Annotated in this window: 54 protein-coding genes and 3 pseudogenes; 31 read left to right on the plus strand and 26 right to left on the minus strand. The window is 59.5% G+C overall.

The genetic code is table 11. The features are described from left to right. Nucleotides 1-28 precede the first annotated feature (28 nt). Entirely contained in the window at nt 29-415 is a 387-nt protein-coding gene (locus ACZZ0K_RS12415) for a MerR family transcriptional regulator (protein WP_056784936.1), read from the minus strand. Between the two features lie 281 nt (nt 416-696). Between ACZZ0K_RS12415 and ACZZ0K_RS12420 the strand changes: the two genes are divergently transcribed. The 8 genes from ACZZ0K_RS12420 to ACZZ0K_RS12455 all read left to right on the plus strand — a co-directional run bounded on the left by ACZZ0K_RS12420 (nt 697) and on the right by ACZZ0K_RS12455 (nt 7,429). After that, nucleotides 697-1,053 carry a metalloregulator ArsR/SmtB family transcription factor gene (locus ACZZ0K_RS12420; protein ID WP_258708001.1) on the plus strand — a complete coding sequence of 119 codons (357 nt, stop codon included), beginning with the start codon at nt 697-699 and terminating at the stop codon, nt 1,051-1,053. Nucleotides 1,054-1,117: 64 nt separating this feature from the next. Then, nucleotides 1,118-1,588: an arsenate reductase ArsC gene (locus ACZZ0K_RS12425; protein ID WP_041480525.1), complete on the plus strand. Its 471-nt coding sequence runs from the start codon at nt 1,118-1,120 to the stop codon at nt 1,586-1,588. Nucleotides 1,589-1,633: 45 nt separating this feature from the next. After that, nucleotides 1,634-2,347, plus strand: a complete 714-nt coding sequence (gene arsH, locus ACZZ0K_RS12430; protein WP_258708000.1) for an arsenical resistance protein ArsH — start codon at nt 1,634-1,636, stop codon at nt 2,345-2,347. 68 nt (nt 2,348-2,415) lie between these two features. After that, complete coding sequence (locus ACZZ0K_RS12435; protein ID WP_258707999.1) at nt 2,416-3,489, plus strand: ArsO family NAD(P)H-dependent flavin-containing monooxygenase; 1,074 nt, start codon at nt 2,416-2,418, stop codon at nt 3,487-3,489. A gap of 211 nt (nt 3,490-3,700) precedes the next feature. Then, on the plus strand, nt 3,701-4,033 hold the full coding sequence (locus tag ACZZ0K_RS12440; protein ID WP_122610114.1) for a hypothetical protein: 333 nt from the start codon (nt 3,701-3,703) through the stop codon (nt 4,031-4,033). A 198-nt stretch (nt 4,034-4,231) separates the two neighbouring features. Continuing rightward, complete coding sequence (locus ACZZ0K_RS12445; protein ID WP_258707998.1) at nt 4,232-5,056, plus strand: oxidoreductase; 825 nt, start codon at nt 4,232-4,234, stop codon at nt 5,054-5,056. Between the two features lie 753 nt (nt 5,057-5,809). Continuing rightward, complete coding sequence (locus ACZZ0K_RS12450) at nt 5,810-6,751, plus strand: AraC family transcriptional regulator (protein ID WP_258707997.1); 942 nt, start codon at nt 5,810-5,812, stop codon at nt 6,749-6,751. 48 nt (nt 6,752-6,799) lie between these two features. Then, on the plus strand, nt 6,800-7,429 hold the full coding sequence (locus ACZZ0K_RS12455; RefSeq protein WP_258707996.1) for a DUF3885 domain-containing protein: 630 nt from the start codon (nt 6,800-6,802) through the stop codon (nt 7,427-7,429). Between the two features lie 7 nt (nt 7,430-7,436). Here the strand turns inward: ACZZ0K_RS12455 and ACZZ0K_RS12460 are convergent. Next, nucleotides 7,437-7,556 (minus strand): annotated as a pseudogene (locus tag ACZZ0K_RS12460) (GNAT family N-acetyltransferase); the annotation flags it as partial. A gap of 100 nt (nt 7,557-7,656) precedes the next feature. Here ACZZ0K_RS12460 and ACZZ0K_RS12465 point away from each other — a divergent pair. Then, complete coding sequence (locus tag ACZZ0K_RS12465; protein ID WP_463559119.1) at nt 7,657-8,070, plus strand: PaaI family thioesterase; 414 nt, start codon at nt 7,657-7,659, stop codon at nt 8,068-8,070. A 75-nt stretch (nt 8,071-8,145) separates the two neighbouring features. On the opposite strand, the gene ACZZ0K_RS12470 is transcribed toward ACZZ0K_RS12465, so the two are convergent. Then, nucleotides 8,146-9,717 carry a GMC family oxidoreductase gene (locus ACZZ0K_RS12470; protein WP_258707994.1) on the minus strand — a complete coding sequence of 524 codons (1,572 nt, stop codon included), beginning with the start codon at nt 9,715-9,717 and terminating at the stop codon, nt 8,146-8,148. Between the two features lie 26 nt (nt 9,718-9,743). Further along, on the minus strand, nt 9,744-10,517 hold the full coding sequence (locus tag ACZZ0K_RS12475; RefSeq protein ID WP_258707993.1) for an alpha/beta fold hydrolase: 774 nt from the start codon (nt 10,515-10,517) through the stop codon (nt 9,744-9,746). 88 nt (nt 10,518-10,605) lie between these two features. Between ACZZ0K_RS12475 and ACZZ0K_RS12480 the strand changes: the two genes are divergently transcribed. After that, complete coding sequence (locus tag ACZZ0K_RS12480) at nt 10,606-12,045, plus strand: HD domain-containing phosphohydrolase (protein WP_252885810.1); 1,440 nt, start codon at nt 10,606-10,608, stop codon at nt 12,043-12,045. 13 nt (nt 12,046-12,058) lie between these two features. Here ACZZ0K_RS12480 and ACZZ0K_RS12485 read toward each other — a convergent pair whose 3' ends face one another. After that, nucleotides 12,059-12,967, minus strand: coding sequence for a LysR family transcriptional regulator (locus ACZZ0K_RS12485; RefSeq protein ID WP_252879921.1), 909 nt, complete (start codon nt 12,965-12,967; stop codon nt 12,059-12,061). 206 nt (nt 12,968-13,173) lie between these two features. Between ACZZ0K_RS12485 and ACZZ0K_RS12490 the strand changes: the two genes are divergently transcribed. Next, complete coding sequence (locus ACZZ0K_RS12490; protein ID WP_252879920.1) at nt 13,174-13,950, plus strand: SDR family oxidoreductase; 777 nt, start codon at nt 13,174-13,176, stop codon at nt 13,948-13,950. Nucleotides 13,951-13,998: 48 nt separating this feature from the next. Here the strand turns inward: ACZZ0K_RS12490 and ACZZ0K_RS12495 are convergent, their stop codons facing one another. After that, a complete protein-coding gene (locus ACZZ0K_RS12495) occupies nt 13,999-14,892 on the minus strand; it encodes a LysR family transcriptional regulator (protein ID WP_258707992.1) in 894 nt (297 codons plus the stop codon). A gap of 95 nt (nt 14,893-14,987) precedes the next feature. On the opposite strand from ACZZ0K_RS12495, the gene ACZZ0K_RS12500 reads away from it, so the two are divergent. After that, nucleotides 14,988-16,154, plus strand: a complete 1,167-nt coding sequence (locus tag ACZZ0K_RS12500; protein ID WP_041480537.1) for an MFS transporter — start codon at nt 14,988-14,990, stop codon at nt 16,152-16,154. Nucleotides 16,155-16,166: 12 nt separating this feature from the next. On the opposite strand, the gene ACZZ0K_RS12505 is transcribed toward ACZZ0K_RS12500, so the two are convergent. After that, nucleotides 16,167-17,342: a XylR family transcriptional regulator gene (locus ACZZ0K_RS12505; protein ID WP_252879919.1), complete on the minus strand. Its 1,176-nt coding sequence runs from the start codon at nt 17,340-17,342 to the stop codon at nt 16,167-16,169. 283 nt (nt 17,343-17,625) lie between these two features. Between ACZZ0K_RS12505 and xylA the strand changes: the two genes are divergently transcribed. From xylA to ACZZ0K_RS12560, 11 genes are all read left to right on the plus strand, one after another. After that, nucleotides 17,626-18,942, plus strand: a complete 1,317-nt coding sequence (xylA, locus tag ACZZ0K_RS12510; protein WP_071171939.1) for a xylose isomerase — start codon at nt 17,626-17,628, stop codon at nt 18,940-18,942. 147 nt (nt 18,943-19,089) lie between these two features. Further along, entirely contained in the window at nt 19,090-20,091 is a 1,002-nt protein-coding gene (gene xylF, locus ACZZ0K_RS12515; RefSeq protein WP_016774327.1) for a D-xylose ABC transporter substrate-binding protein, read from the plus strand. Between the two features lie 157 nt (nt 20,092-20,248). Next, complete coding sequence (gene xylG / locus ACZZ0K_RS12520; protein ID WP_463559120.1) at nt 20,249-21,805, plus strand: D-xylose ABC transporter ATP-binding protein; 1,557 nt, start codon at nt 20,249-20,251, stop codon at nt 21,803-21,805. After that, entirely contained in the window at nt 21,806-22,942 is a 1,137-nt protein-coding gene (locus tag ACZZ0K_RS12525) for a sugar ABC transporter permease (RefSeq protein ID WP_016774325.1), read from the plus strand. It begins immediately after the preceding gene. A 207-nt stretch (nt 22,943-23,149) separates the two neighbouring features. Continuing rightward, entirely contained in the window at nt 23,150-24,076 is a 927-nt protein-coding gene (locus ACZZ0K_RS12530) for a DMT family transporter (protein WP_258707991.1), read from the plus strand. Between the two features lie 167 nt (nt 24,077-24,243). Further along, nucleotides 24,244-25,239, plus strand: coding sequence for a C4-dicarboxylate TRAP substrate-binding protein DctP (dctP, locus tag ACZZ0K_RS12535; RefSeq protein WP_374046338.1), 996 nt, complete (start codon nt 24,244-24,246; stop codon nt 25,237-25,239). A gap of 62 nt (nt 25,240-25,301) precedes the next feature. Continuing rightward, the gene (locus ACZZ0K_RS12540) at nt 25,302-25,934 is read left to right on the plus strand and encodes a TRAP transporter small permease (protein WP_463559121.1); all 633 of its coding nucleotides are present in this window, start codon (nt 25,302-25,304) and stop codon (nt 25,932-25,934) included. After that, nucleotides 25,931-27,214 carry a C4-dicarboxylate TRAP transporter large permease protein DctM gene (dctM, locus tag ACZZ0K_RS12545; protein WP_041480541.1) on the plus strand — a complete coding sequence of 428 codons (1,284 nt, stop codon included), beginning with the start codon at nt 25,931-25,933 and terminating at the stop codon, nt 27,212-27,214. The genes ACZZ0K_RS12540 and dctM overlap by 4 nt, the downstream gene beginning before the upstream one ends. Nucleotides 27,215-27,297: 83 nt before the next feature. Beyond that, nucleotides 27,298-28,248: a TAXI family TRAP transporter solute-binding subunit gene (locus ACZZ0K_RS12550; RefSeq protein WP_258707989.1), complete on the plus strand. Its 951-nt coding sequence runs from the start codon at nt 27,298-27,300 to the stop codon at nt 28,246-28,248. 71 nt (nt 28,249-28,319) lie between these two features. Next, complete coding sequence (locus tag ACZZ0K_RS12555) at nt 28,320-30,347, plus strand: TRAP transporter permease (RefSeq protein WP_258707988.1); 2,028 nt, start codon at nt 28,320-28,322, stop codon at nt 30,345-30,347. Continuing rightward, the gene (locus ACZZ0K_RS12560) at nt 30,344-30,754 is read left to right on the plus strand and encodes a DUF1850 domain-containing protein (protein WP_258707987.1); all 411 of its coding nucleotides are present in this window, start codon (nt 30,344-30,346) and stop codon (nt 30,752-30,754) included. The genes ACZZ0K_RS12555 and ACZZ0K_RS12560 overlap by 4 nt, the downstream gene beginning before the upstream one ends. Nucleotides 30,755-30,801: 47 nt before the next feature. On the opposite strand, the gene dctA is transcribed toward ACZZ0K_RS12560, so the two are convergent. Both dctA and ACZZ0K_RS12570 read right to left on the minus strand, forming a co-directional pair. Further along, a complete protein-coding gene (dctA, locus tag ACZZ0K_RS12565) occupies nt 30,802-32,109 on the minus strand; it encodes a C4-dicarboxylate transporter DctA (RefSeq protein ID WP_071171927.1) in 1,308 nt (435 codons plus the stop codon). 102 nt (nt 32,110-32,211) lie between these two features. Further along, nucleotides 32,212-33,381 carry a mandelate racemase/muconate lactonizing enzyme family protein gene (locus ACZZ0K_RS12570; RefSeq protein WP_252883610.1) on the minus strand — a complete coding sequence of 390 codons (1,170 nt, stop codon included), beginning with the start codon at nt 33,379-33,381 and terminating at the stop codon, nt 32,212-32,214. A 98-nt stretch (nt 33,382-33,479) separates the two neighbouring features. Here ACZZ0K_RS12570 and ACZZ0K_RS12575 point away from each other — a divergent pair, with 98 nt between their 5' ends. Continuing rightward, nucleotides 33,480-34,355, plus strand: coding sequence for a LysR family transcriptional regulator (locus ACZZ0K_RS12575; protein ID WP_056784881.1), 876 nt, complete (start codon nt 33,480-33,482; stop codon nt 34,353-34,355). Nucleotides 34,356-34,537: 182 nt separating this feature from the next. Here the strand turns inward: ACZZ0K_RS12575 and ACZZ0K_RS12580 are convergent, their stop codons facing one another. Continuing rightward, nucleotides 34,538-35,506 (minus strand): oxidoreductase, encoded by a 969-nt coding sequence (locus ACZZ0K_RS12580; RefSeq protein WP_258707986.1) that lies wholly within the window; start codon nt 35,504-35,506, stop codon nt 34,538-34,540. Between the two features lie 88 nt (nt 35,507-35,594). On the opposite strand from ACZZ0K_RS12580, the gene ACZZ0K_RS12585 reads away from it, so the two are divergent. Beyond that, on the plus strand, nt 35,595-36,515 hold the full coding sequence (locus ACZZ0K_RS12585) for an AraC family transcriptional regulator (protein WP_463559122.1): 921 nt from the start codon (nt 35,595-35,597) through the stop codon (nt 36,513-36,515). Nucleotides 36,516-36,566: 51 nt separating this feature from the next. Further along, nucleotides 36,567-37,019, plus strand: coding sequence for a thiol-disulfide oxidoreductase DCC family protein (locus ACZZ0K_RS12590; protein ID WP_056784876.1), 453 nt, complete (start codon nt 36,567-36,569; stop codon nt 37,017-37,019). Here the strand turns inward: ACZZ0K_RS12590 and ACZZ0K_RS12595 are convergent. Together ACZZ0K_RS12595 and ACZZ0K_RS12600 are read right to left on the minus strand one after the other, a co-directional pair. Continuing rightward, a complete protein-coding gene (locus ACZZ0K_RS12595) occupies nt 37,002-37,499 on the minus strand; it encodes a DUF2269 family protein (protein ID WP_056784873.1) in 498 nt (165 codons plus the stop codon). The two genes, ACZZ0K_RS12590 and ACZZ0K_RS12595, sit on opposite strands and share 18 nt — an antisense overlap. 1 nt (nt 37,500) lies before the next feature. Beyond that, entirely contained in the window at nt 37,501-38,628 is a 1,128-nt protein-coding gene (locus ACZZ0K_RS12600) for a saccharopine dehydrogenase family protein (RefSeq protein ID WP_258707984.1), read from the minus strand. A 171-nt stretch (nt 38,629-38,799) separates the two neighbouring features. Between ACZZ0K_RS12600 and ACZZ0K_RS12605 the strand changes: the two genes are divergently transcribed. Both ACZZ0K_RS12605 and ACZZ0K_RS12610 read left to right on the plus strand, forming a co-directional pair. Beyond that, entirely contained in the window at nt 38,800-39,015 is a 216-nt protein-coding gene (locus ACZZ0K_RS12605; RefSeq protein ID WP_041480553.1) for a PLD nuclease N-terminal domain-containing protein, read from the plus strand. Nucleotides 39,016-39,269: 254 nt separating this feature from the next. Further along, nucleotides 39,270-39,745 (plus strand): annotated as a pseudogene (locus ACZZ0K_RS12610) (hemerythrin domain-containing protein). Nucleotides 39,746-39,984: 239 nt separating this feature from the next. On the opposite strand, the gene ACZZ0K_RS12615 reads toward ACZZ0K_RS12610, so the two are convergent. The 3 genes from ACZZ0K_RS12615 to ACZZ0K_RS12625 all read right to left on the minus strand — a co-directional run bounded on the left by ACZZ0K_RS12615 (nt 39,985) and on the right by ACZZ0K_RS12625 (nt 42,527). Next, nucleotides 39,985-40,911, minus strand: a complete 927-nt coding sequence (locus ACZZ0K_RS12615) for a LysR family transcriptional regulator (protein ID WP_258707982.1) — start codon at nt 40,909-40,911, stop codon at nt 39,985-39,987. After that, nucleotides 40,908-41,882 carry a quinone oxidoreductase family protein gene (locus tag ACZZ0K_RS12620; protein WP_258707981.1) on the minus strand — a complete coding sequence of 325 codons (975 nt, stop codon included), beginning with the start codon at nt 41,880-41,882 and terminating at the stop codon, nt 40,908-40,910. The genes ACZZ0K_RS12615 and ACZZ0K_RS12620 overlap by 4 nt, the downstream gene beginning before the upstream one ends. Nucleotides 41,883-42,035: 153 nt before the next feature. Then, nucleotides 42,036-42,527 (minus strand): anti-virulence regulator CigR family protein, encoded by a 492-nt coding sequence (locus ACZZ0K_RS12625; RefSeq protein ID WP_056784860.1) that lies wholly within the window; start codon nt 42,525-42,527, stop codon nt 42,036-42,038. 125 nt (nt 42,528-42,652) lie between these two features. Between ACZZ0K_RS12625 and ACZZ0K_RS12630 the strand changes: the two genes are divergently transcribed. Further along, a complete protein-coding gene (locus tag ACZZ0K_RS12630; RefSeq protein WP_081932631.1) occupies nt 42,653-42,811 on the plus strand; it encodes a DUF2986 domain-containing protein in 159 nt (52 codons plus the stop codon). A gap of 1 nt (nt 42,812) precedes the next feature. Here the strand turns inward: ACZZ0K_RS12630 and ACZZ0K_RS12635 are convergent, their stop codons facing one another. After that, nucleotides 42,813-44,024 carry an MFS transporter gene (locus tag ACZZ0K_RS12635; RefSeq protein WP_374046336.1) on the minus strand — a complete coding sequence of 404 codons (1,212 nt, stop codon included), beginning with the start codon at nt 44,022-44,024 and terminating at the stop codon, nt 42,813-42,815. A 131-nt stretch (nt 44,025-44,155) separates the two neighbouring features. Here ACZZ0K_RS12635 and ACZZ0K_RS12640 point away from each other — a divergent pair, with 131 nt between their 5' ends. Further along, a complete protein-coding gene (locus ACZZ0K_RS12640) occupies nt 44,156-45,049 on the plus strand; it encodes a LysR family transcriptional regulator (RefSeq protein WP_258707980.1) in 894 nt (297 codons plus the stop codon). A 502-nt stretch (nt 45,050-45,551) separates the two neighbouring features. Here the strand turns inward: ACZZ0K_RS12640 and ACZZ0K_RS12645 are convergent. The 3 genes from ACZZ0K_RS12645 to ACZZ0K_RS12655 are packed head-to-tail and all read right to left on the minus strand — an operon-like array spanning nt 45,552 to nt 47,439. Beyond that, nucleotides 45,552-46,364 (minus strand): DUF3618 domain-containing protein, encoded by an 813-nt coding sequence (locus ACZZ0K_RS12645; RefSeq protein WP_258707979.1) that lies wholly within the window; start codon nt 46,362-46,364, stop codon nt 45,552-45,554. Further along, nucleotides 46,361-46,789 (minus strand): phage holin family protein, encoded by a 429-nt coding sequence (locus ACZZ0K_RS12650; RefSeq protein ID WP_052392217.1) that lies wholly within the window; start codon nt 46,787-46,789, stop codon nt 46,361-46,363. Before ACZZ0K_RS12650 ends, ACZZ0K_RS12645 begins: the two co-directional genes overlap by 4 nt. After that, entirely contained in the window at nt 46,789-47,439 is a 651-nt protein-coding gene (locus ACZZ0K_RS12655) for a hypothetical protein (protein ID WP_258707978.1), read from the minus strand. The genes ACZZ0K_RS12650 and ACZZ0K_RS12655 overlap by 1 nt, the downstream gene beginning before the upstream one ends. Nucleotides 47,440-47,737: 298 nt before the next feature. Here ACZZ0K_RS12655 and ACZZ0K_RS12660 point away from each other — a divergent pair, with 298 nt between their 5' ends. After that, complete coding sequence (locus ACZZ0K_RS12660; protein ID WP_236169182.1) at nt 47,738-49,594, plus strand: ABC transporter ATP-binding protein; 1,857 nt, start codon at nt 47,738-47,740, stop codon at nt 49,592-49,594. A 195-nt stretch (nt 49,595-49,789) separates the two neighbouring features. On the opposite strand, the gene ACZZ0K_RS12665 is transcribed toward ACZZ0K_RS12660, so the two are convergent. From ACZZ0K_RS12665 to ACZZ0K_RS12695, 7 genes and pseudogenes are all read right to left on the minus strand, one after another. Beyond that, on the minus strand, nt 49,790-50,491 hold the full coding sequence (locus ACZZ0K_RS12665; protein ID WP_258707977.1) for a DUF695 domain-containing protein: 702 nt from the start codon (nt 50,489-50,491) through the stop codon (nt 49,790-49,792). Nucleotides 50,492-50,655: 164 nt separating this feature from the next. Next, nucleotides 50,656-50,997 carry an antibiotic biosynthesis monooxygenase family protein gene (locus tag ACZZ0K_RS12670; protein ID WP_071171908.1) on the minus strand — a complete coding sequence of 114 codons (342 nt, stop codon included), beginning with the start codon at nt 50,995-50,997 and terminating at the stop codon, nt 50,656-50,658. A 28-nt stretch (nt 50,998-51,025) separates the two neighbouring features. After that, the gene (locus ACZZ0K_RS12675; RefSeq protein WP_258707976.1) at nt 51,026-52,000 is read right to left on the minus strand and encodes a zinc-dependent alcohol dehydrogenase family protein; all 975 of its coding nucleotides are present in this window, start codon (nt 51,998-52,000) and stop codon (nt 51,026-51,028) included. Nucleotides 52,001-52,063: 63 nt separating this feature from the next. Further along, nucleotides 52,064-52,365, minus strand: a pseudogene (locus ACZZ0K_RS12680) (ArsR/SmtB family transcription factor). Nucleotides 52,366-52,561: 196 nt separating this feature from the next. Next, on the minus strand, nt 52,562-53,392 hold the full coding sequence (locus ACZZ0K_RS12685; RefSeq protein ID WP_258707975.1) for a hypothetical protein: 831 nt from the start codon (nt 53,390-53,392) through the stop codon (nt 52,562-52,564). A 389-nt stretch (nt 53,393-53,781) separates the two neighbouring features. After that, nucleotides 53,782-54,222, minus strand: coding sequence for a hypothetical protein (locus ACZZ0K_RS12690; protein ID WP_236169177.1), 441 nt, complete (start codon nt 54,220-54,222; stop codon nt 53,782-53,784). Between the two features lie 189 nt (nt 54,223-54,411). Further along, nucleotides 54,412-55,173 (minus strand): hypothetical protein, encoded by a 762-nt coding sequence (locus ACZZ0K_RS12695; RefSeq protein ID WP_258707974.1) that lies wholly within the window; start codon nt 55,171-55,173, stop codon nt 54,412-54,414. Nucleotides 55,174-55,233: the final 60 nt, after the last annotated feature.

Consider the following 55,233-nt stretch of genomic DNA (forward strand, 5'->3'; position numbering starts at 1 on the left):
GGACAGCAAGCGGTTGAAACCGGGAAGTTTACGGATCATGGTGATGCTCCTTTTGCTCGAGTTGGTGATAGATCTGAATCTTGTTATCCAGAACCTCCAGGGACTGGCTCAACTGGCTGATCTGCGCTTGCACGTCCCGGCGATGCTGCTCGAGAAGCTCGCGGCGTTCTGCCAGGGTCGAGTCGCCTGATCGGCGCAGTTCGGCATACCGCAGCATTTGCTGGATCGGCATTCCGGTCGCCTTCAACCGGAGCAGAAACTCGGCCCACAGCACATCCTTCTCGGCGTACACCCGGTGGCCATTGCCACCGCGCCCAACCGGGTCGAACAGCCCGATGCGCTCGTAATAGCGGATCGTGTGAGCGCTCAAATCAAGGCGCTTGGCCAACTGTGAAATTGTCAGTTCTGGATTCATGTCATCACCGTAAAGGTTTGAGCGTGCTCTAAGTCAATGGCTATTTTCAATCAGTTGGAATCAGACAAATCGCGGGCACTATCCGCGCGGTCCGTCGCTATCAGTCTCGACGGTTCAACCCCTGTTATATTCGCTTTACCAGATATATGACTATGCGTATATTCGGTTATCCGTATCCATTGCTCGGCAATCATCCCGCCGCCTTTCACCCTACGCCTCACGACATCCGCAAGCGCATCAGGCTCTTCGTTTTGGTCAAGACACAAGCTTCTGGAGGATGTATGACAGAACCCATGACCCCCACCACTTTGTTCAAGTGTCTGGCCGATGACACCCGAGCCAAAATTTCCCTGCTTGTCGTGCGCGAAGGCGAATTGTGTGTATGCGAGCTGACGGCAGCACTCGACCTCAGTCAACCGAAGATTTCCCGTCATCTGGCGCTGCTGCGCTCCGCCGGTTTGCTGCTGGATCGTCGCCAGGGTCAATGGGTGTACTACCGGCTGAATCCTGATGTGCCCGCGTGGGTGGCAGCAGTTTTGAAGGAAGTGGCAGACGCCAATCAGCCATGGCTGGAAACCGAGGCCAAGCGCCTGTGCTGCATGAGCGACCGACCGGTCAATCAGGCCATGTGCAGCTGATTCATGCCCACCGGATCAACCACCCTGGCACTGCGCCTCAGTTTCTGAATCAAGGAATCGTCTGATGAAAATCTTGTTCATGTGCACCCACAACAGCTGCCGCAGCATTCTGTCCGAGGCGCTTTTCAACCATTTGGCGCCCGAGGGCGTAGACGCTGTCAGCTCAGGCAGCTTTCCCAGTGGCCGGGTGAATCAACGGGCACTGCAAACGCTGGAGGCGGCGGGTATTTCCACAGTGGGCTTGAGCAGCAAGGCTTCGGATGCTTTTGAGGGCTCGCCTCCGGACATCGTGATCACCGTCTGTGATCGGGCTGCGGGAGAAGCATGCCCGATCTTTTTCGGCCCAGCCCTGAAGGCGCATTGGGGTCTGGCCGACCCGTCTGAGGCTAGCGGGTCGGAAGCCGAGATCACCGCAGCGTTTGAAAGCACACTGGCCAAAATCCAGGAACGCGTGAGTGCTTTTCTCGCACTGCCGCTCAAGGCCATGAGCCCTGACCAACTGCAAGCTGAACTGAACCGCATCGGTTCGCTTTGAAGATCAACCGAGGCGCCCCCTCCAGGTGCCGCCGCAGGAGTTCATATGCAAGACACATTGCCAAACGTACACGCCGACCTGATCGACATTCCTACGCTGGAGCAGCTGTCTCCGCGTAATCCTTCGCCCCACAAACCTCGCATTTTACTGCTATACGGATCGACGCGAGAGCGCTCGTTCAGTCGTCTGGTCACGCAAGAAGCGGCACGCCTGCTGAATGAGTTTGGCGCCGAAACCAGGATTTTTGACCCTGCGGGTCTGCCGCTGCCTGATGACGCACCCGACACGCATCCCAAAGTCGTGGAACTGCGCGAGCTGATGCAATGGTCCGAGGGTCAGGTGTGGTGCTCTCCTGAGCGTCACGGCTCCATGAGTGCCGTGTTCAAATCGCAGATCGACTGGGTTCCGCTGGCGCTGGGCGCTGTACGACCTACGCAAGGCAAAACCCTTGCTGTGATGCAGGTCTGCGGCGGCTCGCAGTCCTTCAACGTGGTCAATCAGTTGCGGGTACTTGGCCGGTGGATGCGGATGTTCACCATCCCGAACCAGTCTTCCGTGGCCAAGGCCTTCACAGAGTTCGATGAGGCCGGTCGTATGAAGCCTTCCGCCTACTACGATCGCCTGGTGGACGTGATGGAAGAATTGATGAAGTTCACGCTGCTCTTGCGCGATCGTCAGGATTACCTGGTCGACCGTTATTCCGAGCGCAAGGAATCCGCCGAAGAGCTGTCCAGACGAGTCAACCAGCGTTCCATTTGATGCCTGAGTGGGACAACGGTATGGCCGGACCCCGATTTTTCACACGTTGAGGCCTTTGCGCCGGGAGGATGCTGGTGAGTCAGAATTCGACACTTGATGTTGTGGTCATTGGTGGTGGCCAATCCGCGCTGACTGTCGCTTATTTTTTGAAGCGCACAGGCTTGTCTTACGTGCTGCTCGATGCCGAGCCGGGACCGGGAGGCGCCTGGCGGCATGGCTGGGATTCGCTGCGGCTCTTCTCGCCGTCGGCATGGAGCTCGATTGCAGGCTGGCCGATGCCGGCCATATCCGAGGGGACGCCCGGGCGGGACGATGTTGTCGAATACCTGACTCAGTACGAGCGCCGGTATGACTTCCCCATCATCCGCTCCACGCGGGTGACCGGTGTCGAGAAGATCGAAGGCGGGTTGCGCGTTATCTCAAAGGACAATTACTGGGACGCCAAAGCGGTTATCAGTGCAACAGGCACCTGGAGCCGCGCGTTCGTACCGGACTATCCCGGCCAGGCGTTGTTTGCAGGCAGGCAGCTTCATTCCGCTCATTACGTCGGGCCGAACGGGTTTGCGGGTAAAACCGTTCTTGTCGTCGGTGGCGGCAACTCCGGCGCCCAGATTTACGCTGAGGTCTCCAAAGTGGCGCAGGCAACCTGGGTCACGCAACAGGCCCCAACGTTCCTACCTGATGAGGTGGATGGACGCGTCCTGTTCGAACGCGCTACTGCTCGACTGAAGGCGCAGCAGGATGGCGTCGAGCCTCAACAGCCCGTTGGAGGGCTGGGCGACATCGTCATGGTGCCACCGGTGAAGGAAGCTCGCGAACGCGGTGTACTGAACGCAGTACGGCCCTTCACACGTTTCACTTCGACAGGGGTTGTGTGGTCATCGGGCATCGAGACAAAGGCGGACGTTGTCATCTGGTGCACGGGCTTTTCTCCAGCGCTCGACCACCTGAACAACCTGGGCATTGTCGGCCGGGATGGCAAAGTGATTGTGGACGAAAGCCGAAGCGTTGCGATGCCCGAACTGTGGCTGGTGGGTTACGGCGACTGGACGGGGCTCGCTTCTGCCACATTGATCGGCGTAACCCGCACCGCCCGGGATGTAGTCAGGCAAGTGCAAAGCTATCTCACTGGCGGAACCTGATTGCTCGCGGCGCCGTGAAGCCATAAGGTCGCTAGCCTGTAAATCATCTTCAGCGAGCAGAATCAGGCAAATCGCCAACAGTATCCGCCTAACGCCGACACCGCCCTGCCCCCTAATCTGAACCCATGCAGAACTCACCACTGCAACGGGTTAACCAGAGACTGATCTGAACGACCCGGACCTCAATCTCAACTTGACCGGAGTCACCGCCATGAAAACTGTAAGCCAACTGATCGCCGTCGCCACTTTCGCCCTCAGCGCCAGCGCATTCGCCGTACCGAGCAATCAGGAAGATCGTTTCTTCACCCAGGTCAACGAACCACAGCAGACTGTTGCTGCCGATGGCTCGGAACGTACTCCGCAGGGTCAGGCTCTGGCTGAAAACGGCCGCAACCGTCTCGAGGAACAAGGCCTGGTTGAAGACGGTTATGACAAGACCCCACAAGGCCAGGCCATCGCTGCCGACGGCTCAGACCGCACCCCATTGGGTGAGGCCCTGGCCGCTGATGGATCGGACCGCACACCGGGTCGTCGCGCAGCTTAAGCGCATGATGCTGAGACAAGAAAAGTCCTGCAGGTTTGAAACCTGCAGGACTTTTCCGTTTTTCGGGGCCAGCGCAGGACAACTCGATCCACAACCTTATTGATAGGAACAGGCAATACTCCGATCCGATTCGGCATCGTCCGCCAGCGTTATCCGACCTAGCATGGCCTCTCCAATTGCCTGCAGGAGTACAGATCCATGAAGACCCTTTTCATCACCGGTGTCAGCAGCGGCTTTGGCCAAGCGCTGGCCAAGGAAGCACTTGCCCAGGGCCATAAGATCATCGGCACAGTGCGCAGCGAATCCGCGCTGGCAGCCTTCGAAGCGCTGTCGTCCGAACGCGCTCATGGGGTGGTGCTGGACGTTACCGATTTCGATGCCATCGATGGGGTGGTTGCGGCAGTGGAGGATCGCCACGGCCCGGTGGAGGTGCTGGTCAACAACGCAGGTTATGGCCACGAGGGGATTTTTGAAGAGTCATCGCTGGAGGAAATGCGCCGCCAGTTCGACGTCAACGTGTTTGGCGCAGTGGCGGTGACCAAGGCGTTCGTCCCGTATTTTCGCCAGCGCCGCGCGGGGCATGTTCTTAATATCACGTCGATGGGCGGCCATATCACCATGCCCGGGATCGCCTATTACTGCGGCAGCAAGTTTGCGCTTGAAGGGATCTCCGACACCTTGAGCAAGGAGCTTGCGCCCTTCAATATTTTTGTCACCGCTGTGGCGCCGGGGTCATTTCGCACCGACTGGGCAGGCCGCTCGATGCAACGCACGCCGCGTAGCATCAGTGACTACGACGCAAGCTTCGATCCGGTGCGCAATGCCCGGGAGGAGAAAAGCGGCCAGCAGCTGGGCGATCCGCTGAAAGCTGCACGGGCCATGCTGACCATCATCGACAGTCCAGATCCGCCGGCTCACCTGCTATTGGGCAGTGATGCGCTGGCGCTGGTGCGTGACAAGTTGCAGCAGACGGCGGAGAGTATTGAGCAATGGGCAGCGCTTAGTCGTTCGACGGATGGCTGAAAGATCAAAAGCACCCTCACCCCAGCCCTCTCCCGGAGGGAGAGGGAGCCGATCGCGGGTGGATTCAACTCCTGAGCCTGCCTCGAAGATTTCCGCAGGGCTTATTACGCTAGAACAGCGCGGTCAGCATTCGGCGCGATATTTCAGGTCGGCAGATCCCGATCAAACACCACGGTCAGTCCCCTCTCCCTCTGGGAGAGGGAGCCGATCGCGGGTGGATTCAACTCCTGAGCCTGCCTCGAAGATTTCCGCAGGGCTTATTACGCTAGAACAGCGCGGTCAGCATTCGGCGCGATATTTCAGGTCGGCAGATCCCGATCAAACACCACGGTCAGTCCCCTCTCCCTCTGGGAGAGGGAGCCGATCGCGGGTGGATTCAACTCCTGAGCCTGCCTCGAAGATTTCCGCAGGGCTTATTGCGCTAGAACAGCGCGGTCAGCATTCGGCGCGATATTTCAGGTCGGCAGATCCCGATCAAACACCACGGTCAGTCCCCTCTCCCTCTGGGAGAGGGAGCCGATCGCGGGTGGATTCAACTCCTGAGCCTGCCTCGAAGATTTCCGCAGGGCTTATTACGCTAGAACAGCGCGGTCAGCATTCGGCGCGATATTTCAGGTCGGCAGATCCCGATCTAACACCACGGTCAGTCCCCTCTCCCTCTGGGAGAGGGCTAGGGTGAGGGCTCTGTCTGACACCCCCGCCAATCAGCCAGACAGGTTCGAACGCGCCTTTTCACAAGGAAACCCACAGCCCATGCCGAAACCGAAAGACCCAATCACAGCGCGCATGGTCCAGTTAATGAGCCAGCTCGCCCCGCTGGAGGGCTACAACCTGAGCCCGCTGGACGATGTACGTTTCCTGCGTTCCAACCGACCGCTGACCCGCACGCCGGTGCTGTATGAACCGGGCATCGTCATCCTCTGTCAGGGGCGTAAACGCGGTTACCTCGGCAATGAAATCTACGTCTACGACGCTCAGCACTATCTGGTGGTGTCGGTGCCGGTACCCTTCACCATGGAAACCGACGCCAGCGAAGCCGAGCCAATGCTCGCGGTGTACGTACGTCTGGATTTCGCCCTGGCCGGCGAGCTGATTCAGCAAGTGGATGAGCGGTGGGATTTCCCCACAGCGCAGCCGATGGGCATGTACGCCTCGCCTCTCGACGAACCGCTGCGCCGGTCAACCCTGCGCTTTCTTGAAGTGATGAGCAACGATGCCGACGCGCAAATCCTCGGCCCGGCGATGCTGCGCGAGCTCTACTACCGTATCCTCACCGGCGAACAAGGTGGCACCCTGCGCGCCGCCATCGCCCAACAAGGCCAGTTCGGCAAAGTGACCCGCGCCATCCACAAGATCCACAGTTGCTATAACCAACATCTAGACGTAGAAGCCCTGGCCGAAGAAGCGCAGATGAGCGTACCGAATTTTCACCTGCACTTTCGCAAGGTTACCGATTCCTCGCCGATGCAGTACCTGAAATCGACGCGGCTGCACCAGGCGCGATTGCTGATGCTGCGTAACGACCTGACCGCGGCAAAATCTGCGTTTCTGGTCGGTTACGAAAGCGCCTCGCAATTCAGCCGCGACTTCAAACGCCTGTTCGGCCGCACGCCGCTAGCGGAAGTGGCGTGGATGAAAACGGCCTATGCGCTGCCGGCACCGACGAGTGCTTCGCCGTTTGTGTCGTCGCACTGACTTCACACGCGTGTTGAACAAACAGAAATCCACATTGAAGGGAAGAAAGTGAATCTGAGAGCTGAGATCGAAAACGCATTTGGTCCCCAGGTATTCGCCCGCCCGCTTTTCTATTCCTGGCCCGGAGGACTGCGTTTCGAACTCTCCAAAACGGGCGGAATGATCGAGCAGTTCCTGACCGCTATGCGCAAAGCCATAACCATCTGCGGCGACATTTTCCAAGGGGACGCATCGTTTGTCGCATGCCTGCGCATTCATTCCGGTCGCAATCGATTCGCCCACCGCAGCACTCTTCGCGCCCTTCAATCTGCTGGAATCGATACTCCATCAGCGCTGTGCATCTGGAGCGAAGAAATAGACAACGAGGAATGGTTCAGTGAGCAAGAGCCGGAATATTGGGTCAACGTCGCCTTCGAAGCGTCTGTCACGAGCATTCAAGCATTACTCTGGTGCGCATTGGCCAAGGACTTCGGTGCTATCCAACCGCGTGCGAACTGTGCTGTCTACCTGTTCAATCTGCCCAAGCGAGTCATGCTCTTTCCCTATGACGACCGAGGCATGGACGTGGTTGGGACCAATACCGAACTGCTTTCGCAGCTTTATCAACGACACTATGCCTGGCTGCTCGACCATGACCGAGCAGCGATGGATGCCACATTCGGCAGGCTGAAACGTTAGGTGAACGCTATCGTTTCAACGTCTTCGCCATGATGATCGTGCGCTCTGTCTGATGAAAGTCATCTCTGATCTTCTTGAAGCCGAGCGAAGCATAGAAGCCTTCCGCGGTAACCGAGGAAGGAACGCGCGCACTTATCGCAGCAAATTCCCCATCCACATAGTGCTTGCCCCCTCCTGCGACTCCCCGCTCAATCGCACAGGTCAGTCGCCTGCATCAGGATGGGATCATGAGCACCACGGCCATTCCCGAAGGTTTTACTCCGTTCACCCGCAGCAGTCCTTTGCTGGATCTGCTCGGCCCGATCTACGCCAGGGGTCAGGGGCTGCACTTGGAATTGGGTTTACTGACCGACTCCCGCCACGCCAACGGCCGTGGCACTTTGCATGGCGGTGTATTGGCGACACTAGCGGACGTGGGCATGGGTTACGCCATGGCCTTTTCCAGCGATCCGCCGCAGCCGTTGATCACCGCGAGCATGACCCTGGATTATCTCGGTGCGGTGCAAATCAACGAGTGGCTCGAAGTGCGTCTTGAACACTCCAAAAAGGGCCGCCAACTGGCGTTTGCTGGCGTCAGTCTGCACGTCGGTGAGCGAACGGTCGCGCGCGCCAGCGCCGTGTTCGCCGTGCCGATGAATTGAATCGACTGACTCGACTCATCGTCCCACCTGGACGGCAGGCTGGGATTTGCCGCCCCGCCCGCACGGTCATTACCTTCAAGGCATTGTGTTCGCCATCGTCACCCCATACGCAGCCAGAAGCATATCCGCCGCCCGCTCACCAATAACGACACACGGCGCCATCGTGTTGCCAACGGTAATGCGCGGCATGATCGAGGCATCTGCAACGCGCAGCCCGTCGATCCCGTACACGCGTAATTGGTGGTCAACCACCGACAGCGCATCGCGGCCCATTTTTGCCGTGCACGACAGGTGCCAGTAGGTCACGGCCGAATTGCGGATGAACTGCTCCATAGCGCGACGCTCTCTGGGACCGGGCACGACTTCGCGCTTGATCAGCGCATTGAAGGCCTGGCTGTTGCCGAGTGCGCGGCACAGTTCGATCGACGCATGGGCTGCGGCCATGTCCTCGGGCTCGCTCAGGGAGTTCGGCTCAATGATCGGCGCATCCAGCGGCCCAGCACCCGACAACCGCAAGCGCCCACGACTGGCCGGTCTGGCCAGCCCGGCGAACATGGTCCAGCCATGCTCCGGCGGCTCGATGGCGACCTCAGGCGGAGACGGTACCGCGAATGCCAACTGGCACTGCAACAGGTCCGGGGCTTCCAGGCGGCTGTCGCTTTTCCAGTACAAGGTGGTTTCGCATCCACTGCCCGCGACGGCCTGGGGTTTTCGATACTCCCACGTGCAAGCGAACGCCAGATGATCCTGCAAATTCTCGCCCACACCGGGTAGATGAACGACCGGTACGATGCCGTGTTTTCGCAGCTCATCCGCCGGGCCGATGCCCGACTGCATGAGCACTTTCGGTGATTGCACCGCGCCCATGGAAAGGATGACTTCAGCTGCGGCATGAAAGCGGCGCCGCTCGCCGGCGATCCACACTTCGACACCGACGGCCCGGGTGCCGACCAGCAACACGCGAGTCACTAAGGCTCCGGTCAGCACCGTCAGGTCGGGACAATGCAACCTTGGCTGGATGTAGGCGTCATAAACCGATTCACGCTTGCCGTGTTTGATGCGCAAGTCGGTGATGGCGACCCCGCCCGGGCCTTCCATCATCTCGCCGTTGGGACTGTCGAATCGGGGGATGCCCAGATCGCTGGCCGCCTCCAGCGTTGCCCACGCAAGGGGTTGAGGCGTGGCCGGCTGTTCGACATGTACCGGCCCACCTGAACCACGCCGAGTGGCGTCCGGGCTGCCTTGCCAGTTTTCGATTCTGCGGTAGTAATCGAGAACCGATGCGTAGCCCCAGGCCGGGTCGCCAGACTCGGCAGCAAAATGCTCCCAATCGGCGCGATGGCCGCGAGACCAGACCATCACGTTGATGCTCGAACCTCCACCGAGCCCCTTGCCCATGCTCAGCGGGAGCCGTCGACCGTTGAGGCGTGGATCGGATTGCCCCTCGAATGCCCAGTCGCGCGCGGAGCCGAGGTTCAGCGGCCATTGCGCCGGTTCGGTCACCTCGGGGCCTGAGTAACCTTCGCCGGCTTCAATCAGCAGAACCCGTGCGCCTGACTCATCGGCAAGCCGCGCAGCGACCACGCAGCCCGACGTGCCGGCACCACAGACAATGAAGTCATAGTCGTGATCGCTCCGAGGATTCATACGCCCACTCTCCTTCGATGCCGCGATCACTGCTCAGCAACGCTGTGCACGGCTTTGAGAATCACCGCCGCGACTTGCGCCGGCTGCGACTGCTGCGGGACATGGCTGGACTTCACCTCGGCGAGGGTCGCACTGATGCGCTTGGCGGCAGACCGCTGGACGTCGGGATGAATCATCCGGTCTTCGGTAGCGAGCAAATACCAGGACGGCTTGGTTTTCCAGGCCGAAGCGGTGGTTTTATCTTCGAAAGCCGAGGCCTTGATCGGCCCCTGTGTGGCGGTCATGACGGCGGTCTGCGCGGCCGGCAGATCCTGAGCGAAATCCTTGGCCATGCCTTCAGCGGTGAGATAGAGGAAGCCGTTACCGTCGGCCTTGATCTGACTGATGCCCGGCGGCGTCGGCGCGCCTTTACCCTGCTCGCCGCTGGTTTGCCCGGCCTCTGGCGCGAAGGCGGCGACATACACCAGCGCGCTGACTTTCTGGTCGTTACCGGCTTCGGTGATCACCGTGCCACCCCAGGAGTGACCGACCAGCACCACCTTGCCCTGCTGGTTGTTCAGCGCGCGGCGCGTGGCGGCAACGTCATCGGCCAGCGAGGTGAGCGGGTTTTGCACAACAGTAACGGCCACGCCTTTGGCTTGCAGCAGTGGCACCACTTTGGCCCAGTCGGAACCGTCGGCGAAGGCGCCATGTACGATCACCACCGAAGGCGTTGTATCCTGCGCGTGGCTGGCGCCGGCCATGAAGGTACTGGCCAGGGCAAAGGCGACGGTGGCGAATTTCGATTTGATTGTTTTCATTGGATGAGCTCCTGTTCGGGAGTTCAGAGTGTGCTGGCCGGCCTGCGATGTGGGCATCGGTCAATTATCCGACCCCGGGGCATTTTTCATGGATAGTGGCTTGCAACTGGACATCTCACTGGACGGCGCACTGGCAACCATCGCCCAGGTCGGTGACCTCAGCATGGGGCAACCGCTCGGTCACTCCCGGCGCGTTGCCGCTTTGGCGCGGATGCTCGCGCGGGCATGCCACGGCGACGGTGAGCATCTGCAGGTTGCAGAGCAGATTGCCTTGCTGCGCTGGTCTGGGTGCACGGCCAACGCCGAAGGCTTTGCCGACCTGCTGGGTGACGACGTCGATGGTCGCCGCGCGATGCTCGATCTGACCCTGGGCAATGAGCAGATGAACGCGGTGCATCAGGCAACCCCGCTGGCCGTGGTGCACTGTGAAGTGTCCGGTGCAATCGCCAAAACCCTCCAGCTCGGAACCGCCGTCGAAGCGGGCCTGTGTCGGGTGTTCGAAACCTACGACGGCACTGGCCGACCGCTCGGCGTGGCGCATGAACATATCCCGGAGGTGGCCTATCAGGTGGTCATGGCCGGTGATCTGGATATTCTCACTCGCGCTCACGGCCTGGACGCGGCGTTGCGCTGGATCAACGAGCAGTCGGATCGGCGCTATCCAGCGTCGCTGGTGTCGTTGCTGGTGGCCAATGCCAAGGCCTGGCTGGCGGATCTGGAAACGCTTTGCACAAAAGTTGAACCCGCGCCTGAGCAGCGTCGTGTCTCGCTGACTTTGGTCGGAGACGTCATTGACTTGAAGTTGCCATGGCTGGCCGGGCATTCGCGTCAGGTCGCGCATGTTGCCGTGGAAGCGGCACGCCTGTGGGGGTTGAGTGAGCCGACTTTGGCAAACATTGGCAAGTCCGCGCTGATTTACGGTCTCGGCCGCGCAGCCGTTTCCAATCACCTATGGAATAGCCCAGGGTCGCTGCCCTACGGTGCGGCAGAGCGAGTGCGGCTGGTGCCTTACTGGACGCAACAGGCGCTCCGACCGGTTCCTGAACTGGCCGCGCCCGCCGAAATAGCCACCCACGCGTATGAACGGCTCGATGGCAGCGGCTATTTTCGCGGCGTGGCGGGTGATGCACTGAATGCCGAACATCGGCTGTTCGCCACCTCGGTCGCCTGGGTAGCGTTGAGGCAAGCCCGGCCATGGCGAACAGCCCACGACGAAGCCGCAGCAGCCACGCTACTCAAACAGGATGCTGGCCGTGGTCTGTTCGATAACGATGTCTGCGAAGCGGTCATTGCCGCCGCCAGTGGCGAGCGCCGCCTGCGGCAACCCAAGCCTTCGCTGCTGACAGCCCGTGAGTGCCGCATTCTTCTGGAGATCAGCCGTGGCGCCAGCAACAAACAAGTCGCGCAACTGTTGGCTATCAGTCCGAGCACGGTACGCACGCACATGGAAAGCATCTTTCGCAAATTGCAATGCTCGACCCGTGCAGCCGCCACTCTGAAGGGGCTGACACTGGGCTTGATCGCCTGAGCCCTGCGCCGGGTCAAGCCTGATCAGCCTGCCTGGCGCGAGCCAGTTCGATGAATGCCCTGGCGGCCGCAGAGGGATTGCGGCGGTTCGGGTAGTACAGGCACAACCTGTCTCGGGGCGGGGTCCAGTCCTTGAGTACCTGCACGAACTCGCCGCTGCGGATTTCGTCACGAACGTCCTGCTCCATGAAAAAGCCCAGCCCCATATCCGCCTGCACCGCCACCTTGACCACGCTCGATTCATCCAGGGTCAGCGGCCCGTTCACATCCAGACGAATGACTTCGCCGTCGCGCTCGAAATACCAAGGGAAAATCGCCCCGTTCGGCAGTCGCACACGGATGCATCGATGCCCGGGCAGATCGGACGGCGTGCGCGGTTTGCCGTGTTGTGCAAAATACCCCGGCGAACCGACCACCGCGTACCGTTGCGGCGGGCCGACTGGCACCACAATCACATCGTTGGGCACCAGGCCTGCCGAGCGCACGCCGAAATCGAAGCCGTCAGCCACGATATCCACCAGCCGGCCTTCGGTCACAAGGTCAATGTGGACTTTCGGATGCTGCTGCAAAAACTCGATCACCAGTGGCAGCAGCGCCGAACGCGCAGCGCTGGCGAAGGCATTGATGCGCAGCGTTCCCGAGGGTCCGGCATTCTGCGATCGCACTGCATCCAGTGCCGCGCGCAAGTCGTGCAAGGCTGGCCCCACTTGCTCGAGAAACACCCTGCCCGCTTCGGTGATGGCGACGCTGCGGGTGGTGCGGTTGAACAGGCGCGATTCGAGGCGCGCTTCGAGTTGCGCAATGGTGTTGCTCAGCGCGGTGGTCGAAACGTCGAGATCAATGGCAGCCTGGCGGAACGACCCCCTGCGTGCCACCGCTATAACGGCATCCAGTTCATTAAGGGCTAAGCGATCCTGGGCCATGGATTGTCCTCATTTTCGGGATAGGTCATTAAGGTTTGTCCCAGTTGAACAAACTATCTGTGGCGCAGCAAGATGACTCCAGACCATCAATCAGGAGTCAGGCAATGAACCTTCAACTTTCCAACGTCGTGCAAACGTATCTCACGGTCACCGACGAGAAAAATCTCCGACGCAATCCATCAATTCCTCGCGCTGGAGATCTCGCCATGCTGAATTCAGGATTGACTGGCAAGCGGGTGCTCGTCACCGGCGGTACCAAGGGAATCGGCAAAGCAGTGGTCGAGTGGTTCCTGGCCGAGGACGCAAAGGTCATCACCTCGGCTCGGCAAGTGGACGTCGAAATGCCGGGCGCACTGCTGGTTGCGGCTGATCTTTCGACACGGGAAGGTTGTGACGCACTCATCGCTGCGGTCGAACAGCAACTGGGCGGCGTCGACATAGTGATCCATGTCCTGGGTGGCTCGTCGGCCCCCGGTGGTGGTTTTGCGGCGCTGGACGAGGAACAGTGGCATCGCGAGCTCAACCTGAATCTGCTGCCGGCGGTGCGCCTTGATCGCGCCCTGCTCCCGGACATGCTCGAGCGTCGTAATGGCGTGGTGATCCATGTCACATCCATCCAGAGTCGGCTGCCACTGCCGGAATCAACGACGGCGTACGCGGCGGCCAAGGCTGCGCTGTCGACCTACAGCAAAAGCCTGTCGAAAGAAGTGTCACCCAAGGGGGTTCGCGTCGTGCGGGTATCGCCGGGCTGGGTTGAAACCGAAGCGTCGGTGGCATTCGCCGAGCGACTCGCGCAGGAGGCAGGCACTGACTATCAAGGTGGCAAGGACATCATCATGCAGGCCCTGGGCGGTATCCCGCTCGGCCGCCCGTCGACGCCAGTTGAAGTGGCTGAGCTGATCGGGTTCCTGGCATCGCCGCGAGCGGCTTCGATCACAGGGAGTGAATTTGTGATCGACGGCGGCACCATCCCGACCATTTAGCCGCCAGTCTGCGGGTCATGGACGACCCGCAGAATCCGCACAGCACGTCTACATCCGATGCTGCTCCAGCAAAAAATCCACAAACAAGCGCACCCGCACCGGCATCGCCGCGCCGCCCACGAACACCGCATGAATCGGTTCCTCATCGCCCGGGTTAAACGCTTGCAGCAGCGGGATCAGCGCGCCGCGCTGCAAGTCTTCCCTGACGGTGAACTCGCCAATCCGCGCAATTCCGGCGCCGAGTCTGGCGAACTGGGCCAGTGCTTCGCCGCTGCTACATTCGATGTTGCCGCTGACTTTCAGCGAGAACTCCTTGCCGTCGCGGATAAACGGCCAGTTGGCTTCGGCGCGGCGGAAGTTGAAGCGCAGGCAGTTGTGCTTGAGCAGGTCTTCGGGTTGCTGAGGCGTGCCATGACGTTCCAGATAGTCGGGCGATGCCACGACCACCTGGCCGGTGTGGCCGAGCCGGCGTGCGGTCAACGGGCTGTCGGGCAGATGGCCGAAGCGTATGGCGACGTCCGCCTGGCCGGCGAGGATGTCAACGACTTCGTCGCCAAGGCTGAGGTCGACCACGATGTTCGGGTAACGGGCGGTGAAGGCTGCGACCAGCGGCACAATGGTCAGCCTTCCATGGCCAAGGGCGGCACTGACACGCAAGCGGCCCTTGGGTACGCCTTGATCGGTGATGGCCCCTTCCACTTCGTCCATGTCGGACAGAATCCGCCGGGCACCGCGCAGGAAGGCCTCGCCCTCGGTGGTAAACGTCAGCGCGCGGGTGGTGCGCAGCAACAGACGAGTGCCGAGTCGCTGTTCGGCGCGGGCGATGATCCGACTGACCGCCGAAGGCGTCAGCCCCAACGCGCGCGCAGCTGCTGAGAGGCTGCCCTCCTGCGCCACGGTGACGAACACGCTCATTTCCCCTGACCTGCCGTTGAAGTCCATTCGTGCCTCTTACGCAAAGGTGATTGCCAAAATCGCCATCTACCGCCGGAAAACCATGGATCGTAGCATTGGCGGCATAGATGAGGAGACTTTCCATGCGTATCAATCCACCACTTGTTGCACTCGCTGTCGGCGCCTTTGGCATCGGCGTCACCGAGTTCGCGCCGATGGGCATGTTGCCCGGCATTGCCGCCGATCTCGGCGTCTCCATTCCCGCTGCGGGGTTGCTGGTCAGTGCCTACGCCTTGGGCGTGCTGCTCGGCGCGCCGTTGATGACCCTGACCACCGGCAAGATTCCCCGGCGCTATCTGCTGATCGGGCTGATGGCGATTTTCACCCTGGGTAACCTGATGTCGGCGCTGGCCACCGATTACTCCAGCCTGATGGTCGCCCGAGTGATCACCTCGCTCAATCACGGCGCATTCTTCGGAGTGGGCTCTGTGGTCGCCGCCAGCGTGGTCGCGCCGGAAAAACGTGCCGGCGCCGTGGCGGCAATGTTCATGGGCCTGACGTTGGCGACTATCGGCGGTGTGCCGCTGGCAGCCTGGTTTGGTGAGCTGTTTGGCTGGCGCACGGCGTTCTGGGGCATCACCGGCCTCGGTGTGCTGACCATGATCGCCTTGTGGTTCGCCCTGCCCAATCTGAAAGCAGAGCAAGGCGCGGGTGCGCTGGCGGAAATACGGGTATTGGGCAGAGGTCCGGTGTTGGCCGCGCTGGCCCTGACCGTGGTCGGCTCGAGTGCGATGTTCACCGTATTCACTTACATCGCGCCGATTCTCAGCAGCGAGACCCATGCCTCCGCCGCGTTCATCACCGCCATGCTGGTGTTGTTCGGAATCGGTTTGACGCTGGGCAACATGTGGGGCGGCAAGGCTGCCGACCGTTCGATCGACCGCACCCTGATCGTGTCGCTGAGCGCATTGATTGTGGTGTTGCTGGCGTTCACGGTGCTGATGCGCTGGCCGCTGCCGGCCGCCGTGGCCATTCTGATCTGGGGTATCGCCAGCTTCGCCCTGGTGCCACCGCTGCAAATGCGCGTGATGGAAGCCGCCAAAGACGCGCCGAATCTGGCTTCGGCGGTGAACATCGGCGCCTTCAATTTCGGCAACGCGATCGGCGCGGCGCTGGGTGGCGCGGTGATCAATGCCGGGCTGGGTTATCCAGCGATTTCCCTGGCCGGCGCGGCGATGGCTGGTCTGGGCCTGCTGATGGTGCTGACATTCGCCTGGCGCTCCAGAGCCAGTGCCGCTGCGCTGGCGTAAGTCTTCGCAGCGCTACGCCCCGCCCTGCTGATACTCACGCGGCGTGCAGCCGAACTCGCGACGGAACACCGTGTGCAGGTACTGCGCCGATTTGAAGCCGCAGGCCTGGGCAATGTCGGCAATCGAAGCATCGGTGTTCTTCAAACCGCTGGTAGCCGCCGCCAGTTTGAAACGCAGAATCTCGTCATGCACGCTGCAACCGCGCTCGGCGCGGAAATGCGCTTCCAGCGATGAGCGCGACACGCCGACATACGCCGCCACTTGCGCGGTCTTGATGCCCTGACAGGCATATTGGCGGATGAACAGCAGCGCTTGCATGACGTAGGGATTGCCCAGTGGTTGGTGCAGGCTCGACACCTGCACATTGACCGCGTCCGGCGGAATCAGAATCTGCGTGCCGGTGGACGGCATGCCGTGGAGCATCTGGTGCAGCAATTGCGCCGCGGTGCGGCCCATGGTTTCGGTGCCTTGGATCACCGAACTCAGGGGCACGCGGGTCAGGCTGCGGGTCAGCGGATCGTTGTCGATGCCGATCAGCGCGACCTGCTCGGGCACGGCAATGCCGGCGGTCAGGCAGGCTTGCAGCAACTGCCGAGCGCGGGCGTCGCTGACGGCGATGATGCCGATCGGTTTGGGCAGGCTGTGCAGCCAGGCGATCAGTTGCTCGACGGCACTGTCCCACAGCGGCGCGCTGGTGCCCATGCCGCGATAGATCTCGGCATGCAGGCCGTCTCGTTGCATCAGTTTGCGAAAGGCTTTCTCCCGCTCCTGCGCCCAGCGATTGGCCTGCGCCTCCGGCAGACTAAAACAGGCGAAGCGCTGCAACCCCGCCTCGACCAGATGCGAGTAAGCCAGGGTGATCAATGCGTTGTTATCAGTGGCAACGTAGGGGATCGCTTTCGGATAAGCGCGAGCATCCTCGTAAGAACCGCCGACCGCCACCACCGGCAAATGAATGTCGGCCAGCGCCTCGCCGATCAGCGGATCGTCGAAGTCGGCAATGATGCCGTCACCCTGCCAACGCTCGATGCCCTTCAAGCGGCAAAGAAAGTCCTCTTCCAGAAACAGGTCCCAGGAAGCGCGGGTGCTGCTCAGGTAGTTGCCGATGCCGCTGATGATTCCACGGTCGTAGATCTTGCTGCCGTTGAACAACAGGGCGATGCGGTGCACGGGCGGTAGGCTTTTCATTCAGTATCCGGATTTTGCGTAAAGCCATTCGCGAGCAGGCTTGCTCCCACACGGTTTTGTGCACGACACGAATCAAATGTGGGAGCGAGCCTGCTCGCGAAAGCGGCCTCAAATTGTTTTTGTTCCGGGCGCCATGTCACGGCGACGATGGACACAGACTAGGCCTGCGCGCGCTGAAGCTCAATACGCAAAATCGCACTCGCAGTTGAGGCTTTTCATAATCAGCGGGCACGGGGGCGTTGCTAGTATCGAGACACCGCCAAGAACAACAAGGACAAGGTCCATGCAGTATTTCCCCAATATCGAGCCGGTTCGCTACGAAGGCCCGAACAGTGATTCGCCCCTCGCTTTCCGCCACTACGACGCCGACAAACTGATCCTCGGCAAACCCATGCGCGAACACCTGCGCATGGCCGCCTGCTACTGGCACACCTTTGTCTGGCCGGGCTCCGATGTGTTCGGTGCCGGCACCTTCAAACGCCCCTGGCAACGCAGTGGCGAACCGATGGAACTGGCCATCGGCAAGGCTCAAGCCGCATTCGAGTTCTTCAGCAAACTGGGCATCGATTACTACTGCTTTCACGACACGGACGTCGCCCCCGAAGGCAATTCGCTGAAGGAGTACCGCGAACACTTCGCACAAATGGTCGATCGCCTCGAACAACATCAGGAACAAAGCGGCATCAAGTTGCTCTGGGGCACCGCCAACTGCTTCAGCAATCCACGTTTTGCCGCCGGTGCCGCGAGTAATCCCGATCCGGAAGTGTTCGCCTGCGCCGCCGCGCAAGTGTTCAGCGCGATGAACGCAACCCATCGCCTCAAGGGCTCCAACTACGTGCTGTGGGGCGGTCGCGAAGGCTACGAAACCCTGCTCAATACCGACCTGAAACGTGAGCGCGAACAACTCGGGCGCTTCATGCGCATGGTGGTCGAGCACAAGCACAAGATCGGTTTCACCGGTGACCTGCTGATCGAACCCAAGCCGCAGGAGCCGACCAAGCACCAATACGATTACGACAGCGCCACGGTGTTCGGCTTCCTCCAGCAGTACGGCCTGGAAAAGGAAATCAAGGTCAACATCGAGGCCAACCACGCGACCCTGGCCGGCCACAGCTTTCATCACGAAATTGCCACGGCTGCCTCGCTGGGGATTTTCGGCAGCATCGATGCCAACCGTGGCGATCCGCAGAACGGCTGGGACACCGACCAGTTCCCCAACAGCGTCGAAGAAATGACCCTGGCGACCTATGAAATCCTCAAGGCCGGCGGTTTCAAGAATGGCGGTTTCAACTTCGACTCCAAGGTGCGCCGGCAGAGCCTCGACGAGATCGACCTTTTCCACGGTCACGTTGGCGCCATGGACGTTCTGGCCTTGTCGCTGGAACGTGCCGCCGCGATGGTCGAGAACGATCAACTGCAAGTGCTCAAGGATCAACGCTACGCCGGCTGGCGTCAGCCGTTCGGGCAAGCGGTGATGGCGGGCGACTTCAATCTTGAGTCGCTGGCCGAGCACGCGTTCAGCAACGAACTGAACCCGCAAGCCGTCAGTGGCCGTCAGGAAATGCTCGAAAACATCGTCAACCGCTATCTCTATCGCTGATCGCCGAGACCCTCTGCCGACGCAACGACGCTGTGACAATTGCACGACAATTCTGTACCTGCTGCGTCGGCAGATTCTCTACAGTTCTACCAGCCCGATTCATCGTCAGGCCGTGTCTTTCCAACAAAAATAAAAGGACGCACCACCATGAAGAACTTGAAACGTACGCTGTTGGCCAGTGCCCTGGCGTTGTTGGCCCTGCCGGTAATGGCCGACGCAACCCACCCGAAAATCGGTTTCTCCATTGACGATCTGCGTCTGGAACGCTGGTCGCGCGACCGCGATTACTTCGTCGCGGCGGCGGAAAAAATGGACGCCAAAGTCTTCGTGCAATCGGCGGACGCCAACGAGCAGAAGCAGATTTCGCAGATCGAAAACCTCATCTCTCGCGGCGTCGATGTGATTGTCATCGTGCCGTTCAACGCGACAGTGCTGACCAACGCCGTGGCCGAGGCGAAGAAAGCCGGGATCAAAGTGGTGTCTTACGACCGGCTGATTCTCAACGCCGATGTCGACGCCTATATCTCCTTCGATAACGAAAAGGTCGGCGAGATGCAGGCCGGCGGCGTGCTGAAAGCAGCGCCCAAGGGCAATTACTTCTTGCTCGGTGGCGCGCCCACCGACAACAACGCCAAGATCCTCCGTGAAGGCCAGATGAAGGTGCTGCAACCGGCCATCGACAAGGGCGATATCAAGATCGTTGGCCAGCAGTGGGTCAAGGAATGGAACCCGACCGAAGCGCTGAGCATCGTTGAAAACGCCCTGACCCGTAACAACAACAAAATCGACGGCATTGTCGCCTCCAACGACGCCACCGCTGGCGGCGCCATCCAGGCACTGGCCGCGCAACAACTGGCCGGCAAGGTGCCGATTTCCGGCCAGGACGCCGACCTCGCAGCAGTCAAACGCGTGATCGCCGGCACGCAAACCATGACCGTGTACAAACCGCTGAAACTCATCGCCTCCGAAGCGGCCAAGCTCTCGGTGCAACTGGCACGCAACGAAAAACCGGCCTACACCTCGCAGTACGACAACGGCAGCAAAAAGGTCGACACCATCCTGCTCACGCCAACGCCGTTGACCAAGGACAACATCGACTTGCTCGAACAGGACGGCTTCTACACCAAGGCGCAGATTGCCGGGCAGTGATCCGGTCGTAAATCTTGATCAGACCTGTGGGAGCGAGCCTGCTCGCGAAAGCGGAGTGTCAGTCAGTAAAGCTCTGGCTGAAAAGGCCCCTTCGCGAGCAGGCTCGCTCCCACACAGGTTCAGTGGTGTTTGAGTCCCTGGTATACGAGCCTTTTCCATGTCCGACTATCTGCTGCAAATGAACGGCATCGTCAAAACCTTTGGCGGTGTCAAAGCGCTCAACGGCATCGACATCAAGGTCCGGCCCGGTGAATGCGTGGGCCTGTGCGGCGAGAATGGTGCCGGCAAGTCGACGCTGATGAAGATCCTCTCGGCGGTCTATCCCCATGGCACCTGGGACGGTGAAATCCTCTGGGACGGGCAACCGCTCCGGGCGCAATCGATCAGCGAAACCGAGGCCGCCGGCATCGTCATCATCCATCAGGAACTGACGTTGGTTCCCGACCTGTCGGTCGCCGAAAACATCTTCATGGGCCATGAGCTGACGCTGCCCGGCGGGCACATGAACTACCCGGCGATGATCCACCGTGCCGAAGCGTTGATGCGTGAATTGAAAGTGCCGGACATGAACGTGTCGCTGCCGGTTTCGCAGTATGGCGGCGGTTATCAGCAACTGGTGGAAATCGCCAAGGCCCTGAACAAACAGGCGCGTCTGCTGATTCTCGACGAGCCCTCCTCGGCCCTGAGCCGCTCGGAAATCGAAGTGCTGCTGGACATCATCCGCGATCTCAAAGCCAAGGGCGTCGCCTGCGTCTACATCTCGCACAAACTCGATGAAGTCGCCGCCGTGTGCGACACCATTTCGGTGATCCGCGACGGCAAACACATCGCCACCACCGCCATGGCCGACATGGACATTCCACAGATCATCACGCAGATGGTCGGGCGCGAAATGAGCAACCTTTATCCCAGCGAGCCGCACGAGATTGGCGAGGTGATTTTCGAAGCGCGCCACATTACTTGCTACGACGTCGACAACCCCAAGCGCAAACGGGTCGACGACATCTCCTTCAGCCTCAAGCGCGGCGAGATTCTTGGCATTGCCGGGCTGGTCGGGGCCGGCCGCACCGAGCTGGTCACCGCACTGTTCGGCGCCTACCCCGGCCGCCACGAGGGCGAAGTCTGGCTGGACGGCCAGCCAATCGACACGCGCACGCCGCTGAGAGCGATCCGCGCCGGCCTATGCCTGGTGCCTGAAGATCGCAAGCGCCAGGGCATCATTCCCGATCTCGGTGTCGGTCAGAACATCACCCTTGCCGTGCTCGAGAGCTATTCGAAAATGACCCGCATCGATGCCGAAGCCGAACTGGGCTGCATCGACCGGGAAATCTCCCGTCTGCATCTGAAAACCGCAAGTCCGTCCCTGCCGATCACCAGCCTGTCTGGCGGCAATCAGCAGAAAGCCGTGCTGGCGAAAATGCTGCTGGCCAAGCCGCGCGTGCTGATTCTCGACGAGCCGACCCGAGGCGTGGACGTTGGCGCCAAGTACGAGATCTACAAATTGATGGGCGCGCTCGCCGCCGAAGGCGTGTCGATCATCATGGTTTCATCGGAACTGGCCGAAGTGCTCGGCGTCTCCGACCGCGTGCTGGTGATCGGCGAAGGCCAGTTGCGCGGCGATTTCGTCAACCACGAACTCACGCAGGAACAGGTACTCGCCGCCGCTCTCAGCCAGCCGGGCAGCCATAACAATAATGATCGGAAAACCGCGTAAATGAATCAGGTCAAACAACTGTTCACCCGCTACAAGATGCTCGCGCTGGTATTTGCCGTGGTGCTGATCTGGCTGTTCTTCAGCTGGCAGACCGAGGGCGGCTTCCTCACCCCGCGCAACCTTTCCAACCTGCTGCGGCAGATGTCGATTACCGGAATTCTGGCCTGCGGCATGGTGCTGGTGATCATCAGCGGCGAGATCGATTTGTCGGTGGGTTCATTGCTCGGCCTGCTCGGCGGCCTCGCGGCGATACTCGACGTGGTCTATCACATTCCGCTGCTGGCGAATCTGAGTCTGGTCGCCCTGTGCGGCCTGATGATCGGCCTCGCCAACGGCTACATGGCGGCGTACTTGCGCATCCCGTCCTTTATCGTCGGCCTGGGCGGCATGTTGGCGTTTCGCGGCATTTTGCTGGGGATCACCGGCGGCACCACCATCGCCCCGGTTTCGCCGGAGCTGGTCTACGTCGGCCAGGGTTATCTGCCCCACGCGATCGGCACTGGCCTGGGTGTGCTGCTGTTTGTACTGACGGTGTTCCTGACCTGGAAACAACGACGCAATCGCGCCCTGCATGGCCTGGCGGCGCATTCGCTGGTGCGTGATGTTGTGCGCGTGCTGGTGATCGGCGCGGTGCTGGCCGGTTTCGTCCAGACCCTCAACAGCTATGACGGCATTCCCGTGCCGGTGCTGCTGTTGCTGATTCTGCTCGGCGTGTTCAGTTACGTCACCAGCCAGACTGTGTTCGGCCGCCGGGTCTATTCGGTCGGCAGCAACATGGAAGCGACGCGCCTGTCGGGCATCAATGTGCAAGCGGTCAAGCTGTGGATCTTCGGCATCATGGGCGTGATGTGCGCCCTCGCCGGCGTGGTCAACACCGCACGCCTCGCCGCCGGCTCACCGTCCGCCGGCAGCATGGGCGAACTCGACGCCATCGCCGCCTGCTTCATCGGCGGCACCTCCATGCGCGGCGGCTCCGGCACCGTCTACGGCGCCCTCCTCGGCGCACTGGTGATCACCAGCCTGGACAACGGCATGTCGATGCTCGACGTGGATAGCTACTGGCAGATGATCGTCAAAGGCAGCATTCTGGTGTTGGCGGTCTGGGTGGATGTGAGTACGCGCACGGCGCGGCGTTGATCGCGGGGCCAATCTGCAGGACTCCAACGGTTTTGTTCGGGAAGTCGCTGTTCGAGAGCTTTGCAGGCAGCAGTCCGGCGAGGCGTTGTCGCTGTTGATCCAACCACTGAACGATGGGGTTCCCCTGGCTCGCGAATTGACAGCAGCGGGCATCAAGCATTACTTGTCACAGGATCGCAATTCACTGACGGAACAGGAGCACGGTGCGTGAGCAAGGACAATGCGAGCAGCGACAGCGTTTCCAAGGGCATAGTGCTGATCAGCGCGGCTGTCTTTCTGCTCTCCCTGGCCGATGCAGCGGTCAAATACTTCAGCACACGCCTACCGCTCTGGCAGCTGTTTCTTCTGGTGTCTTGTCTGTCGGTTCCCGCCCTTGGAGTCTGGCTCGGCAGGCGCATCAGATCGGGCCGCCAGGGGATCGCTTCGGTGTACTGGGTGACCGTCCGGAGCATCCTGCTTTTGTTGATGTGGGTGGCGTATTACGCGGCATTACCGCTGATTCCATTATCAGTCGCTGCCGTGGCGATCTACACGACGCCCCTGTTCATTGCGCTTTTTTCCACCCTTTATGGAGGTGAGCCGTTATCACTGCGTGGCTGGATGGCGATAGGAACAGGCTTTGCGGGTGTCGCAACGGTGTTACGTCCAGGCTCGGACATCTTCGTTTTCGCAACGCTGCTGCCCGTCATCGCTGCTGTGTTCTACGCGCTTGCGATGGTAGTGACGCGCCGACATTGTCGCAGTGAACATCCACTGGTATTGGCTCTGGGATTGAATACTGCTTTTCTCGTCGCCGCCAGCATCGGCGGTATCGCTTCGCTGATGGTCAGTGACGCGGTTGCCACAAGTGGCGGTTTTCTACTCTCCCCATGGCAAACGCTTGATTGGCAAGTGGCACTGTTCATCTTCTGTTACGCCTGCGCTCTGATCTTCATCAACACCGCTACCGCCAAGGCTTATCAAATCGCGCCCGCGGCACTGATCGGCACGTTTGATTACGCCTACCTGGTTTTTGCCTGTCTTTGGGGTTACGTGGTGTTCCACGAGGTCCCGGATATCTTTACATGGGCAGGAATGGCGTTGATTTTGATTGCCGGCTTGCTGGTAATCCGCGCCCAGAAAGATGGCCAGTAACTTTGCCTGTGAAAGTTGACAGTCCGGCCTTCTGACAGTGTTTTGCCCTTTCTGGTCAATTCCCCGGCAAATCAGATATTTCTGCCTAGACTTGAACATGTCTCGGCACTTGAACGCGTTCAGCGCGTCGAGCGGTCATCACAATAAAAACAAGAGGAATCACCCAGATGCTCAGATCTCTGTTCAGCGCACTTGCCTGCGCTTTGGCGGTAAGCAGCTTGAACCCGGCCATGGCGGCAGACCCGGTGATCATCAAGTTCTCGCATGTGGTCGCTGACCAGACGCCCAAGGGGCAAGGTGCGTTGCTGTTCAAGAAACTGGTCGAGGAACGCTTGCCGGGCAAGGTCAAGGTCGAGGTGTATCCCAACTCCTCGCTCTTTGGTGACGGCAAGGAAATGGAAGCCCTGTTGCTTGGCGATGTACAGATGATTGCGCCGTCGCTGGCCAAGTTCGAGCAGTACACCAAGACCGTCCAACTGTTCGACCTGCCCTTCCTCTTCAATGACATCAACGCTGTCGACCGCTTTCAACTGAGCCCGCAGGGTCAGGGCCTGCTCAAATCCATGGAAAGCAAAAACATCACCGGCCTGGCCTATTGGCACAACGGCATGAAACAACTGTCGGCCAACAAGCCACTGCGTGTACCGGCTGATGCGCGCGGCCTGAAGTTCCGCGTGCAGGCCTCGGCGGTGCTGGAGGAGCAATTCAAGGCGGTGCGCGCCAATCCGCGCAAGATGAGTTTTGCCGAGGTATATCAAGGTCTGCAGACCGGTGTGGTCAACGGGGCGGAGAATCCTTACTCGAACATCTACAGCCAGAAGATGCATGAAGTGCAGAAATACATCACCGAATCCAACCACGGTGTACTGGACTACATGCTGATCACCAACACCAAGTTCTGGAACGGCCTGCCGCCCGACGTGCGCAGCGAACTGGACAAGATTGTCGTGGAAGTCACCACCCACGTGAACAAGGAAGCCCAGCAACTGAACGAGGGTGACAAACAGCGCATCCTTGCCGCCAAAACCACGGAAATCATCACGCTTACGCCAGAAGAACGTGCGCAATGGCGCGATGCGATGAAACCGGTGTGGAAGAAGTTCGAAGGCGAAATCGGCGCTGAGCTGATCTCTGCTGCCGAAGCCGCAAACCAGGCGCAATAATCGCGAGGCAGGCGCCGCTGCGTCGGCGCCTGCCCGTCTTCACTCGACGTGAGATGCCATCCATGAAAGCGCTTCGGCGAATCTGGGAAAACTTCGAGGAAGGCTTCATCGTCTTCCTTCTGGCGGCCATGACCCTCGTCACGTTTGTCTACGTGATCCTCAACAACTTCTACAGTCTGTTTTACTGGCTCGCCGATCATTGGCCGGCGGCCAGTGTTCCGCTGTTCGCCGTTGGCGACCAGATCATGGGCATGGCGCAGGCCATGACCTGGAGCACTGCCCTGACCAAAGCGCTGTTTGGCTGGCTGATTTTTTTCGGCCTGGCTTATGGCGTGCGCACCGCCGGGCATATCGGTGTCGACGCACTGGTCAAACTGGCGCGCAGATCGGTGCAGCGCTACATCGGCATCCTCGCCTGCCTGTGCTGTCTGGCCTACGCGGGGCTGCTCGCCGTCGCCAGCTTCGAATGGATTGAAACCTTGATGAACGCCGGTATCGGTGCCGAGGATCTCGGCCATTTCGGCGTCATGCAGTGGCATATCGGGTTGATCGTGCCGCTGGGCTTCGCGCTGGTGTTCATCCGCTTCGCTGAAATTCTCCTGCGCATCCTGCTCAACCGTCAGACCGGCCTCGGGCTGGCCGATGAAGCGGCCGACGCGCTGAAACTTGCCGAACACGAGGATGACAAGCCATGACCATTGCCTTCCTGTTCGTGGCCCTGTTCGCCTTGATGTTCATCGGCGTACCGATCGCCATTTCGCTGGGGCTGGCCGGCTCCCTGACGATCATTTTCTTCAGTCCCGACTCGGTGCGCTCGCTGGCGATCAAACTGTTCGAGACCTCGGAACACTACACGCTGCTGGCCATTCCGTTTTTCCTGCTGGCCGGGGCCTTCATGACCACCGGCGGCGTTGCCCGCCGGCTGATCGACTTCGCCAACGCCTGTGTCGGGCATATTCGCGGCGGCCTGGCCATCGCGGCGGTGCTGGCCTGCATGCTGTTCGCCGCCCTCTCCGGTTCAAGTCCCGCCACGGTCGCTGCGGTGGGCTCGATTGCGATTGCCGGGATGGTCCGTTCCGGCTACCCGCAGGCGTTCGGCGCAGGGATCATCTGCAACGCCGGTACGCTGGGCATCCTGATCCCGCCGTCGATTGTGATGGTGGTCTACGCCGCTGCTACAGAAACCTCCGTGGGCAAGCTGTTCATGGCCGGCGTGGTGCCTGGCCTGCTGCTGGGCACGGCATTGATGGTGGCGATCTACATCGTCGCGGTGAAGAAAAATCTCCCCGCCTTGCCGCGTGCGACGCTTCGCGAGTTTCTGAGTACGGCACGCCAGGCAATATGGGGCCTGTTGCTGATGGTGATCATCCTCGGCGGCATCTATTCGGGCATGTTCACCCCGACCGAAGCTGCCGCCGTGGCAGCCGTCTATTCGGCCTTCATCGCTCTGTTCGTATACAAGGATCTGACCTTCCGGGAAACACCCAAGGTTCTGCTGGACTCGGCCAAGCTGAGCATCATGCTGATGTTCATCATTGCCAACGCCATGCTGTTCGCCCACGTGCTGACCACCGAACAGTTACCTCAACAAATCACTGCCTGGGTGATCGACGCCGGCCTGACGCCGGTGACTTTCCTGCTGGTGGTCAACATTGTGCTGTTGATTGCCGGCGCGTTCATGGAACCCTCAGCGATCATCCTGATCCTGGCGCCCATCCTTTTTCCCATCGCGATGAAACTGGGCATCGATCCGATTCACCTCGGCATCATCATGGTGGTCAACCTTGAGATCGGCCTGATCACGCCGCCGGTGGGCCTGAACCTGTTCGTGACCTCGGCGGTGACCGGCATGTCCTTGCCCGCCACAGTCAAAGCCGCGATGCCCTGGTTGTCGATTCTGCTGTTGTTCCTGATCCTGATTACTTACGTACCGTGGATATCACTGGTGCTGCCGAACTGGCTGGGGATGAACTGACGTCGTGACGATCACGTTCAGCCGGGAACGGCTAGAGTGCAATCACTCTGCTTAAAACCATAACAAGACGGAGAAGTGCCCCCATGCGAGTCAAAACACGCTTTGCCCTGCTGGCCGCCGCCACGCTGACCTTTAGCAGTGCTGCGCAGGCCGCACCCGTGTTCATCAATATCCTCACCGGCGGAACCAGCGGGGTTTACTACCCGATCGGGGTCGGTCTGTCGCAAATCTACAGCGACGGCATTGCCGGTTCGAAGACATCGGTGCAGGCCACCAAAGCGTCGGTGGAAAACCTCAATTTGCTACAGGCCGGTCGCGGCGAGTTGGCCCTGGCTTTGGGCGACTCAGTGGCCGACGCCAAAAACGGCGTGGAGGACGCGGGTTTCAAAACACCGCTGACCAAATTGCGCGCCTTGGGCGGCGCCTATCCCAATTACATTCAAATCGTCGCCAGCCAGGAGTCGGGAATCAAAACCCTCGCCGATCTCAAGGGCAAGACCATCTCCGTCGGCGCTCCTAAATCCGGCACCGAATTGAATGCGCGGGCGATATTCAAGGCGGCCGGTCTGACCTACGAGGACATGGGCAAGGTGCAATATCTGCCGTTTGCCGAATCGGTGGAATTGATCAAGAACCGGCAACTGGATGCCACCTTGCAGTCGTCTGGATTGGGCATGGCCGCCATTCGTGACCTGTCGTCGGTGATGCCGCTGAACTACGTGGCTATCCCGAGTGAAGTGGTGGCAAAAATCGGCAATCCGGCCTACCAGAGCGCAATGATCCCGGCCAACACCTACGACGGACAGGCCGAAGCCGTGCCCACCGTGGCAATCACCAATATTCTGGTGACCCGCGCCGACCTGCCGGATGACGTCGTCTATGACATGACCCGCCTGCTGTTCGACAACCTGGGGCGCTTGGGTAACTCCCATTCGGCGGCCAAGGACATCAAGCTGGAAGCGGCCGCGAAAAACCTGCCGATCGCGCTGCACCCCGGCGCCGAACGCTACTACAAGGAAAAAGGCGCTTTATAAGCGCTTGTGCGCAGTGGCGTGACGGCCACTGCAGCGTCGATTCCTTTGTGTGGTCATGAGGAAGGCAGCCAATGAGTGACGAGCATCACGGTATTTCCGCGAACCCACGGGACTGGCCGAAAACCCTGTTTTACGTAGCGTTGCTGTTCTCGATTTTCCAGATCGTCACCGCAGCCTTCTCTCCTCTCTCCAGCCAGGTGCTGCGTGCGGTGCACGTCGGCTTCCTGCTGTGGGTGGTGTTTCTCAGTTATCCGGCACACGGCACAGACCGTCCGTGGCAACCGCTGGCCTGGCTGCTGAGCCTGGCCGCTATCGCTACCGCGCTGTATCAATGGGTGTTCGAGGCCGATCTGATCCTGCGTTCCGGTGACCTCACCTCGGCCGATCTGGTTATCGGCATTGTGTTGATTGCTCTGGTCTTCGAAGCCGCGCGACGGGTCATGGGCATTGCGCTGCCGGTGATTTGCGGGCTGTTCCTGGCGTACGGCCTGTTCGGGGAATACCTGCCCGGCGAACTGGCCCATCGCGGCTACGGTTTCGACCAGATCATCAATCAACTGTCCTTCGGCACCGAAGGGCTGTACGGCACGCCGACCTATGTGTCGGCGACCTACATTTTCCTGTTCATCCTGTTTGGCGCGTTTCTTGAGCAAGCCGGCATGATCAAGCTGTTTACCGACTTCGCCATGGGCTTGTTCGGTCACAAGCTGGGAGGCCCGGCGAAAGTGGCCGTAGCCTCGTCGGCGTTGATGGGGACGATCACCGGCTCCGGGATCGCCAACGTCGTGACCACCGGGCAATTCACCATTCCGCTGATGAAGCGCTTTGGCTATCGCGCCGCGTTCGCCGGCGGCGTGGAAGCCACCTCCAGCATGGGCAGCCAGATCATGCCTCCGGTGATGGGCGCGGTCGCCTTCATCATGGCTGAAACCATCAATGTGCCCTTTGTCGAAATCGCCAAGGCGGCGCTGATTCCGGCCCTGCTGTATTTCGGTTCGGTATTCTGGATGGTCCATCTGGAAGCCAAGCGCTCCAACCTCAAGGGCTTGCCCAAAGACCAATGCCCCAGCGCTTGGGGCGCGGTGAAAGCCCGCTGGTATTTGCTGATTCCTCTGCTGGTCCTGGTTTACCTGCTGTTTTCCGGGCGCACACCGCTGTTCTCGGGCATGGTCGGCCTGGCATTGACTGCCATCGTGATTCTTGGCTCGGCGATCATTTTTCGGGTGCACAGCTTTGGCCTGCGTTGTGCGTTCTGGATTGCCCTGGGCGTGCTCTGCACAGGTTTTTTCCAGCTTGGCATCGCGGTGATTTTCGCGGTCATTGCCGTCCTGGTGCTGGTCTGCGCTTTCATCAAGGGCGGTCGCGAAACGCTGCTGATCTGCCTGCACGCGCTGGTCGAGGGCGCCCGCCACGCGGTACCGGTGGGCATCGCCTGCGCACTGGTCGGCGTCATTATCGGCATCGTTTCGCTCACCGGCGTCGCTTCGACGTTCGCTGGCTACATTCTCGCCATCGGCCGCGACAACCTGCTGCTGTCACTGATCCTGACGATGATCACCTGCCTGGTGCTGGGGATGGGCATTCCGACCATTCCCAACTACATCATCACCAGCTCGATCGCAGCGCCCGCCCTGCTGGAGCTGGGCGTGCCACTGATCGTGTCGCACATGTTCGTGTTCTACTTCGGCATCCTCGCCGACCTGACCCCGCCGGTCGCCCTCGCCTGTTTTGCCGCCGCACCGATCGCCAAGGAAAGCGGCTTCAAGATCAGCCTGTGGGCCGTGCGCATTGCGCTGGCCGGTTTCGTCATCCCGTTCATGGCTGTCTACAACCCGGCGCTGATGCTGCAAGGCGACAACTTGTGGGCGACTGCCTACATGCTGATCAAGACACTTCTGGCGGTGGGGTTGTGGGGCATGGCGTCTACCGGTTTTCTGCAACAGAAAATGCTGCTTTGGGAACGTTTGCTGAGTCTTGCTGCGGGCGCTCTGCTGATCGTTGCACTGCCGGTGACCGATGAGATCGGCTTCGGATTGGCGATCCTGGTGATCTCGCAACACGTCTGGCGCTCGCGGCGCGCCACAGCGGCCAATGCATGATCGGTTTGTGCCTGGGTCTGGCCGGCAGCATATGGGCACAGTTGCCGGTAGCGAACTTCACTCTGGCATGGAACCACAGCATCGAAAAAATCCGTTGGGAGGAAGACTACCGCGTCACGGCCCAAGGTCTGGTTCTTGAGCAGGCCAGGGTTCGCGGCAACGGCGCTGGCATGGAGATACCCGACGATGCCCGGCTGGAGAACGGCAGTTGGCATTTCCGACGTCACTTGCCGCCGCTGCAACCATTGCAATTGGGCCGAACCCCGCAGGCCGGCGATTACCAGTTATGCATGGACGGCAAGTGCGAATTGGTCAGCCGATGGGTTGGGCCGGCTAGTATCAGCCAGCCGTTTTTGCAGTTGTGGAGTTGCGAAATGACTTCGCTATCGCCGTCGCATGATCGTTAGCCAGGAAGCCGTGGCGAGCTGTCGCCAACATCGCCACGTTGCGCGGATTACTTGTGCGCCAGCAGCGCCTTGCGTGCAGCCTTATCGTGTTTCATGGCCGCGATTTCCCGCTCGCACGCTTCGACATCGAAGGAGTTGTCCCACTTGGCAATGGCAATGGTGCCGATGCCGTTGCCGATCAGGTTGGTCACCGCTCGCGCCTCGTTGAGGAAGCGGTCGATGCCCAACAGCAACACCAGGCCCACCAGAGGTATGGAGTGAATGGTGGTGAGCGTGGCCGCCAGGGTCACGAACCCTGCTCCCGCCACCCCGGCCGAGCCCTTGGATGTGAGTAGAAATACGCCGAGCAGAATCATCTGATCCATGAAGGTCAGCGGCGTGTTGGTCGCCTGGGCGATGAAGATCGCCGCCATGGTCAGGTAGATGCAGGTGCCGTCCGCGTTGAACGTGTAGCCCGTCGGCAGGACCATGCCGACCACGGACTTCTTGCAGCCGAGCTTTTCCAGTTTGACCATCATTCGCGGCAGCACCGCTTCGGTCGAACAGGTGCCCAGGGTGATCAGGATTTCATCCTTGAAATAACGCAGAAACTGCATCAGCGGCATGCCCGACCATCGCGCCACCGCGCCCAATACAACGACGATGAAAATCAGCGTGGTGATGTACAGCGCGACCAGCAACTGCCCCAGCGAAAGCAGAGTGCCGATGCCGTATTTGCCGATGGTGAATGCCATGCCAGCCCCCGCGCCCAACGGCGCCAGACGCATGACCATCGCGACGATTTTGAACAGGCCTTGCAGGAACAGGTCGATGGTGTTGATCAGCGGTTTGCTGGTTTCGCCCATTTGCACCAAGGCGACGCCCATCAGCACCGATAACAGAATCACTTGCAGCATGACGCCATTGGAAAAAGCGCCGAGGAAGGTGTGCGGGATGATATTGAGGAAGAATTCGACCAGACCGCCCTGCTCGCTCGCCGCCTGGCTGTATTTGTTGACAGCGCTGCCATCGAGGGTACCGGCGTTGATGTTCATGCCGGCACCGGGCTTGACCACGTTGACTACGATCAGGCCGACCACCAGAGCGATGGTGGAAAGAATCTCGAAGTAGATCAGCGCTTTCACACCGATGCGACCGACCTCCTTGATACTGCCCATCTTGGCGATACCGACCACCACCGTGCCGAAAATGATCGGCGCCAGGAGCATCTTGATCAGCTTGATGAAACCGTCGGCGAACGGCTGCAGCTTGGCGCCGATGTCCGGCACGAAGTAACCGATGGCAGCACCGATGACGATGCCGATCAGCACCTGCACATAGAGCTGGCTGTACCAGCGTGATTTTGAAGTTTCCACGGAAGCACCTCATTTTATTGTTGTGGTGGGCATGTGGCTTTGGCGTCGAGGATGACGCCTGAAGGTGCGGCCTCGGAAATCGAGGCCGCAGATAAAACCGAATCAGCCCTCGCCCAGTTCGCGCATGACGGCATACAGCGCAGACTTGGCTTCGAAGCCGACCCCCGGGATATCCGGCAGCCCGACGTAGCCGTTTTCCACGCGGATACCATCGGCAAACCCGCCGAATGGCTGGAACACGTCCGGGTACGATTCGTTGCCGCCCAGGTGCAGACCGGCAGCGATGTTCAGCGACATCTGGTGACCACCATGTGGCACCACGCGGCGCGAAGACCAACCCAGCTCTTCCATCACTTTCAGGGTGCGCATGTACTCAACGAGCCCGTAGGACAGCGCGCAGTCGAATTGCAGGTAATCGCGGTCCGGGCGCATGCCGCCGTGGCGCAACAGGTTGCGGGCGTCCTGGTGAGAGAAGAGGTTTTCGCCGGTGGCCATCGGCAGTTCGTAGTGATTGGCCAGCTCGGCCTGGAGCGCATAATCCAGCGGGTCGCCGACTTCTTCGTACCAGAACAGGTTGTACTTCTTGATCGCTTCGGCGTACGCGATACCGGTCTGCAGATCGAAGCGGCCGTTGGCATCGACCGCCAGGCGCTGGCCGTCGCCCACCACTTCGAGCACCGCTTCAATGCGGCGGATATCTTCGTCCAGCGGCACCGCGCCGATCTTCATCTTGACCACGTCGTAGCCACGGTCCAGATAGCTCTGCATTTCGGCCTTGAGCTTGGTCTGGTCCTTGCCCGGGTAGTAATAGCCACCCGCCGCATACACCCAGACTTTGTCATCGGCGACGCCGTTGCGATAACGATCGGCAAGCAGGCGATACAGCGGCTTGCCTTCGATCTTCGCCACCGCGTCCCACACCGCCATATCGATGGTGCCGACCGCTACCGAACGCTCGCCATGCCCGCCCGGTTTTTCGTTGGTCATCAGGGTTTTCCAGATGGCGAACGGATCGAGGTTATTGTTCTCGTGATCGATCAGGGTTTCAGGGTCGGCCTCGGTGATCCGCGCCAGAAAACGGTCGCGCATCAACGCGCCCTGACCGTAGCGACCGTTGGAGTTGAAGCCGTAACCGATGACCGGCTTACCATCGCGAATCACGTCGGTAATGACCGCGACGACCGAGCAGGTCATCTTCGAAAAATCGATGTAGGCATTGGCGATCGGGGAAGCGATGGAGACGGTTTTTTCACGGATATCGACGATACGCATGACGGATTCCTCTTGTTGTGGTGGGCCAACGTTATGCGTTGCGACGACACCCGCCCAATGCTATTAATGCCGCGCCCTATGCACAGGAGGCATTGCCCTTGGAACTGGTTTGGCTTGAGGATTTTTCAGCGCTGGCCGAATACGGCAGCTTCGTCCGGGCCGCTGAAGCGCGCCATGTGACGCAGCCGGCATTCAGTCGTCGGGTGCGTTCACTGGAGAACTGGATGGGCGTGGAATTGTTCGTGCGCACTCCGCAGGGCGCGACGCTGACCGAGGCCGGCAGGCAGATTTTGCCCAGCGCTCAGGAAGCGGCCAGACGCCTGTACCGCATGCGCTCCGAGGCTCAGGAAGTGGCCGGCATGGCCGCGAAAACCTTGCAGTTCGCTGCCACTCACTCTCTGTCATTCACCTTCTTCCCGCGCTGGTTGCGCAGTGCCGAAAGTGGCGCGCCGATCGACGCGGTTCGCCTGCATTCCGACAGCATGGCCGTGTGCGAACAGATGCTGATTCATGGTCAGGTGCAATTTCTGTTGTGCCATCGCCACCCCGACGTTCCGCCGTTGCTGGCGCCTGATCAGTTCATTGGCAAGAAGGTCGGCGAGGACGTACTTGTGCCGCTGGCGAGTGCTTCAGCCCAGTTCGGCACGTCGCCTGAAACCCTGCCCTATCTGGCCTACACCCACGAATCCGGCCTGGGCCGAATCGTCGCCCACAGGTTGCATGGCAAGGCTGATTATCTGCATTTGAAACCGCTGTTCAGCAGCCATCTGGCGGCTGTGCTGATGTCGATGGCGCTGGAAAGCAAAGGCGTGGCCTGGCTGCCGAAAAGCCTGACCGAACAGGAAATGGCTGACGGGCGCCTGGTCAGGGCGCTGGATGACAGTTGGGATATTCCACTGGAAATACACCTGACTCGCCCGACCGCACCGATCAGCCCTTCGGCGGAGGAATTCTGGGCGAAGCTGGGAGAGTAACTCTATCGAGCAGCCCCTCACCCCAGCCCTCTCCCGAGGGAGAGGGAGCCGATCTGGGTGCTGTTCAAGAACTGAGTTCGACCCGGTATTTGAGGTCGGCGAATTTCTACTAAACACCCCGGTCAGTCCCCTCTCCCTCTGGGAGAGGGTTAGGGTGAGGGGCTTTTGGCCTTTGAATCGATTTATGCCACCGTGAGCCCCGTCCATAGCTCCGAGACCGCCCAAAGTCGCTCAGCCAGCTCAGCATCCGCCGCCCATTGCGCAACGCCCTTGCGGCCCGCTTCAGGTTGATTGATCGGCGCAACATTGCAGTCTTCGCAATACACGCCACCCAAATCCGCAAGCAATGCACTGGTCGCACACCACAATCCCGTCGCGGCGCCCTGCTCCAGCGTTTTCAGACCGTTGTGGGCATCCAACCGTGGTCGACCGTGTTCATCTAGGGCGTCGAATGCGGCGAGTTCCGCCGTGCTCAAGTGCCGTGCCAGATCCGTCAGAATCTGCCCCGGATGCAATGAGAACGCACGAACGCCATGACTGCGTCCGCGCCGATCCAGCGCGATGGCAAACAAGGCATTGGCTGTTTTTGACTGACCATACGCGGCCCATTTGTCATACGGCCGTTGCAGGAAATCAATGTCGTCAAAGTCGATCCCGGCAATCTGATGCCCGCGCGATGACACCGACAGCACCCGCGCCTGTCCAGCCTTGACCAGCGCGGGCCAGAGGCCGCAGGTCAGGCGATAGTGGCCCAAGTGATTGGTCGCGAACTGGCCTTCATGGCCATCGGCATCGCGCAGCAACGGCGCGGCCATGACTCCGGCGCAGTTGATCAGTAATGACACTGGCTGACCCGCGCTGACCACGCTTTGGCTGAACGCCGCCACCGATTCAGCCTGCATCAGGTCCATGGGCGTCACGCGGACACCTTCAACACCGGCCAATGCCACCTCTGCCCGCTCCGTATCTCTGGCCGGCACAATGACCTGCGCTCCTGCCGCCGCGAGGCTTTTAACCGTCAGCAGACCCAGGCCGGAATAGCCGCCGGTGACCACCGCGAGCTGCCCGCGCAGATCGATGCCGGCCATGACTTCAGCCGCTGTGCTCGCGGCGTTGAACGGTGATTGCACAGGTTGTTGGAGCGTAGCCATGAGCGTGAATCCTGAGTGAGCTATCGAAGGTCTTCATTCTTGGCTAAGCTCTCGGGACGAACCAGTCTGATAAATCCAGGTTTCTGTCGTGATCATCCAAAATCCTGCTGGCGATCCGCTTTCTGCCGTATTAGCACTCTCCGAGTTGCAAGCAGCCTGCTCGGTTCGCTTGCAAGCGGGAGGCGTCTGGGCGCTGCGATTTCACCCCATCGAACTGAAATTCAACGTGGTGCGACGAGGCGAATGCTGGTTGCGCATGCAGGGCTTGCCGGCGCAGTTGCTGCGGGCCGGCGACTGTTTTGTGGTGTCGCGCACGCCGTTCATTCTGGCCAGCGGCGCCGACGTCGAGGCGGTGAATGCAGCGGATGTTTTTGCCCATGACGGCGCCTCGGCGACCTTTGGCGTCGGCGAGGAAGTCGAGCTGCTGGGCGGCAGCGTGTCGCTATCGGGACCCGGCGCAACCGAACTGCTCGACGTGCTGCCGACCTCGCTGATCATTCGCGCCGAGGCCACAGGTGCCTCGTCGTTCGGTTGGCTGCTGGATGAACTGGAGCGCGAGTGGCCATCACACCAGGCCGGCTCGCAGGCGATGTGCAACGACCTGCTGCGGCTGATCTTCATCCATGCGCTGCGCCATCACATCAACAGCGCGGATGCCGAACAATTGTCCTGGCTGGGCGGACTACGGGAACCGGCAATTGCCGGCGTCTTGCGCGCCGTTCACGGTGCCCCGGAAAAACCTTGGCGCCTGACGCAAATGGCCGAGATTGCTTGCATGTCGCGATCAGGTTTCGCCGCGTTATTCAAAACTTGCATGGGTGTAGCGCCGGTCGAATATGCCACGCGCTGGCGGATGCGCGTGGCCGCGTTTCGCTTGCGCAATGGCCGGGACACTGTGGCGACCATTGCTGCTTCACTGGGCTATCTGTCCGACGCGGCGTTTGGCGCTGCCTTCCGCCGCGTGCACGGCATATCGCCGGGCCAATACCGCCGCGATCCACTCCTGTAGCCCAATGATCAAGGTTATGATCGCGACAATCGCCGCCAGGGACATCCGCCGATGCCTGCCATGAAAACCCGCCCCACCCCCGCGCCATTGCTCAAGCCCGGCGAAACCGTGGTGCTGTTCGACGGCGTGTGCAAACTGTGCAACGGCTGGGCGCGCTTTCTGATTCGCCATGACCATCAGCGCCATGTGCGTCTGGCGACCGTGCAATCGCCCGAAGGCCAGGCCTTGCTGGCGTGGGCCGGCTTGCCCCTGGATGAGTTCGACACCATGGCGGTGATCCGCGACCGCAATTATTGGGAGCGATCAGATGCATTCCTTGAAGTGGTCGGGCAACTGCCGATGCGCTGGCAGCCGCTGAAACTGCTGCGGATTTTCCCGCGCCGCCTGCGTGACTGGGCTTACGATCGAATCGCGCTGAACCGCTATCGGCTGTTCGGCAAGTACGACACTTGCCTGCTGCCAACAGCGGATCATGAAAGCCGCTTTCTAAAAGCCCACGGTTAACCCGACCAGTTGCACCGGTGTCATCTTCGTCACCATCATCAGCACGATGACAAACATCCCGGCGAACCCGGCGATGCCCATCCAGAACCACCAGCGGTAAGTGCTTGCAAAGCGATCATCCAGAGGCAGGCCGCCCTCGCCCGCGCTCAGCGCCATCTTCTGCAGACGCTTTTGCAATACCAGTACAGGCAGCCACAGTGCGCCTACGCAGAAGAAAATGATCAGCGACGTCAGCAGCCACTCACTGCTCATCGAAAGCCCGGAAAGCCGCATCAGCAGATAGCCGGTGATGACCTGCACAAACCCGGCCGGCGTGGTGATCCACGTATCGAAACGCACCACCATCCTTGCGACATGGGCGATCACTTGCGGGTTGCCGCTGCGGCTGGCGGCGATCAGGTAGAGGTAGGAGCCCATGCCGAAACCGAAGAGGAAAATCGCCGCGATTACATGCAGGTACTTCAGGCAGAGATAGAGCATCTCAACGCTGTCCATCGGAGAATTGAACCGACAGGCTCAAGTTGGCCGGATCGTTGATCGCCGCCAGATATTCATCGACGCTAATTTCGCCAACACACGGCCTCGCGCCAGGTTGCGGTGCATAACCCCGCGCCATTTTGATTGCCAGGGCGACGGCGGCGCAGCTGGGGATTTCCGGGCCTTTGTCATTCAGCGCGGTGAGTTGCGCGGTCATGCTCAGCGGCTGATCGTCAACCCCGATGCCCTGAACATCGATGTACATCGCGCTTTTGCCATCACCGAAGCGTTCGAACCACGTGCCCAGGCGATGCAGGCGCGCCGCCCAGCGCACATGATCGCGCACCAGCCCGAAGCGCAAGGCCTGCGCCAGCAAGGCGTTGGCAACGCCGCCGAGCTTCAGGCCGGCGCCAGCCTTGAAGCGCAGTGTGTGCGCACCATAGCGGCGGGCAAATATATCCATGTCCGGCACATCGACATTGGCCAGCACCCGCGTGCCCAGTTGCGGCATGCTGCGCAGGGTCAGATCGAGCCAACCCAATACTTCGTGAACCTGGCCGTTTTTCAACTGCCTGATCGGTTTGCCCGCATAAGCGAGCACGCCTTCGACCGTGGACAGCCCCGGCATCTTCGCCGAGGATGAAATGCCATGCTCGATCGAATCGATTCGCGCAAAGCGCTGGCGCTGCTGATCGATGATTGCCGAGGACAAGGTCGGCACCGAACTGCAACCGCTGAGCACGGCCACACCAGCCTCCCTGGCGCGGGCGTCGAGCACGTCAATGCCGTTGACGAAAGTGCGGCAGTCAGCCAGATCGCAATAATTCACACCGGCATCGATGCAGCTTTCAGCAACTGCGTAGGATTGCCCCTGAAACGGCCCGCCGGTGTGCACCACCAACTGAACATTCAACTCTCGCAACGCCGCTTGAAAACCTGCGCCCATTGCATCGCCGCACCAGCCTTCGCACGGACGGCCTGATTGCGCTTGCAGCTCAGCGACCTTGCCCTGCAACTTGCGCGCATCGCGGCCCGACAACAGCAGTTCAATCTCTGGCATGAGCGCCAGATGCCGACACACGATGCTGCCGAAATTGCCGTAACCACCGACGACCATCACCCTGAATGCCATTGCCCTGTCCCTGTTCCAGCCTAAACGTATGGCGCAGAGGATATAGGCCGCAGCGGCGATCAGACATTTATTTTGCAACCGGGTATCACCCCGTCCGCTTGTCCAAGGCAAAAAGAATGAACCCAACGCCCCTCTCGTCGCCTAACGCACAGACCATCAGGAGCTAAGCCTATGCAAATCGAAACCGTGTGGATCGTATTGGCGGTCATTCTTGTGCTGATCGAGCTTTGGGCCATTAACCGGGTGCGTAAAAGCGAGGGGAAATCCAGTAGTAAAGGCGTGTGGATCGTGCTGATCGTGTTCGTGCCGCTGTTCGGCCTGATCGCCTGGGCGTTGGCGGGACCCAAGCATGTCGGTCGCATTTCGCCTTCCCAGGCTAACCGGTGACCCACGGGTGCAGGCCCGTCTCAAGTATCACCACAGCCCGGCTTTTGCCGGGCTTGTTATATGCAATGCCCGCCGCGCGGATTTCTTGCAGGCTGCACGAAAGCATTGTGCCTGCTTCGATGCCAGCCCTTGATTTAGAAGGGTTGCGCTTGATCGGCGAGTTGGCATGAGTCCTGCGATAGCCTCTTCCTGAATACACAGCAGCGCGAAAAAGAACGCTGTGTTCAATCCGTGAAAAGCAGAGGCCTCAAAAAATGAATGCCATCGACCTTCTCAAAGCCGACCATGAAAAAGTCAAAGCCATCCTCAGCCAACTGAGTGAGTCCACCGACCGTGCGCTGAAAAAACGCGTCGAGTTACTGGGCAAACTGGAAATGGAAATCACCATCCACACCCGCCTCGAAGAAGAGATTCTCTACCCTGCGTTCAAGGAAGCCGGCAGCAAGGAAGAAGACATCATGTACTACGAAGCCAAGGAAGAGCACCGCACCGTGGATTCGCTGGTACTGCCTGATCTGAAAGAAACCGATCCAGGCAGCCCGGAATTTGCCGGTCGGGTCAAAGTGGTCAAGGAACTGCTGGAGCATCACATCGAAGAGGAAGAAGAGGAAATGTTCCCGAAAGCGCAGAAGCTTCTGGGTAAGGCCATGCTCGAGGAACTGGGCGCGCAAATGGAAGCCATGAAGGCGAGCCACAAAAGGAAATGGCGGCCAACAAAATCGCCGCTTGAAGTGTTGAAGACACCGAAGCCCGGCGGCAATGCCGGGCTTTTTTTGTGTGCCCAAACTGGCCCTCGCTCCCACATTGGATATACGTATGTTCGGCAATTCCTGAACAAGCCACGAAACCTGTGGGAGCGAGCCTGCTCGCGAAGGCGTCAGGTCAGCCACATCAACTATGACTGACACTGCGCTTTCGCGAGCAGGCTCGCTCCCACAGGGTCAGTGTCGGTCTTGATGCAGGTTGTGATCAAACCGCCCAAGGTGGCGCCGGATCGAATTTCCCTTCAATCCACTCCTTGAACGCCACCACCGCCGCCGCTGGAAACCGCGATGACGGCCTGACCAGATAAGCGCCGCCCGCCGAATCCAGATGCCAGTCGGGCAACACACGAATCAACCGACCTGCCGCCAGATCGCGGCTCATCAGCCAGTCGCCGGCACCGAGTATGCCGGCGTCGGCGCGGGCGGCGGCGAGCAGGGATTCGCTGTCGCTGGCGGTCAGGTTGCCGTGGGGCGTGATGGTCTGCACCTCGTTGCCGCGATGCAGGCGCCACAGCGGGAACGACGCCAGCCCACTGAAGCGCAGGCAATTGTGCTGCTGCAGATCCTGTGGGGTTTGCGGCATGCCGTGGGCCTCGATGTAGGCCGGCGATGCGCAGAGAATCCGTCGATGGTCGCTGAGCTTTTTCGCGATCAGCCGATTATCGTCCAGCTCGCCGATGCGGATAGCCGCGTCGAAGCCCTGCTCGATGATGTCGACCAGGCCTTCGCTGTAATCGGCGATTACCGAAACATGCGGATGAGCCTTGAGAAATTCCGGCAGCAACGGTCCCAGCCACAAGCGCCCCATCGCCGCCGGCAAAGCCAGACGCAACGTGCCGCGCACTTCGCTGGCGCCCTGCACCGCTTTCTGCTGCGCTTCGTTCATCAACTCGACGGCCGCGCGCAAGCGTTGTTCAAGTTGCAGGCCGGCCTCGGTGATACGCACGTGTCGCGTCGAGCGTTCCACCAACCGCACGCCCAGTCGCTTCTCCATCGCCGCGAGGCGCTTGGAAACGATGGTCGGATGACGCTGCAACAAACGCCCCGCCGCGACAAACGAGCCTTGCGCGGCGACGGCCAGGAAAGCAGCGATTTCATCGCTGTGCGGGTTGCTCAGAACATCCAGATTCATGGTTTTAGAATGATCGCCCCTGATGATCGCCCCGATTCAAGATCGGCATGCGCTTGTGCCGCGTCGGCCAATGAATACCGCGCGCGAATTTGCGGGGTGATGATACCGGCGGCCACCGCAGCCAGCACGTCTTGCGCGCGCTCCTGATATTCGGCTGTCGTGGCAGTGTGCGCGGCCAGCGATGGACGGGTCAGGAACAGCGAGCCCTTGGCGTTCAGCGTGGCTATTTCCACCGCTGCCGGCGCGCCGGTCTGCGCGCCGAACGAGACCATCAATCCGCGTGGGCGCAAGCTGTCCAGCGAGGCCTGAAAAGACACCCGACCAATCGGGTCATACACCACGTCGACCTTGCGCCCCTCGGTGATACGCAACACATCGGCGGCGAGGGTTTCGGCATCGAACACCAACACTTCGTCACAACCGGACGCGCGAGCCTTGTCGACACTGGCCTGCTTCGACACCACACCGATCACCGTTGCGCCAAGGTGTTTGGCCCATGGCACCATGATTTCCCCCAGACCTCCCGCGACACCGTAAAGCAGCATCGTCGTGCCCGGCCCGACCGGATAAGTCGCCTTCAGCAGATACTGCGCGGTGATGCCTTTGAACAACACCGCCGCCGCATCTTCGAACGACAACTCATCGGGGATCTTCACCAGACGCTCTGCCGGAAACAGCCGCGCCGAGGCGTAACCGCCCAGGGGCCCGGTGGCGTAAGCGACCCGATCACCGACGCGGACATTGCTCACACCGGCACCGACCGCCGCCACCCGACCCGCGCCTTCCAGACCCAACCCCGAAGGCAACGCCACCGGCACTGCACCTTTGCGCTGGCTGACATCGAGGTAATTAACGCCCACCGCCGCTTGCTCCAGCCAGACCTCGCCAGGCCTAGGCGTTTGCTCGCTGACAGTGTGCAATTGCAGGACATCCGGTGCGCCCGTTGCGGTGAAGCGGATTGCATTGGCCATGGTCATCTCCATTCATTCGTTAGCCGTTGAGCTCAGTCTGAAAGCTCAGCATTCAACGAACAACCCAACCTGAATGCAGTTCATTGCTGCATCTGATGCAGCTATGCATGAATAAAAAAGGAGCGGCAGGTGCTGCCACTCCTCTTTGCAGAATCAATCGAACGCGCCGTTGAGCACCTCGTAGATCAGCCCGGTAGCCAGCGCGACGAGGATCAGGTCGGTGCCAACCTGTTGCCATTCGTAGCCGTCGTAATGAGGCAAATGGCCGAGCAGACGCCCGTCCAGCTTCTTGGCGATGCCTGGTGGCAGCGGTTTGCCCCGCGCCAAATTCTTCTGAACGCCAGGCGGCAGCGCTGGCCCCGGATTCCAGTATTCGCCGCGATAGCCGTCGACGATGCCGAGAATATTGCCGCGATCAATGCTCGGAGCACCGCCGCCATTGCCAGAGTGTTGCTGGCCTTTATTGCCATTGCCCTGACCGCCCCCACCCTGTTTACCATGATCCTGCATGTTCTGCGGTTTGCCCTTGCCGTTGCCCTGGCCGCCCTGGCCCTTGCCATTGCCGGGGTCGGCCAGTGCCGTCGTGCTGCCGACTACAAGCGCGAGGCAAGACAGCGCGACAATCAATCTGCGAGCTTTTCTCATGTGCGATTCCTTCGGTTTGGGGGGCTTGAGTTGGGGGGAATGTGCTCAGCTTAGTGGATTTCTCCTTGCTGACCACTCGGCCTTGCGTCAGGATTCCCACCCTCTCCACCCGCGATCGAAAAAACATGAATCGTCAAAAGAAGCTGCAGCAGTTGTTCAAGGAAAAAGCCAAAAAGGCCAACGCCAAACTGGCGCCGAAAAAGCCCAAATACATCTGCAAGGCTGATCGCCTGAAGCTGGAAGCCGAAGCCGCGCAGGCTTCAGTGGAAAATACCGAGAGCTGAGTCAGGCTTTCTGCCGCGACGTCAGCCACGTCATCAGCGCCGCCAGCACCAGCAATGCCGCGCTGGCGAAGAAGGTCAGCCGATAGCCACTGCCGTCGAACAGCAGACCACCGACGGTCGACCCCGAAGCGATCGACAACTGCACCACCGCCACCATCAGCCCACCGCCCGCTTCGGCATCGTCGGGCAGCGTGCGCGCCAGCCACGACCACCAGCCCACCGGCGCGGCGGTCGCGATCAATCCCCACACGCCCAGCAACACGAACGCCGCCACCACTGAACTGCCCAGCCCAATGAGCGCCACTGCGATCATCGCCATCAACAGCGGGATGGTGATCACCACGCGATACAGCCCCTTCTTCAACACCGAACCGATGACCACGGTGCCGATGAACCCGGCTACACCAATGACCAGCAGAATCATCGACAGCACCGAAACATCGACCCGGGTCACGGTTTCCAGAAACGGTCGCAGATAAGTGAACAGCACAAACTGGCCCATGAAGAACAGGCCGGCGCCGAGCATGCCCAACGCCACCCGGCGGCTTTTGAACAACGCAAAGCCGTTGGCTGCGCTGGCTTTGCGTGGCGCGGCGGGGAGCGCGGGCAAGCTGATCCATTGCCAGAGCAGCGCAATCAACGCCACCGGTATCAGGCAGAAAAACGCCCCGCGCCAGCCAATCACACTGCCGAGATAACTGCCCAGCGGCGCCGCGACCACCGTAGCCAAAGCATTGCCGCCGTTAAAAATTGCCAATGCCTTGGGCACGCTGGCGGAGGGCACCAGACGCATGGCCAACGCTGCCGACATCGACCAGAAGCCGCCAATCACCACGCCGATCAATGCGCGACCGATCATGTAAACCGTGTAGTTTGGCGCCAGGCCCACCACCAGCCCGGACGCACACATCAGCGCCGTCAACAGCAGCAACAGGCGCTTGCGATCCATCGAACCGACAAGCCTGGTGATCGTCAGGCTGGTCAGCACCGCGAACGCGCCGGAGATGGCGATGCCGTAGCCGGCCAGGCCTTCGCTGATGTGCAAGTCCGTGGCCATGGGCGTGAGCAGACTGACCGGCATGAACTCGGAGGCGATCAGCGCGAAGACACACAGGGTCATGGCGAACACGCCGCTCCAGTACGCCGGTTGCTCGCCGGCAGTGGACACGCCCATGGGCTGGTTTGTCGGGTTGTCGATTGCTTGGGCCGTCATGCAAAAACCTGTTTGGAAGAACAAATGGTCGAGGCACTTCTGCCCCGCTACTCAGGCTGCAAAGCTTGACGGATCGGGCTTAACTTGATTAGTAGTGGCAATCTTCATGTACTTTTGAGAAAAATTCAGCAATGAGCAACGCCAAAGTCAATGACCTGCAGGCCTTTCTGGCGGTGGCCCAGGATCAAAGCTTCACCAAAGCCGCTGCTCGCCTCGGCGTCACGCCCTCTGCGTTGAGTCATACGGTCCGCGCGCTGGAGCAGCGTCTGGGTATCCGCTTGCTGGCTCGTACGACGCGCAATGTCTCGCCGACCGAGGCTGGCGAGCGCTTGATGCATTCGATTGCGCCGCTGTTCGAGCAGATCAGCGCCGAGCTCGAAGCCCTTGGCGAATTGCGCGACAAGCCCAGCGGCACGATCCGGATTTCCTGCACGGACGATCAGATCGAGTTGTGCATTCGGCCGATGCTTACAAAGTTTTTGCAGGACTATCCGGACATCACCTTGGAGTTTTACGTCGATTATGGTTTCACCAATGTGGTCAAGGAACGCTTCGATGCTGGTATCCGTCTCGGTGAGTCGATCAGCAAAGACATGATCGCCGTGCGCATCGGCCCGGACTGGCGCCTGGCCGTGGTGGCCTCGCCGGGTTACTTCGCTCGCCACCCGAAACCCGCCACGCCACATCAGTTGACGGAGCACACCTGCATCAACATCCGCCATCAACCGGCCGGCGCGATTTACGCCTGGGAGTTTGCGCACAAGGGTCAGGATTTCAGCGTGAAGGTCGACGGGCAGTTGGTGTTCAACAGCATCATGCACGTGCTCAATGCCGCCGTGGATGGCATCGGCGTGGCGTACGTGCCCGAGCAATTGGTCGCGCCGTATCTGGCCGACGGGCGACTGGTAGAAGTGCTGGAAGAGTGGTGCCCGACGTTTCAGGGCTATCACCTGTACTACCCGAACCGGCGCCAAGGCTCGGCAGCGTTTGCAGCGTTTGTCGAAGCACTGAAATACAACCGCTGACAAACGCAACTCTTCAATCCAAGCCAAATCCCTGTGGGAGCGGGCTTGCCCGCGAAGGCGTCGGCACATTCAACCTCATCATCGCCTGACCCAGCGCTTTCGCGAGCAGGCTCGCTCCCACAATGGTCCGGGGCAAGGCCAAAATCTTCAGCGCAACCAAAATCCCTGTGGGAGCGAGCCTGCTCGCGAAGGCGCCAGATCAGATACATCCACATTGAATGACACACCGCTTTCGCGAGCAAGCTCGCTCCCACAATGGTCCGGGGCAAGGCCAAAATCTTCAGCGCAACCAAAATCCCCGTGGGAGCGAGCCTGCTCGCGAAGTCGCCAGATCAGATACATCCTCATTGAATGACACACCGTTTTCGCGAGCAGGCTCGCTCCCACAATGATCCGGGTCAAGGCTACGTTTTCACAGGCTGGCTCACCACAGCGGCAAACCGAATCACCGCCGCACAACGACGAAGGGAGGCCCATTAAAGACCTCCCTTATCTCTCCCCGTCAGGATGTACCCAGACCCTGCGACAGATCCGAAGAAGACGGCCGCGCCGGATCCGGTTTGGTCTCGACTTCGGTTTGTTCAGTGGTTCGGGTCACCGTGTCACGCACGACTTCATAACCTTCCTGAGCTTTTTGCTTGGCTTTGTCGACCATGCCAGCGCTGGTGCGGCCCATGTAGCGCTGTTCAGTGGACGTGGTCGGCAACGCCGCGCCGAGCAAGGCACCCAAAGCGACCCCAGCGGCAGCCACCATCAGCGGTTGCTCCTTGAGCAGGTGACTGAACTGCTGGCCAAGCACTTGCGAATTACGCGACAGTCGATCACTGGCGTCATGCATCGCATGGCTCAGATTTTCCTTCGCCGCACCGACGTTTTCCCCGAGGTGGCTGGCCTTGCCTTTCAGCGAGTGGTAGCCGTCCTTCAGCGAGTCAGTGGTCGAATGCAAATGCGCGCGCGCACTGTCGATGCCGTCGGCCAAACCATCGGCCCACTCGCCGGCCTTGTCCTGATCCGGCCCGCTGCGATAGGTCGGCTGCGGCACGGGTGGGCGATTCTGGCTGATCATCAACCAGAGCAGCCCCACGGAAGTCAGCACCGCTGGCACCGGATTATTGCGCACGCTGGTGCCGAGATTGGTGAAGAACGTCGAGCCGTTGCTCTGCATCATCCCCCAGGCCTGATCGATCATCTGCCCGGGGGTGAACTTGCTCTCCAGTTGATCGACGATGTTGCCGATGCTGGCGCGCTGCGCATCGATTTCGCGCTCGATCTGCTCCGGGCTTTTTTCCGCTTCGATATCCAGTTCGCTTTTCATGAGACTTTCCTCCGCAGCGCTTCCTGATCCTTGTTCAAGGCGTCGAGGGTGCGATCAGGTTTGAAGTGAGATGGCTCGAATTGCTTTTTCCCGGATTGCAGCATGGCGAAGCCGATGATCATCACCACCACGCCGACGATCAGCGCGGCCAACCATGGCGCCATGAACATGCTCAGGCCGTACACAGCCGACATCAACAGAATGATGAAGCCGGCGAGGAACACGATCGCGCCGCCGGCCACCGCAGCGATGCCCGCCTTCAGCGTGCTGAGGCTGTTGTGCAGTTCGGCTTTTGCCAGTGCCAGTTCCTTGGTGAACAAGGCCGGTACCTCGCGGGACAGTTGTCGCAACAGGCCGACCACGGAGGCGTCATCCGTTTGGCCGAGGGGCCTTGCCCCGCTCAGATCAGATTCATCTCTGTTCATCACAGTTCTCCTTTGGCGTCGGGTGCGTGCGGTACGGAAGCCGCGGCAAAATCAGAGGGGTGATCGCTGTCACTGGGCGAGGTCGGGGTGATGCCGGTGGCCAGTCCCGGATTGGCGTGGGCCGATGGCGGCACTGACGATTCATAGGGTCGCTGCGCGCCGTAATCGGCTGGCGGTGGCGTCGAGGTGGAGCCCGCCGCCGGATCGTGTTCGGCACTGACCGTCGCTGCTGCAGAGGTGCCTGCTTTGAGAAACCGCGACAGGCCGAAACCGATGGCAATGCTGCCGGCGATGAACAATCCCGGATTGCTGCGCGCCAGATCCGCCGCATCATGCAGCAACTGCTCGGCACTCTTGCCACGCAGATTGCCTGCCAGCCCGGTCATGGAGTCCGCCATGTCGGTCAGGTAGTCGGACATACCCAGCGTGTCCTTGTCCTGCAGTTCCGAGACAAAGCTTTTCGCCCCTTGCGCCAAGGCTTCGATCTGCTCGGCCGCCGTGTCGCGATACTGGCCGAATTGCGCATCGGCCTGCTGCCGCGCACCGCCCAGTGCTTCGCTGACGTTGTCCTTCAAATGATCAAAACTTTGCTCAGGCTTGCCGTTGGGATCACCTGATTCATACCCTGACCTGCTGTCTGAAGTATTCATGTCGCCCCTCGCCTTCTCACTGAAAACGTAAAAACGGAGCTACACGGCAACATTGCCTCGAGCCCCCACATAGGAGATGACGGAGCAGCTTGCGCGAGAGTTCAAAGAGGTTGATGAGCGTGCAGCATCAGGTCTGGATCAGCGACGAAAGGTTGCGCTTGGCAGGATTGTGTTGAGCTTCTGCGCCGGTCTGCGGTCAAGACAAGGCACGGGGGTTCATCCAGATGATGGCAGTGAAACCCTCAACGCCGCCGATAGATGGCAGAATCCCCACACCCTGATCACTTCGGAGACCGCAATGCTTCGCCTGTTTGAAGAAAGGCTCGACCCCTTCCCGCCCGACGAGGCGCCGCCACCGCCAGTCGGCCTGATGCGATTTCTGTGGGCCTGCACCCGGGGCGCGCGCGGTTACATCCTGGCCTTCGCCCTGCTCAGCGCCAGCGTGTCGATCTACGAGGCATGGCTGTTTTCGTTCCTCGGGCAAGTGGTGGATCTGCTCTCGACCTGGCAATCTGGCGGCGCTGCTGGTGACGAGGAAAGCCGCGTGTTGTGGGGCATCGGCATTGTGCTGGTAGTCAGCATCGGGCTGGTGGCGCTACGCACGATGGTCCAGCACCAGATCCTCGCGATCAATCTGCCGCTGCGCCTGCGCTGGGACTTTCACCGGTTGATGCTGCGGCAAAGTCTGTCGTTCTTCTCCGACGAGTTCTCCGGCCGGGTCACGACCAAGGTCATGCAGACTGCGTTGTCGGTGCGCGAGGTGTTGTTCACCCTGATCGAAATTCTCCCCGGCATCGGCGTGTACTTCATCGCGATCATTGCGCTGGCCGGTGGCTTTGCGTTGAAGTTGATGCTGCCGTTCCTGGCGTGGATCGTTTTGTTCGGGCTGGCGATGGTGTATTTCGTGCCGCGTCTGGGCAAGGTCGGCCAGGAACAGGCCGATGCGCGCTCGTCGATGACCGGGCGGATTGCCGATGCCTACACCAACATCACCACGGTCAAACTGTTCTCGCACTCCAAGCGTGAAGCGCATTTTGCCCGTGCGGCGATGGAAGATTTCAAGCTCACCGGGTTCCGCCAGATGCGTCTGGTCAGCCAGTTCGAGATCGTCAATCAGGCGCTGGTGGTCGCGTTGATTATCGGTGCCGGCGGTTACGCGCTGTGGCTGTGGCATCAGGGCGAAGTCGGCACCGGCGCTGTTGCGGCGATCACCGCCATGGCGTTGCGCATCAACGGCATGTCGCACTGGATCATGTGGCAGATGACGTCGCTGTTCGAAAACATCGGCACCGTGCAGGACGGCATGGCCACCCTGACCAGCGGCCCGAAAGTCCAGGACGCGCCGGATGCCAAGGTGCTTGAGCCTGCCGGTGGCGAAGTGGTTTTCGACAATGTCAGCTTCAACTACAACGGCGAACGCCAGGTGCTCGACGGCTTGACCCTGCACATTCGCCCCGGCGAAAAGATCGGCCTGGTCGGCCGCTCCGGTGCAGGTAAATCGACGCTGATCAACCTGCTGCTGCGCTTCTACGACGTTGATCGCGGCGAGATCCGCATCGATGGGCAGAACATCGCCGAGGTCACCCAGGACAGCCTGCGCAGCGTGATCGGCATGGTCACCCAGGACACGTCACTGCTGCACCGCTCGATCCGCGACAACATTGCCTACGGACGCCCGGACGCCACCGACGAAGACATCCATCGCGCGGCAGTGAACGCACAGGCCGATGGTTTTATCAGCCAGTTGAGCGACAAGCAGGGCCACAGCGGTTACGACACGCTGGTCGGCGAACGCGGTATCAAGCTCTCCGGCGGGCAGCGCCAACGCATCGCCATCGCTCGGGTGATGCTGAAAAACGCGCCGATCCTGCTGCTCGACGAAGCCACCAGCGCACTGGATTCCGAGGTTGAAGTCGCGATCCAGGAAAGCCTCGATGAAATGATGCAGGGCAAAACCGTGATCGCCATTGCTCATCGCTTGTCGACCATTGCAGCGATGGACCGGCTGATCGTCATGGACGAAGGCCGCATCATCGAACAAGGCACCCACGCGCAATTGCTGGAGAAGAACGGCACCTATGCGCGGCTGTGGCAGCACCAGAGCGGCGGCTTCCTCGGTGAGGATCGGGGTTTGGTTGAGGTGATGGAGGAGTGATCAGGCTGGAGGGCCGGGGCCCCGGGCAACAGGATCGGCTCGAGGTTCTCGAGAAGGACATCTGGCGGGCGCATGGCTGTAATCCGCGGCAGGAGATGGCCTCTGCGCCCGCAACGAACGCCTCTGAAGCGACTACGGCTACGGACTCCTTGCGATGAGAGAAGTCCGTTTCAAGAGGTTATCCGTTGAGAGTCTTCACTCCAGGCATCGCTTGGGCGTCAGTCGAGTTTGCTCGGTGTTCGGCACCTCAGCACTGACATCTGCCTGTTTACGGCTGCTGAATTCAATCGGATAAGGCCCGGTCTGCGCCAGAGCTGCCTGCACACGGCTGACAAAGGCCGCGTCGTCCAGGGTGTAGAAAACCCACACCTGACGCTTTCCGCCGGTGACCGTGCACCCCCACTTTGCGAACTCATCCGCCGTTACGGCCGCCTTAATCTGGCGGTCCACCTGCATCATCCGCGCGGATTCCTTTGAACTCGGCAGGAAGCGATCCGACACGTATTTCCAGCTGATGCGAGCCTTGTAAGGAAACGCCTGGGTATCCTTGAGATTCAGGTCGGAAGGCATGCGAAAACTCGCTGGCATTGGGTCGTCAGGAAAATCAGACGGTTGGAAATCGCTGTCGCCTGTCACGGCCACTTGCCGTTGCGGATTGTCAGCAGGATCATCACTGAGCAGTATTCTGAGCGCTTCAGCTTGGCGCTCTTCCCGCTCGCTCACGCATTTGTTGTAGGCCGTTGTATGCGCTGGACCGGAATCCAGACAAGGATCGCGCTCCACCGGTTTTGGAGAATGGGAGCGCGTGCAGCCGGACGTGATCAGGCTTGCCAGCACCAATAAAACAACGGCTGGCCAGATTTCAGGGCGCAGGGAAGCGTGGGGAATGACTTTCAAGTGGCCTTCCTTGGATGAGCAGCAGTACGAGACATATGGAAAACGGCGCATTTTGCCTGCCACCCCTGCCCCATGAACAGGCCAGAGAGGAATTAAAGTGGCAATTCATCACAAGCAGTGCTCGACCAGCCACAGCCGCTTGTGACGAACAGCCACATACTCCCTCAGATGCCTACGCTGGAACCGTTGCCCGGTACGCCAAAATCGCCACCCGGAAAAGCACCACCCTCAATGTGGTAGACCTTCGGTTCTGCGGAAAAATAATCCTCCAGCCCCAGCATGAAGCGCTGATGGTCGTCACTCTCTTCAAACCCCGGCGAATGATCCTCAAGCGATTGCCAGCGCACGATCAAATTGAACTGCTCGGGGATTTCAATACCTTGCGCCAGCAAGTGGCCGCCGTATCCCTTGGCGCGGGTGAGCAACGGTTCGACTTCGGCAAATGCCCGTCGAAAGGCTTCAGTCTGTTGCGGGTGAACGGGCAGGACTGCGATTTCATAAACCATGATGTTTCTCCAAAATCAGTGAGCGGATTCAGACGATGAGCGAAGGCTCGACGGCGATGGCGATTTTTCCCAGCAGACCGTTGTTGCCGCTCTCGAGTCTTGCGTGGGCGAGCGGGATGTCGGCGAGCGAATAGACGGCGCCCACATGTGGCCGCAACTGGCCGCGCTCGACCAACGCGCTCAATTCATCGAGCTTGCCGCGATTCTGGCGGGTGAAAACGAAGTGGTAGCTGGCATTCTTGCCCCAGGCCTGGAAGAGGTTTTGTGGCTGCGCGATGTCGACGATCGAGACCACGCGGCCAAGCTGAGCGAGCACGTCGGCGCTGCGAGACAGGGTATCGCCGCCGATGGTATCGAACACCACGTCGACGCCGTGGCCAGCGGTTTCGCGCATGATCGCTTCGACGTAGTCCTCTTGGGTGTAATCGATCACCACGTCAGCACCCAGGCTGCGGACGAAATCGGCGTTGGCCTCGCGCACGGTCGTAAAGACTCTGGCGCCCATGGCTTTGGCCACCTGAATCGCCACATGGCCGACCCCGCCCGCGCCGCCGTGGATCAGAATGCTTTCGCCTACGCGGAGCACGGCGCGCACGGTCAGCGCTTCCCAAACCGTACCGCCGACCAGACTCAGACTGGCCGCCTCGAGGTGGCTCAGAGAAGCAGGCTTCCTGGCGATGATGCTTTCGGCTGCGACGTGGTACTCGGCATAACTGCCCTGCCCGTCGAATATCTGCGGCGTGTACCAGACCTCGTCGCCCGGCGCGAAAGCGCTGACGCCCGGCCCGATGGCTTCAACCACGCCCGACACGTCGTGACCGGTAATGGCTGGCAGCGGCACCAGGTCGGGATAGTCACCGCGCCGAACCTGATAATCCAGCGGATTGATGGAAGTAGCGTGCACTCGGACCAGCACTTGGCCCGCTTGCGGAACCGGTTTGGGCACTTCGCTGAGTTCGAACGAATCAGGACCGCCGAAGGATTTCAGAATCATCGCTTTCATGGCAAAACCTCGTATCGATAAAGAGGGATATCGAGAATTCTCGATATCCTAGAGTAAAAAAATTTACAGCTCTTTCCCTATGATCTCTGCAAGCGCGCTGATAGCAGCCTCATTGCGTTTGTAGTAGGTCCATTGACCGACGCGTCGCACTTCAACCAGCCCCACCCGCTGCAACGTGGCCAGGTAACTCGACACCGTCGACTGCGACAGGCCGATACCTTCCTGGATGCTGCTGACGCAGACACCCTCGACGAGAACGTCACCCTCATCCTGCGGGGGAAGTTCTTCACGGGATCCTTCAGGCCTTCAAGGATCTTGAGGCGCGTCGGGTTCGAGAGGGCTTTGAAGATTTCGATCAGTTCCATGCGCCGAGGATATCGAGATTATTCGATATGTCAATGCCCGCGTGCAAAGCGTCCAGATAATAGCGAGCAGTCACACCACCAGCCATCAGCAGTGACTACTCTATTCAGGACATGGGAAGCGCGCTGCCTTACCAGTCGAGACCAATGCGGTTCGCTAGTAAATTAAGAGGCCGTTAGCGTTAGGGCCAATGAGGCACTATTTACCATGATCGGTTGGAAGTCGCATCATCATTGACTCTGTAAGAAATATGAAAATTCGCTTTTTGAAACCGGTTTCGACCAACAGGTATGTGTCATTTACGTTCAAAAGCACATGAACCTGCCCTCGAAATCTCTCGCTCTCGAAATTAACCAAGTCTTCAGTCATCATTTTTTCAAATCGCAGCATTCCTGTATAAAAAGAAATTGCCACAACTGATCCAGCGAGCAAATAACTGTAGTCACGCATTAGCGACCTTCTAAGAGCGATTCTTTTTTTATCAAGGATTCGTTGAATCTGGGTTTTAGGGCGAATAAGTATACCGGACTTCAATATAGACGCTATAACCACACCAATGACACCCATCCATGTTAGTTGGCCGACAGTTGAAAAATCAAAATCCAGATATGCAAAATTGAACATGACAGTGAATATCAGAAAAAAGAAGACCCAGTAAATCAGCTTTTCTGCAATATTGGTTTCTCTGTGCATTTTTTTGGCAGGTTTAGCTAACCATTTGGGAAATCGTTTACTTGCCGCGATTGTTAACGCTGCTAGAGGAGCGAGTGCAGAATAGTAGAACTGAGAAATTGCAAAGGAAAAAACCTTAGTAACCATATAGCAAAACATCACATAGAAGGTGAATGTCGCTACAAAGCTCGTAACAAACCTCAGCGAGGCTACTGATACTATCTCAAACGGCACCTCTATAAGAAACCCAATGTAATGAACCGTACCCAATGAGAGAAACGCCATTACTGCCTTTAGCATTGAGATGAAGGTTTTATTTTTCGGTAACTTTGCGTGTGCCAAAATCTGTTTTAGCAATGGAAAATCTCTGCAGTCATGAACGTGGTAGGAAATTCGTTAAAAGCGTATTGGGGTTTTAAGCTTCCCTCAGTAGATAACCATTACAACATGGCCGCGCGGCCTTGAGCCATTACCTAGAGCGGTTGTTTTTCAGCAGCGGTTGGGGTTGGGGGTTGCGCTACTGGCGGTTCCGCATGCGCCGCTTTACCTGCAGGAACGCATCCTGGAAAGGGCTTTGCAGGATTGGAATGTCGGAGGCGGGCAGATTTTTTGTATTTTCTCCAGTCAGAAACTGTTACCGGCGAAGGCCCGGGCTTTGGTGCGGTTTCAGGGCAATTTCCGGCGCCGTGAGATCAATCAGCAATGATTGCCACTCGGAAATCGCCGGATGCACTTTCCAGTTTGAATTATCCGTGCAGAAACGGACTTAATACCGCACTTTGAATACTCATGATGAAGACCACGCTTATCGCCGCCTCCGCAACGGTCATGACCAAGACCATTCTAAAAACCGCAAGCTTATGGTTTGACCAGGCATTGACTAGCAATGCCCAAATCCGCTTGGCACCACGCATGTCTTCCGTAGCAACCATAGCGCTTGCTTTGTTACCTTTGAACTCCTCGAGCGACTCTTCGAGAAAAGTCGACAAGTTCGCAATAAGCGATATAAAGAAAACCAACATGCACATCGCAAACGGTAGCGTCCGCTTTAAACCAGCGAGGCTGAGATCGAACTTTCCAAGATCTAATTTACTACCAGCCACTAATGCGATTGTCAGCATAATTATTTGCGGCGTGAGATTGCGCAGGAAATCCAACAACGGTTTACGACCAAGACCAAAGAACATGAATCCTCCTTAAAAATAGCCAGCCATTCTCTCAAAGAATAGAACTCGATGACCACCGATTACCATCAGTCCTTTTGCTAGTTTGACGAGCTGGGAAATAACGTCAAATATCAAAATCCAAACGCATATAAAATCGGGAGCGGACTGATGAAATATCCGCCCTTCGATCAAATCGTTATCGAGTAAATATCAGGACTCGACAAACTCCTTTTCAATCATGCATGCAATCAACCACACCAACGCCGCAGGCAGGATCCAAGTGAGCACGACAAGGACCAGAACCACAGCAACTTCCAGCGGACTTTGGCTCTGAAAAGAGTTTGAATATGATGAAAACATAGTTGCAGCGAACAAAAATAACCCCAAAACGACTTGAAAGAACAGAATTCCAAACGCGTTACCATGCTCCCGCAGATGTCTATATGAGTCCACGATACCCCCTTTCGCGCTCGATCGCTTGTCCGCCAGTTTTTCATAAAAGGCGTACAGGTCTGAGCTTCGCAAAAGACATTTGACTATTATAAAGAACTGCGCCAAAACCACAGCCACTGCCAGAAAAATCACGACAGCAAACCAAATTCTCAGCAGGGCACTCATTGCACTCAATGAGAGAAATGCAACTGGAATGATCGAGGTCAATCCCAAAAACCACACCACCGACTTGCTAGGGCGTTGCAATCGGAGTGTGGAGCGCTGAATAAGGAACCGGCCAGCGTGGAGAACTAAAATAGGTGCACTCGCCACATAAGAGAAAACCAACCCAGCCGCCAGGAAAATTCCGACCTGAATGAGATCGATGGGTTCTCCAGCTTTAACGAACACAAGACTTGAAATGGGTTGACTTTGTTGAACGAGCAAAAACAGAATCAACCCGCCTAAAACGGCGCCTACGCTATACCTAAGAGCGTAGAACTCCCAGAATCGTGATGAGCTTTCATCTTTTTGGTCCATTTGTTCCTCCTTGATTGGTGAAGACGTTCCAATAGCCCACAATAATGGCATTAAGCCGCT

The organism is Pseudomonas sp. AC255, from assembly GCF_979258175.1.

Bases quoted from the DNA above. Each gene is read 5' to 3' on its own strand.
- ACZZ0K_RS12540 (WP_463559121.1), top strand. From the start codon at position 25,302: ATGAAAGCGCTTCGGCGAATCTGGGAAAACTTCGAGGAAGGCTTCATC.
- ACZZ0K_RS12660 (WP_236169182.1), top strand. From the start codon at position 47,738: ATGCTTCGCCTGTTTGAAGAAAGGCTCGACCCCTTCCCGCCCGACGAG.
- ACZZ0K_RS12615 (WP_258707982.1), bottom strand. From the start codon at position 40,911: ATGAATCTGGATGTTCTGAGCAACCCGCACAGCGATGAAATCGCTGCT.
- dctM (WP_041480541.1), top strand. From the start codon at position 25,931: ATGACCATTGCCTTCCTGTTCGTGGCCCTGTTCGCCTTGATGTTCATC.
- ACZZ0K_RS12580 (WP_258707986.1), bottom strand. From the start codon at position 35,506: ATGGCTACGCTCCAACAACCTGTGCAATCACCGTTCAACGCCGCGAGC.
- ACZZ0K_RS12590 (WP_056784876.1), top strand. From the start codon at position 36,567: ATGCCTGCCATGAAAACCCGCCCCACCCCCGCGCCATTGCTCAAGCCC.
- ACZZ0K_RS12450 (WP_258707997.1), top strand. From the start codon at position 5,810: ATGCCGAAACCGAAAGACCCAATCACAGCGCGCATGGTCCAGTTAATG.
- ACZZ0K_RS12480 (WP_252885810.1), top strand. From the start codon at position 10,606: ATGGATAGTGGCTTGCAACTGGACATCTCACTGGACGGCGCACTGGCA.
- ACZZ0K_RS12495 (WP_258707992.1), bottom strand. From the start codon at position 14,892: ATGGACTTCAACGGCAGGTCAGGGGAAATGAGCGTGTTCGTCACCGTG.
- ACZZ0K_RS12550 (WP_258707989.1), top strand. From the start codon at position 27,298: ATGCGAGTCAAAACACGCTTTGCCCTGCTGGCCGCCGCCACGCTGACC.
- ACZZ0K_RS12595 (WP_056784873.1), bottom strand. From the start codon at position 37,499: ATGCTCTATCTCTGCCTGAAGTACCTGCATGTAATCGCGGCGATTTTC.
- ACZZ0K_RS12570 (WP_252883610.1), bottom strand. From the start codon at position 33,381: ATGCGTATCGTCGATATCCGTGAAAAAACCGTCTCCATCGCTTCCCCG.
- ACZZ0K_RS12605 (WP_041480553.1), top strand. From the start codon at position 38,800: ATGCAAATCGAAACCGTGTGGATCGTATTGGCGGTCATTCTTGTGCTG.
- ACZZ0K_RS12415 (WP_056784936.1), bottom strand. From the start codon at position 415: ATGAATCCAGAACTGACAATTTCACAGTTGGCCAAGCGCCTTGATTTG.
- ACZZ0K_RS12625 (WP_056784860.1), bottom strand. From the start codon at position 42,527: ATGAGAAAAGCTCGCAGATTGATTGTCGCGCTGTCTTGCCTCGCGCTT.
- ACZZ0K_RS12640 (WP_258707980.1), top strand. From the start codon at position 44,156: ATGAGCAACGCCAAAGTCAATGACCTGCAGGCCTTTCTGGCGGTGGCC.
- ACZZ0K_RS12600 (WP_258707984.1), bottom strand. From the start codon at position 38,628: ATGGCATTCAGGGTGATGGTCGTCGGTGGTTACGGCAATTTCGGCAGC.
- ACZZ0K_RS12525 (WP_016774325.1), top strand. From the start codon at position 21,806: ATGAATCAGGTCAAACAACTGTTCACCCGCTACAAGATGCTCGCGCTG.
- ACZZ0K_RS12555 (WP_258707988.1), top strand. From the start codon at position 28,320: ATGAGTGACGAGCATCACGGTATTTCCGCGAACCCACGGGACTGGCCG.
- xylF (WP_016774327.1), top strand. From the start codon at position 19,090: ATGAAGAACTTGAAACGTACGCTGTTGGCCAGTGCCCTGGCGTTGTTG.
- ACZZ0K_RS12445 (WP_258707998.1), top strand. From the start codon at position 4,232: ATGAAGACCCTTTTCATCACCGGTGTCAGCAGCGGCTTTGGCCAAGCG.
- ACZZ0K_RS12435 (WP_258707999.1), top strand. From the start codon at position 2,416: ATGCTGGTGAGTCAGAATTCGACACTTGATGTTGTGGTCATTGGTGGT.
- ACZZ0K_RS12465 (WP_463559119.1), top strand. From the start codon at position 7,657: ATGAGCACCACGGCCATTCCCGAAGGTTTTACTCCGTTCACCCGCAGC.
- ACZZ0K_RS12690 (WP_236169177.1), bottom strand. From the start codon at position 54,222: ATGTTCTTTGGTCTTGGTCGTAAACCGTTGTTGGATTTCCTGCGCAAT.
- ACZZ0K_RS12440 (WP_122610114.1), top strand. From the start codon at position 3,701: ATGAAAACTGTAAGCCAACTGATCGCCGTCGCCACTTTCGCCCTCAGC.
- ACZZ0K_RS12420 (WP_258708001.1), top strand. From the start codon at position 697: ATGACAGAACCCATGACCCCCACCACTTTGTTCAAGTGTCTGGCCGAT.
- ACZZ0K_RS12490 (WP_252879920.1), top strand. From the start codon at position 13,174: ATGCTGAATTCAGGATTGACTGGCAAGCGGGTGCTCGTCACCGGCGGT.
- ACZZ0K_RS12500 (WP_041480537.1), top strand. From the start codon at position 14,988: ATGCGTATCAATCCACCACTTGTTGCACTCGCTGTCGGCGCCTTTGGC.
- ACZZ0K_RS12470 (WP_258707994.1), bottom strand. From the start codon at position 9,717: ATGAATCCTCGGAGCGATCACGACTATGACTTCATTGTCTGTGGTGCC.
- xylG (WP_463559120.1), top strand. From the start codon at position 20,249: ATGTCCGACTATCTGCTGCAAATGAACGGCATCGTCAAAACCTTTGGC.
- ACZZ0K_RS12485 (WP_252879921.1), bottom strand. From the start codon at position 12,967: ATGGCCCAGGATCGCTTAGCCCTTAATGAACTGGATGCCGTTATAGCG.
- ACZZ0K_RS12560 (WP_258707987.1), top strand. From the start codon at position 30,344: ATGATCGGTTTGTGCCTGGGTCTGGCCGGCAGCATATGGGCACAGTTG.
- ACZZ0K_RS12655 (WP_258707978.1), bottom strand. From the start codon at position 47,439: ATGAATACTTCAGACAGCAGGTCAGGGTATGAATCAGGTGATCCCAAC.
- arsH (WP_258708000.1), top strand. From the start codon at position 1,634: ATGCAAGACACATTGCCAAACGTACACGCCGACCTGATCGACATTCCT.
- ACZZ0K_RS12635 (WP_374046336.1), bottom strand. From the start codon at position 44,024: ATGACGGCCCAAGCAATCGACAACCCGACAAACCAGCCCATGGGCGTG.
- ACZZ0K_RS12650 (WP_052392217.1), bottom strand. From the start codon at position 46,789: ATGAACAGAGATGAATCTGATCTGAGCGGGGCAAGGCCCCTCGGCCAA.
- xylA (WP_071171939.1), top strand. From the start codon at position 17,626: ATGCAGTATTTCCCCAATATCGAGCCGGTTCGCTACGAAGGCCCGAAC.
- ACZZ0K_RS12620 (WP_258707981.1), bottom strand. From the start codon at position 41,882: ATGGCCAATGCAATCCGCTTCACCGCAACGGGCGCACCGGATGTCCTG.
- ACZZ0K_RS12670 (WP_071171908.1), bottom strand. From the start codon at position 50,997: ATGGTTTATGAAATCGCAGTCCTGCCCGTTCACCCGCAACAGACTGAA.
- dctP (WP_374046338.1), top strand. From the start codon at position 24,244: ATGCTCAGATCTCTGTTCAGCGCACTTGCCTGCGCTTTGGCGGTAAGC.
- ACZZ0K_RS12675 (WP_258707976.1), bottom strand. From the start codon at position 52,000: ATGAAAGCGATGATTCTGAAATCCTTCGGCGGTCCTGATTCGTTCGAA.
- ACZZ0K_RS12630 (WP_081932631.1), top strand. From the start codon at position 42,653: ATGAATCGTCAAAAGAAGCTGCAGCAGTTGTTCAAGGAAAAAGCCAAA.
- ACZZ0K_RS12645 (WP_258707979.1), bottom strand. From the start codon at position 46,364: ATGAAAAGCGAACTGGATATCGAAGCGGAAAAAAGCCCGGAGCAGATC.
- ACZZ0K_RS12475 (WP_258707993.1), bottom strand. From the start codon at position 10,517: ATGAAAACAATCAAATCGAAATTCGCCACCGTCGCCTTTGCCCTGGCC.
- ACZZ0K_RS12505 (WP_252879919.1), bottom strand. From the start codon at position 17,342: ATGAAAAGCCTACCGCCCGTGCACCGCATCGCCCTGTTGTTCAACGGC.
- ACZZ0K_RS12695 (WP_258707974.1), bottom strand. From the start codon at position 55,173: ATGGACCAAAAAGATGAAAGCTCATCACGATTCTGGGAGTTCTACGCT.
- ACZZ0K_RS12425 (WP_041480525.1), top strand. From the start codon at position 1,118: ATGAAAATCTTGTTCATGTGCACCCACAACAGCTGCCGCAGCATTCTG.